This window comes from Priestia sp. AB (assembly GCF_028369225.1).
In the GTDB taxonomy this organism is placed as follows: Bacteria; Bacillota; Bacilli; order Bacillales; family Bacillaceae_H; genus Priestia; species Priestia megaterium.
In genome coordinates this window covers 115,343-173,013 of sequence record NZ_JAQMYN010000008.1, presented here as the reverse complement: position 1 = coordinate 173,013, position 57,671 = coordinate 115,343, and the positions used below count along the sequence as shown (strand labels likewise).

Below are 57,671 nucleotides of genomic sequence, written 5' to 3'. Positions count from 1 at the left end.
TTTGCACTAACAGAAGTTTGAGGTGCTGGAGCCGGCGAAGGTGCGCTTGCACTTTTCACTTTCAGCACTTGTCCGACTTTTAGCGCATCTGTTTTTAAATTGTTTAATTTTTTTAATTCAGCTACCGTCATGCCGTACTTTTTAGCGACTGCTGTCAGCGTGTCTCCTTTTTTCACCGTGTAGGTGCCATTGCTATCAGCGGGTGTAGATGGAGCTGTTGGTGAAGGTTGAATATCTTCATCAAGCAAATAACTCATATTTGCGTTAAACGTTACTTTTCGCTTCGTTTTATAGCTCTTCGCTTTTTGCTGAAATTGCGTATTGTATGCGTTGATTTCTTTTTCAAAATTTGCAGAGATCTTATTAAATTCTGCGTCACTTACATCTCCGTACGCATAGTCTTCAAGATCCACAATGTAATTGTAAAGAGCAATTAAGCTGTCATATAAATACCCTTGAAGCTGATCAGCTTCTGAATTAAGATGATTCATCGCGTAATTTTTATCAGTCTTTGTTAGAAACTGGTCAATTTGATCTGCAAGCTGATCATATGCGGCTAACGCTTTTTCGTCATCTTTTATTCCTTCAATTTCTTTTAGCTTTTTTTCCACTGTTTTATAAAATGGTGCGTAATAATCTGCTAGCGAATTAACGTCTTTTTGATAAACGCTGACAGAAGAAGCAGCATAAGCAGAGTGACTAAAAACAGGCGTTGTCACCGATGCTCCTACTAAAACGGATGCTGCTATAAATGGTACAAGTAGTTTCTCTTTTTTCATTTGTAAAGTCCCCCAAATATCCAAATAATAGTATAGCAGATAGATTATACTATATTAGATTATAAAAGAACTAGTACTTTTCCTTTAATTTCATATTTTTTAGCAGTTTGCGTACCTGATAGAAGATAATCTAAGGAACAAAGAAAATATGTGATACAATGTACAAATATTCAGTTAAAAAGGAAGTGTACGATATGCAGCAATTTATTAAAGAAATAGCGCGCGGAAAAAGAGGATCAACTGACTTAACGTATGAACAAGCAAAAGAAGCAGCTCGCTTAATCGCTTCTGGACAAGCTACGGATGCTCAGATAGCTGCTTTTTTTATTGCGGAACGTATTAAAACTGAAAATGCAGATGAATTATTGGGATTCGTTCATGCTTTTCGTGACAAAACAAAAGAAATACCGCTGTCTCAGCCGTTAAAAGATAAATCAATTGATTTTGCAAGCCCTTATGCAGGGAGAAATTCATTTTTTGCGACCATTCCTGTATCGATTTTATTAGCTGAAAGAGGTGTGCCAGCTTTTTTACACTGTACAGAAGCGCTTCCTCCAAAGTTTGGAACAACGATTGAAGATGTCCTTCATTCATTACAGATCTCGCAAGCTCAAACGATTGAAGACATCGGTCATGCATTTGAAACGTTAAAAATTGGCTTTGTAAATACCGAAACAATCTCTTATCCTCTTAGCCGCATCAAACAAGTTCGTCATGAAATTGGCGTAAGAACACTAATTAATACGGTTGAAAAACTATTAAATTTATCAAATGCTTCTTCTTTAATGATGGGCGCTTTTCACCGCACAGCCATTAACAAAATTGTGCCCATTTTTGCTTCGCTCCCGTTTAAACATGTATACGTGGTGCAAGGTATAGAAGGATCTGAAGATGTACCTGTACATAGAAGCAGCTTCGTTTTTACTATCTCAGAAGGAGAATTGGAGTCGTTTATTGTCAATCCAAAAGAATACGGACTGTTTGTGGCAGAAGATCACTTTGAAAAGAAAATAAGCGTTGAAAAACAAGCGGAATATGTGACGCGCATTCTGGAGGGTGAATCTTCTTCCGAACTGACTTACGTCTATAATCAAGTAGTATTAAACGCTGGCTTGCGCTATTATTTATTTGGCTATGAAGCTTCTATTGAAAAAGGAGTAGACTATGCAAAACGTCAGCTAGCTAAAGGTTTGGGCTGGAAACATCTGCAGAAATGGAAAACACAAGCGATTTCAGAAGAGTAAAAGGTGAGCAAATATGCTCATCTTTTTTTATCGGAAGAGATAAATCCTTTGTTTTTTGTCAGAAAATTTACTATAATTAGTTAAGCATTTGCGTTATAAAATATCACATTTGATGTTAATAAGAAAATAGATTAGCAGAAAGGAAGCTTTCATTGAAACTTACGTCGAGAGAACAAGAAAAATTAATGATTGTCGTAGCTGCAGACTTAGCAAGACGCCGTCAGACAAGAGGATTAAAACTTAATTATCCCGAAGCAGTAGCTATTATTACATATGAAATTATGGAAGGAGCTCGTGATGGCAAGACGGTAGCACAGCTAATGCGAGAAGGGACCAAGATTTTAAAACGAGAAGATGTAATGGAAGGTATTCCGGAAATGATTCATGATATTCAAGTGGAAGCTACCTTTCCAGACGGAACCAAGCTCGTCACTGTGCACGATCCAATTCGTTAAGAGGAGGGGAAGATATGATTCCAGGAGAATATTTCTTAAAAAAAGACCCAATCACATGCAATAACGGAAAGAAATCAATTAGCGTGACTGTAATCAACAGAGGCGATCGACCTGTTCAAGTAGGGTCACACTTTCATTTTTTTGAAGTGAATGCTGCGCTCGAGTTCCCACGCGAAGCTTCGCTTGGCTATCATTTAAATATTCCGGCCGGCACAGCCGTTCGTTTTGAACCAGGTGATGCAAAAGAAGTGGATCTCGTTGCTTTCTCCGGAACAAGAGAAATCTACGGTCTTAACAATAAAACAAACAGATCGCTTTCTGATAGAAAGGAAGATGCATAAGATGAGTTTTCAAATGTCGCGACGTCAGTATGCAGATATGTTTGGACCAACCCTTGGAGATGCTGTTCGTTTAGCAGACACAGAGCTATTTATTGAAATTGAAAAAGATTTTACAACGTACGGAGATGAAGTAAAGTTCGGCGGAGGAAAAGTCATTCGTGACGGAATGGGGCAGCATCCTCTTGCAACACGAAGCGAAGCAGCGGACTTAGTGTTGACAAATGCAATTATTCTTGATTATACAGGCATATATAAAGCAGATATTGGAATAAAAGATGGAATCATTCAAACCATCGGAAAAGCGGGCAATCCCCTGCTGATGGATGAAGTAGACATCATCATTGGTGCGAGTACAGAAGTGATTGCAGCAGAAGGGAAAATTGTAACCGCCGGCGGTATTGATGCACATATTCATTTCATTTGTCCGCAGCAAATTGAAACTGCTCTTGCCTCTGGCGTGACAACAATGATTGGAGGAGGAACGGGACCGGCTACAGGAACAAAAGCGACAACTTGTACACCCGGAGCTTGGCATATTGAACGAATGCTTGAAGCTGCTGAAGCATTCCCAATGAATATTGGCTTTTTAGGAAAAGGGAATGCAAGTGCCAAAGAGCCTTTAATTGAGCAAATTGAAGCTGGAGCGATTGGACTAAAGCTTCATGAAGACTGGGGAACCACAGCATCTGCCATTGACACAAGCTTACAGGTAGCAGACGGGTACGATGTTCAAATTGCGATTCATACAGATACTTTAAATGAAGGCGGCTTTGTCGAAGATACGATTGCAGCGATTGGCGATCGAGTCATTCATACCTATCATACTGAAGGAGCTGGAGGCGGACATGCACCTGATATTATGGAAATGGCAAGCTTTCCAAACGTGCTTCCATCATCAACTAATCCAACAAGGCCCTATACTGTCAACACACTTGAAGAACATTTAGATATGCTCATGGTATGTCATCATCTTGATCCCTCTGTACCAGAAGACATCGCTTTTGCTGATTCTCGCATTCGCAAAGAAACGATTGCAGCTGAAGATATTTTACACGATTTAGGTGTATTCAGTATGATTTCTTCAGATTCTCAAGCAATGGGACGTGTAGGCGAAGTAATTACAAGAACGTGGCAAACAGCTGACAAAATGAAAAAGCAGCGAGGGAAACTTGATGGTGACAGCGAAGCTGGCGATAACGCACGTGTCAAACGCTATGTAGCTAAATATACGATTAATCCAGCTATTGCTCATGGAATTTCCGAATATGTAGGATCAGTAGAAACAGGGAAAATGGCTGACTTAGTCCTATGGGAGCCAGCTTTTTTTGGAATAAAGCCTGACTTGATTGTAAAAGGCGGTTTGATTGCACACAGCTTAATGGGAGATCCTAATGCTTCAATTCCAACTCCACAGCCGGTTTTATACCGTCCGATGTTTGCTTCTTATGGAAAAGCAAGAGCTAAAACATCTCTTACATTTGTGTCAAAAGCAGCGTACGAGAACAAAGTAGGCGAGAAACTTGGGTTGCAAAAGCTGCTTAAACCGGTCAAAAATATTCGTCAATTAAAAAAAACAGATATGAAGTTAAATGGGGAAATGCCTAAAATTGAAGTTGATCCCCAAACGTACGAAGTAAAAGTAGATGGACAAATGATTACATGTGAAGCAGCAGAAGTTGTGCCTATGGCGCAGCGATACTTTTTATTTTGAGGTGAAAGAAATGGTAATCGAAAAAATTATCGGAAATATGGCAACATTAGAAAAACGGGCTCCGCATATAGAAAAGGTATATATCGAAAGTGATCACTTAGTAAAACGCGTTCAGCGCGTTGTAACAGATCACGGTAAGGAACTAGGAATTCGTCTAAAAGAAAATCGCGAGCTCACTGATGGCGACGTGCTGTTTATGGATGAAAGCAATATGATTGTTGTTCAGGTGGTGGCAGACGATATTTTAACCATTCAGCCGATTAATATTCAGCAAATGGGAGAAATCGCTCATCAGCTTGGCAACCGGCATTTGCCAGCACAGTTTGAAGGTGGAGACATGCTCGTACAGTACGATTATTTAGTCGAAGAATTGCTTCAGCAGCTTGATATTCCCTATAAGCGCGAAAAAAGAAAAGTAAAACAAGCTTTTAAGCATATCGGACACAGTCATGACTAATTCATTGCTTTCGCTGATTCAACTATGTGATTCAAATTTTCCATCCGGTGCATTTTCACATTCGTTTGGCTTTGAAACGTATATTCAGCGAGATCAAATTTACAACACAGAAACCTTTCAAGAAGCGCTTCGTACATACCTTGATGTTCAGCTGACGTATACGGACGGCTTAGCATGCAGACTGGCTTATGAGTATGCGAATCATGACCAGTTTAACGAAATTATGAGAGTGGATCATGAATTATACGCTCTTGCTTTGTCAAAAGAAACAAGAGAAGGGACGAGACGCGTGGGCCAGCGCATGTTAAAACTTTGCTTAGAGTTATTTCAAGGTTCTTATTTAGAAAAGTATATGAGTGAGGTAAAAGCAAAGAAGGCGTATGGACATCCTGCTGTTGTATTTGCATTAGCCAGCCTGCAGTTAAACATTACAAAAGAAGAGGCAATTTTAAGTCACTTGTACGCTAGTATTTCTTCGTTAATTCAAAATGCTGTTCGCGGCATACCGATCGGGCAAACCGATGGGCAAAAAACGCTCTTTCTTTTTCAGCCGCTGCTGCAGCAAGCACTTCAGCATATTTTACAAGCAGATCAAGAGGAATTTGGTGCGGTGACACCAGGGTTAGAAATTGCTCAAATGCAGCATGAACAGTTGCATGTTCGATTGTTCATGTCATAAAAAAGGAGGGAAAGCCTTCTAACAATGAAGGCGTAAAAATGAATGCAATTAAAATTGGAATTGGTGGACCTGTTGGTGCAGGGAAAACAATGTTAGTAGAACGATTAACGCGTGCACTAGAAGGACAGCTAAGCATGGCAGTCGTTACAAACGATATTTACACAAAAGAAGACGCGCAATTTCTAGTAAAAAACAGTATTTTGCCAGAAAATCGTATCGTAGGAGTAGAAACAGGAGGATGTCCTCATACGGCCATTCGAGAAGATGCATCTATGAACTTTGCTGCGATCGATGAGTTAGTGGAACGCCACCCCGATGTTGAACTTATTTTTGTAGAAAGCGGAGGAGATAATTTAGCCGCAACGTTTAGCCCAGAGCTCGTTGATTTTTCGATTTATATCATCGACGTAGCACAAGGGGAAAAAATCCCGCGTAAAGGCGGTCAAGGAATGATTAAATCTGATTTATTCATTATCAACAAAACAGATTTAGCCCCGTATGTAGGAGCCAGTTTAGAAGTAATGGAAAAAGATACAATCCAAGCAAGAGGGCACAAGCCTTTTGTTTTCACCAATTTAAAAGAAGATAAAGGGCTCGACCGAGTGATAGAATGGATTAAAAAAGAGGCCTTTTTAATCGGCCTTGAATCATGAGCTACACGGGTTATTTAGAGCTTCGAGCAGAAAGAAACAGTGAGCGAACCGTTATTAAAGATACGTACCATTACGGTGCTTTCAAAGTTGCCAGACCTATTTACATGACTCCTGAATCCCCTTTTGTTTATATGCTTCACGTAGGCGGAGGATACGTAAGCGGAGACAAGTATAAAACGATGATAACGGTAGAGAAAAATGCCCAGCTGACGGCTACTACTCAATCTGCGACAAAGGTGTACAAAACACCGAACAAAGCTGTTTTACAAGAAACGTGTATAACCCTTGAAGAACAAGCAATCATGGAATATATACCAGACCCGCTTATTTTGTATGAAAATGCTGCATTTGTCCAAGAAATAACGGTTCGTATGGCACAAAACGCTGCTTTGTTTATGTGTGACAGCATCACCCCGGGGTGGTCGCCGGACGGGCAGCTGTTTCAATATACCTCTATGCGTTCCAAGCTTAAACTGTATGTAAACGAGCAGCTGAAGGTATACGATCACTTATACTTGAAGCCAGAAAGCCATTTGCGCGGCATGATGAAAATGGAAGGGTATACTCATTTTGGATCGATTATCATTGTTCATCCAAACGCAGACGACGCATTTACAGCGAAAGTACATCACCTGTGCGAAGAGGCAGGCTGTAAAGTAGGAGCTTCCGCACTTCCGATCCCTGGATGTGCTATTCGAATATTAGCTGCTAGTACACAAGAAGTTGAAGACATAATCGCTAAAGTATACAGGTTGTTCCGACAGCATTTACTAAAAGCTGAAGTATCACTTTTGCGTAAGTATTAAAGAGGCTGGGACAAAAATATGTTAGTTGAAAGAAAATCCGAACGAGCTGGATTCTTAATGGAGAATCAAATTCGTTCGGATTTTTTATTGGTAGGGTGAACGAAGGTTTCCTGTATGTAGCTCCTTCTACCCGTTGATTAAAGGGCAAAGCGGCGTCTTGCACAGAAATCAACAGCTGTGGAACAGGCAGTCCTGATCATTTATCCTACTTGTTCATCTTTAGATTGAATTGTTTTCGTTATGTCTCATTCGCTTTTAGAACCACAGACTAAATAATCCGTCGCTTACACCTAAATTATACATATAATAAAGGCCAAATATAATGCTGACAGCGCCTGTTACCTGCATTAAGCAGCGGTTTAACGTCACTTGTTTTTTAGTTGTAACGAATGGAATTCCAATGACCGTGGTAAATAACAGCATGCCAAGACAAGTGCCGATTCCAAAAATGATAATGTACAGAGCACCTTGCCATACGTGAGTAACGGTGCTCATCGTTAATACAACCATCGCTGCGCTTCCGGCCAGTCCATGAACAAAGCCAATGCCCAATGACTTTAAGTAAGACGTTTTTTCGTGATGCGTATGTACTTGTTTTTTGTAAGACAGAAACGATGTGAAACCGAGGCAAACGAGCATAATGCCCACTAAAAATTCAAGTGACATGCTCATACGTTCAGAAATACTGCTTTTTAACACCATTAAAATCATGCCAAAAATAAACAGCGTAAGCGTATGGCCAATCCCCCAGTATACTCCTGCAAGCGAAGAACGCCACAGTTTTTTACTTTTTGAAGCAATGGTTGATACAGCGATAATATGATCTGGTTCTAGAGCATGCTTGATTCCTAAAAGAAACCCTAGTATTAAAATTGAAAAAAAACTTGTTTCCATGTCAGCTTTCTCATCCTTTCGTACGTATAACACTAGTATATCGTACGATTTTGTTTTAATAAACAGAAAATTCTAAACAAAAATGTCTGGTCGAATAGCTAAACTATTTATCAATTTACAATAAGTTACAAATATTAAAGGAGATGTAGTATAAAAATTTTACATTTACAAAAACTATGAGTAAATTATTGTGAGGTTGATAACTATGGACAAAATTTCTACTGATATCATGCTGTGGAGTTCTTTTATACGTCAAAATGTTAGGACAGAACGTGACTAGACTAGAAGCTCTTTTATGGAGCATTGCGTTGCCGGGCTTTGGACAATTACTAAACAAAAAACATATAAAAGGAATTTTGTTTATTGTACTTGAATTTCTCATTAATATGGGCGCAAATTTTAATGAAGGCATTCGCTTAAGCTTTTTAGGAGAAACAAGGCAGTCCCTAGAAGTAATGAACATGCAGTGGTTAATGTTTTATCCATGTTTGTATTTTTTTGCAATTTGGGATGCTGTTAAAGAAGCAGAAAACGGCGCATCGAGATTTACATTTATTCCTTTTGTCTCCTGTGCTTATTTTGTTACAGTAGGCATTATGTATTCTTCAGTAACAACCATCAACGGTGTTTTTATAGGACCAATTTGGCTTCCTATGCTGTCTGTTATACCTGGACTTGTTGTCGGACTCATTGTCAAAACGCTATTAGAAGTGTATATACATAAGAAAAAATAAACGTCATTACAATCTATACATCCGTAGATTTTAATGGACGTTTATTTTATTTTTGTTTATAAATAAGTAATAAAGTCTCTTATTTAGGGAACGTACTAACAGTGGCTGTTTTTACATAATTTTAAGAGAGGGCGGACTACTCATAAAAAAGAGCACATTGAAAATGGAGAGAATGGGTACGAGCTTATATAATAGCACTTTGACAAAAAGAAGCTGGAGAGAAGGTGGATAGAGGATGATCACAAATGGTATTTATCGTTTTTTTCTTATCTGGTACGTATGCGGAGTCGTCTTGCTTTCCTTCGATTTGCTGCCTTCATGGTTAGAATGGGCAAACGCGGTCTTTTTACACTTGAGCAGTCTTCTTGCTCTTATTTATCTAACTAAAGCTTATGGAGTAAGGCGGGCACTGCTCGTTGCGATATTTGTGACAGGCGCATCTATTTATATCGAAAGTCTAGGTGTTAAGTATGGATTTTTATTTGGATCCTACGATTATGAAAAAGATTTTGGCGCCAAAATTTTAGGTGTTCCTCTGACCATTGGTTCGGCTTGGTTTATGGTTGTGATTACAAGCAGAATACTAGCTTTAGGAATTATGAAACGTATGGAGCTGCCGTTTATTGTCCATGGAATTGCCTATGCAGTCATTAGTTCGCTTTTTGCTGTTATTATGGATTTGGCTATTGATCCGGTTGCCTATGTTGTTAAACAATATTGGGTGTGGGAAGGGCACAGCTTTTATTATAATATTCCTTTATCAAATTTCTCCGGCTGGTTTTTATTGTCTTTCTTCATTCAGCTGGTCGTATATTTCTTTTTAGCTAAGTCTCCTAAAGAGGAAAATCCGGTGTGGGAAAAAAGAATGGTATTTTTGTATAGTGCAGTTGTCATGATGTTTGTAATTGTAGCGTTAGCAAATGGCCTATGGCTTGTCGTATGGCTGACGATGATTCCTTTTCTTATTCTTTATATTGTGTATAAAAAGGAGACTCGCTTATGATTTACCCGAAGAAAAACTCAAGATTTGAGCGATTTTTTCAACTGTTTGTCACATATCAGCTTAAAAAGCAATTTTATCGTATTCATTTACATATAGAAGGGCTCCCAAAAGATAAAAAAATTTTATTAATTGCTAATCATTCCAGCTGGTGGGACGGTTTAGTGACATTTTATTTAAATAACGCGGTATTAAAAACAGATCTATACGCTATGATGTCCGAACAAGGAATGAAGGATTTTCCTTTTTTTCAACGAATCGGAGCTTTTTCAGTAAATGCAGCGTCGCCGAAGCATACGGCGGAATCATTAAGGTTTGCCAGTAAGCTGTTAGAAGAGAAAAAAGCGGTGCTTATTTTTCCCCAAGGAAAAGAAGAGCATCTTGAAAAAAGACCGTTAACTTTTTCTGAAGGACCTGCTTTTCTTCTAAAAAAGCATTCTGACGTTGAAGTTATTCCCATTACGTATTATTATACGTTTCGCCATGATCAGCGACCGGAGCTTTTTATCTGGATAGGGCAAGCTGTTTTTTACGACTCAGCTAAGGCAAGAGAAGAGATAACCAACACGCTAGGCGGTGCAGTCGCTGCTCAGATCGATCATCAAAAACAGAAAATAATTCAAGAAAACGATGAGGAATTTACGGTTTTATTAAAAGGAAAAAAGACGCTTAGTGAATGGTTAACGTGGTGGAAAGCGAAGGTGAAAGAATGATTTACTATATGCTCTTATTTATTTTTATGCTGCTTTTAACCATTGTAAATATTCAAGCAATGCCTAAATTAAAAAGATACGAGCCGGATTCCAAAACACCTCAGCCTCTCATTTCTATTTTGATTCCAATGCGAAATGAAGAACGAAATGTAAAGCGAATCATTTCCTCTATTAAAGGATTAACGTACAGCAATCTAGAATGTGTCATACTAGACGATCAGTCCACAGATCAAACACGACCACAGCTGTTGAAAGAAATTCACGGCGATCCGAGGTTTACCATCATAGAAGGAAAAGAGCTGGGAGAGGGCTGGGTCGGAAAAGTTCATGCCTGTCACCAGCTGTCGCAAGCTGCAAATGGAGATTATTTATTGTTTGTAGACGCAGATGTAGAACTAAAAGAACGTACACTAGAACATACTTTAGCCACAGCACAAGCGACAAAAGCCGCTCTTTTAACAGGTTTCCCTCGTTTTCCCGTAAAAACGTGGTTAGAAGCATTGGTTGTTCCGCTTCAGCATGTGGTTGTTTTTAGTTATTTACCGGTTGTCGTAGCTAATCGTAACAAGATGAGCAAAGCTTCCGCGGCTCACGGTGCTTTTATGTTTATAAAAAAAGAAGCTTACGAGGCCGTAGGAGGACATGAAACCGTCAAATCTTCACTAGTAGAAGATGTCCACCTAGCCCAGCTTTTTAAGCAAAAGGAACACCGCGTCATTTTAGCAAATATTACCTCTCATGTTAGCTGTTATATGTATGAAACAACGGAAGAAGTATGGAATGGTTTTGCTAAAAACATCTTTGTAGGTCTGGGCCGCTCCGCTAAAGCAGTTTGGGTACTAAGCGTTTTTTTTGCCTGTTACTACGTGCTGCCGCTTCCTTTTTTTATAGCAGGAATATTCACAGGCAACATGCTTTGGATTCTGCCTTTTTGTATTATGCTTTTTCAGCGGTTTTTAATTGACCGGTCGGCTCAGCAAAAAGGGCTTTTATTTTGTACGATGCCCGCGTCGGCAATTGTGCTGATGCTGCTGATGAATCATTCCATGAAGCGTGAACGAAAAAAGCAGGGATATGAATGGAAAGGAAGGCATTATCAATGAAAAAAGTACTAATAGTTGGAGCAGGATTAGGCGGATTAGCTGCAGGAGTTCTTCTTCAAACAAAGGGATTCGATGTCACAATTGTGGAAAAAAATGAGCATGTAGGCGGAAAAATGATGCCTGTGCAGCTAGGAGAATATTCTTTTGATTTTGGGCCTAATACCATTACAATGCCCGAAGTTTTTCAGTGGTTATTTGAGCAAACGGGTGAACGTCCAGAAGACTATATGCCTCTTGTCAAACTAACGCATCATACGAATAACTTCTTCACCGACGGCTCCCAATTTTCCATGTCTATAGATGAAAGAAAAATGATTCAGCAGCTTGAACGTCTCGATCCCTTTGCTGCGGAGCAATACCCTGCCTATTTGAAAGAAGTAAAAAGAATATACGACATTGCAAAAAGCCAATTTTTCTACCGGACATTTTCATCGTGGAAAGATTACACAAACCCTTCTTTATTAAAAGCATTGCTGCAAGTAAGGCCGTTTGAAACAGTAGACACGTTTCATCAGCGTTTTTTTCGAAACGAAAACATTCGAAATGCATTTAATCGATATGCAACCTATATCGGATCTTCACCTTATACATCACCCGCTACGTTTTCATTGATTGGACATTTAGAAATGAATGATGGGGTGTACTATGTAAAAGGAGGAAATCCTAGAATTGCAAAAGGGCTGGGACATGTGTTCCAAAAAGCTGGAGGAAAGCTGTATACAAACTGCAGCGTTACTGAAATAATCGTAAAAAATAAACGGGCTGTCGGAGTAGAAGTAAATGGAGAAGAAAAGATAGACGCGGATATTGTTATTGTGAACGGCGACTTGCTAAAGGCCTATCCGGCACTCGTAAAAGAACAGGATAGACCTCATTTTAAAAACAAAAAAGCAGCTGAATTTGAGCCTTCCATATCAGCTTATGTGATCATGGCAGCTGTTAAGAAGCGCTTTTCTCAGCTGATTCATCATCAAGTGTATTTTTCTCAGGATTATAAACAGGAATTCTATGAGCTATTTCAGCAAAAAACGCTTCCAACCGATCCCACCATTTACATTTGTAATTCTTCATATACCGATAACACGGTAGCTCCGGGCGATAATCTATTTATTTTAGTGAATGCTCCTGCTGTGAAAGAAGAGAATCAAGAAGAAATGAAAGCTTATAGAGAAGTTGTCTATCGCAAGCTTTCTCAGTTTGGTTTAGATATCGAGTCTTCGCTTGTACATGAACGAATTGTTACTCCATATGAAATTGAACAAACGTTTGGTGCATTTAAAGGTGCTTTGTACGGCGTGAGTTCAAACCGGAAAATGGATAGTTTTCTTCGCCCAAGCAACGTCTCAAAAGATGTTAAAAACTTATATTTTGTAGGAGGAACGACTCACCCTGGAGGAGGGTCTCCTATGGTCACGATTAGCGGCATCAATGTAGCTATGCTTATTTCATCGTCCTAATTGATAAATCAGGATTGTCAAAAAGTTTAGTTTTTTGGTACTATAAGAAAGTGCAGAGGCTGTTAACCTGCTGTTATTACGGATGGAAAAAATGAAAAAATATGTTACATAACGAAGTTGAAAAGGTGATTACATAACTATATGATTGTATTTACGTGTCTTATTATTATCATAAGCATTATCCGTCCGTACTTGGAAAGTGTGACTGTTAAGCGAATTGCTTCAGAAGGCAAAAAAATTCGCTACTACAAAGAACAGTTCTTTTTTTATGTGCTAATTTTACTATTTTATATTGCGGTGATGGTATACCATAGGGTTCCAATTTCTATGTTAGGATTACAGGGAGTATATCTCGATACGATTCACCGCACGGCTCCGTATCCAGCGTGGATTGAATATTTGCTGCTTTTAATCTTTGCAGGCTTTATCATTCTTTCCATTATGCTTCAATGGATGAAAGATCATGGAGAAACGGTTTTTGTGGAACAGGAAATGCCCACGTCAATTGAGGCAACCGTTCCTAAAACGGAAAGAGAGCAAAAGTGGTGGCTTGCATACAGCGGTATCTCCAGCTTCGTAGAAAGCACCGTTTATTTTCCTAGCTTTTATTTATATAGTCACTATATATTAGCCATTGAAAACACATGGGTATTGGCCGTCTTAATTGGTATTGGTTATTTCCTATCACAGCTAGCTTTCCAGCGTGACCGTTTAAGTGTCCAGACGCTGTTAGTTGGTATCGGGCTAGGCGCTTTATTTATCATGACGAAGTCAGTTGTCATCATGGTCTTGTACTATGGCTTTAGCTTTTTGATTTATGATATTTACCAGCAAGATCGCAATCTAGTAAAAAGCACAGATGATCACTAAGAAACAACACGGCATAAAGCTGTGTTGTTTCTTTTTTTTATAATTTATAAAAAAAGCTTGAAAAGCGCTTTCAATAGTCTTATAATTTAGATAAATCGATTTACTAAACCGGTTTAGTAAGTGGTTAGTTAGTATAATAAGAAAGGTAGGTCGATTTATGAATAGTATCATTATCCCGTTAAATGCATTCGAAACAACAGGCTTTCAGCACACCATGATTGGGAAAATATATGAGCAGCAAGTACATGGAGTGGAAATTCGAAGAGAGTTAATGAAAAAAGTAGATCAAGAGATTGAGCTTATTGCCGAAGAATTAAAAACATATCCGCTTTTTACAGTATATTCGGCTCCAATTGAACTGTGGAAAGAAAATGGAGAGTTAAACACACAAGAATTAAAAGCTATTCTTGAAGAAGCCGTATCACTTGGCGCTCAGTGGGTAAAAGTTTCTCTTGGTTTTTATCAGCCCCAATCGCCTATGGCAGATTTACAGCAGCTATTAGAAGCATTTCCAGCTTTACGTCTATTTGTAGAGAACGATCAAACCAGTCACGGAGGCAACATAGCATCTCTGCATGCATTTTTTGATAACGCTTACGAAGTTCCTGTTTCCATGACGTTTGATATTGGTAATTGGCTTTATGTACATGAACAACCCCAGGAAGCAATCAAAATGCTAAGGTCATTTGTGGGCTATATTCATATTAAACACGTCATAAAAAGCAGCGGAAAGCTAGTGACAACCGCTATATCGAACGATTCAAATGAAATGTGGAAAGATATTTTGAAAGGGTTTTCTCATTCGATTTTTAAAGCTTTAGAGTTTCCAATCGATGAACCGGAACAAATTCCCGGCTTCATTTCATCGGTGCAAGCAGCAGAACAGGAGGAAGTTCAATGAATTCATTAGACGTTATTACCTTCGGAGAAGCAATGGCGATGTTCATGGCAGAACAGCCGGGACCGCTGCATGAGATTAAGCATTATACGAAAGAACTGGCCGGAGCAGAAACAAATGTAGCAATTGGTCTCGCTCGTCTCGGTCTGCGCGCAGGCTGGGTGAGCAAAGTCGGCAACGATCCTTTCGGTACGTTTATTATGAAACGTCTACAAGAGGAATATGTCAACACCGATTGTGTACTAGTAGACAGCGAACATGCAACAGGCTTTCAAATTAAATCAAAAGTGGAAGTGGGAGATCCGGAAGTTTGTTACTTCCGAAAAAATTCAGCAGCCAGTCACTTGCACTCCAGCGATTTTAATCAAACCTATTTTTTAGCGGCAAAACATATGCACATGACAGGCATACCGCTTGCTGTGTCAGCAAGTATGCGCGATTTTGCTCTACATGCACTTACATCGATGAAAACAGCTGGAAGAACGGTTTCCTTTGACCCAAACCTGAGACCCACTCTTTGGAAATCGCAAGAAGAAATGGTTGTTACAATCAATGAAGCTGCTAAACAAGCAAACTACGTTCTGCCGGGTATTGAAGAAGGAAAAATCTTAACCGGCTACGAAAATCCAGAAGACATTGCTTCTTACTATTTAGATGCAGGTGTAGAGCTTGTCGTTATTAAACTAGGTGAACAAGGAGCCTTTTTTAAGACGGCTAAAGAGCAAGGGATGGTTGAAGGAATAAAAGTGAAACAAATAGTGGATACAGTTGGAGCAGGAGACGGTTTTGCAGTAGGACTATTAAGCGGACTTCTTCAAAATGATTCTCTTACTCAGTCTGTAAGGAGAGCAAATGCTATTGGGGCATTAGCTGTACAAAGTCCTGGAGATAACGACGGATATCCAACTGAACAGCAGTTGCAAAGATATATGGAATCCCAAAAACAAGGAGTGAAGTGATAATGAAACAGCAGCTAGCAAAAAAAAGATGGCTTCGATTAATTCCTATCGTATTTATTACGTATAGCCTTGCATATTTAGACCGTGCAAACTATGGGTTTGGAGCAGCGGCAGGGCTGGCAGAAGATCTTCATATTACGCCAGGTATTTCGTCTTTATTAGGGTCGCTCTTTTTCTTAGGTTATTTCTTTTTCCAGATTCCAGGCGCTCACTATGCTGAAAATAAAAGCGCCAAAAAGCTGATTTTTTGGTCTCTGATTTTATGGGGAGCACTTGCTACAGCTACGGGTATGGTAAGCCACGTCGGATTTTTGTTTGTTATTCGATTTGCTTTAGGAGTAGTTGAAAGTGCCGTTATGCCTGCTATGCTGGTATTTTTAAGCCACTGGTTTACAAAAGCAGAACGTTCTAGAGCCAACACGTTTTTAATTTTAGGAAACCCGGCAACCGTTCTTTGGATGTCTATTGTTTCTGGGTATTTGCTAGAATCGTTTGGCTGGAGATGGATGTTTATTTTAGAAGGTTTTCCAGCTGTTATTTGGGCATTTTTATGGTGGAAACTAGTAAATGATGAGCCAAAAGATGCAGGATGGCTGTCGAAAAAAGAAAAAGCAGATTTACACGATGCGCTGCAAAAAGAACAAGAAGGAATCAAACCTGTTAAAGGCTATAAAGAAGCTTTCAAAAATCGTACTGTCATTTTATTAAGCATTCAATATGCTTTATGGAGTATCGGTGTCTACGGATTTGTTATGTGGCTTCCGTCTATTATTAAAGCAGCGCCTAACATGAGTATAGTGAAAACAGGTTGGTTAGCGTCCGTTCCTTACGTATTAGCAGTTGTATTAATGTTAACGGTTTCATATCTGTCAGATAAGTTTTTAAAACGAAGCGCATTTGTATGGCCGTTCTTATTAGTAGGAGCGTTTGCTTTTTACGGATCTTATTTAGTTGGCACAAGCAACTTCTGGCTTTCTTTTACTTTACTCGTTATCGCCGGAGGAACGATGTACGCTCCGTACGGACCGTTCTTTGCAATTATTCCTGAAATTTTACCGCGTAATGTTGCCGGAGGAGCAATGGCTTTAATTAATAGCATGGGCGCACTTGGTTCATTTGCCGGTTCTTACATTGTAGGATTTTTAAATGGATCAACAGGAGGATTTGGCGCTTCCTATATCTTTATGGCTGGATCATTATTCCTTGCGGCAGTTTTAACCATTGTCGCAACGAAAAAGCCAAGAGAAGTTCAAAGTGTAAAGCCAGTCGAAACAACGGCTTAATGTAACGATAAAAAAGGAGAATTGAGATGCATATTGAGAAAATTACAAGTAGCGGTATTGTAGCGGTCATTCGAGGAGCAAGTGCTGAGCGAATTATTCCGCTTGCCTACGCATTAAAAGAAGGCGGAGTAACAAACCTAGAAATTACAATGGAAAACCCTGCTGCTGTAGAGGTTATTAAAGAGTTAAAAAATGAATTTGACGACTCGATGTTTATTGGAGCAGGAACTGTTCTAGACGAAGAAACAGCACGAATTGCTATTATGGCGGGAGCGTCATTTATTTTTTCTCCTACGGTTAATGAACGAACAATTAAAACGGCTAAAAGATACGGTGTCATTAGCGTTCCGGGCGCTTTTACACCAACTGAAATACTAACAGCCTATGAATGCGGTGCAGATATGATTAAAGTCTTCCCGGCAAGCGTAGTAGGCCCCGCTTATTTTAAAAATATAGCAGGACCGCTTCCTCATATTCCATTAATGCCAACGGGCGGCGTTACGGCTGAAAATGCGGGCGCTTATATTAAAGCTGGAGCAGCTGCTATTGGGGCAGGAAGCACATTAGTGGATGGAAAGCAGCTTCCAACTCCTGAATACTTACGTCAAGTAACAAAGGAAGCGAAGCGTTTTACTAATGAAATTCAAGAAGCTAGGCTTGCGTACGCTTAATAAATAAAGCCTTCTGCTAGCAAGAAGGCTTTTCCTTTTTCGTTTTTTTCGTTTACACTAGGAGTAGCATAATTTTAGGGATTGAATGAAAAGGGCGGATTATGATGCAAAAAGTTACTATGCTGGACGTTGCAAAAGCAGCAAATGTCTCCAAAAGCACCGTATCACAATACATTAACAAACGGTATGAATATATGGGCGAAGAAACACGAAAGAAAATTAAAGAAGCGATTGATACACTCGGCTATCAGCCCAACTATCTAGCAAGGAGCTTAAAACAAAAGCGAACGTCAATGATTGGGATTATTGTCGCGAATATTATGCACAGATTTTCTACTGAAGTCATTCGTGCAATTGAAGACTATTGCCATTCACAAGATATACATGCCATCATCTGTAACGCAGATGATGACCCTGATAAAGAAAAGAAATATATTAATATGTTAAAAGCAAAGCAAGTAGATGGCCTTATTTTATTTCCAACGGGAGCCAATACTTCTCTTTATGAGCAGATGATCAAAGAAGAATATCCAGTTGTTATTATGGATCGCAAAATTCACGATGTAAAAGGAAAAATTCCATCCGTAGTGGCGAACAACCAAGAAGCCACAAAACAGGCTATTTTGCATCTCCTCGAGCTGGGACATAAGCATATAGCGATTATTACAGAACCATTAACTATTACACCCCGGATTGAACGTGTAGAAGGGTACAAAGAAGCGTTAACATTAGCCAATATGCCTGTAAATGAATCCATGATTATCAACTGCAAAAAAGCGGACATGCAAAAAGCGCTTGAGAAGCTATTTGCATCCGATAATCCGCCCACAGCGCTGCTTGCTGGAAACGATTTAGTATTCATTGAAGTGCAGAAATTTATTAAACAACACGGATTTAATATCCCAAATGATTTATCTTTAATTGTTTATGATAATATTCCTTACGCAGATGTAGCAACGCCTGCTGTTACGACGATTTCGCAGCCCGCTTTTGATATGGGAACAAAAGCAGCAGATTTACTTATTAAACAAATTTTGAAAGAAAAGATAGCTTATGAAGAATACCAGTATGAGTGTGAATTAATTATTCGAGAAACAACTTTGTCGCATTAAGCTAAAAAGAGCGCCTATGGCGTGCTCTTTTTAGCTCATCAAAATATTGGTTTTTTTTACGTAGTTACTAAACCGGTTTAGTAAAAAGTGAGGAGAAAAAATATGAAGATACAATTAGCATTAGATCGCGTCACAATTGAAGAAGCTATTATCCTTGCCAAGATGGCAGAACCCTCTGTTGATTGGATTGAAGTAGGTACATCTCTTATAAAAGAGTATGGAATTGAAAGCATTTATAAAATCAAACAGGCATTTCCGCACAAGACGATTGTAGCAGATATCAAAACGATTGATAACGCAGAGTATGAGTTTACAATGTGCTATCAAGCAGGTGCAGATATAGCAACAGTCATGGGTGTATCACCTTTACCTACGATAGATACTTGCGCAAATGTCAGCGAAAAATGGAATAAAAAAATGATGGTTGATTTATTAAACACGTCAAACAGCTTGCAAAAGCAAGTGGGTATTTATAGAAACGCTATTTTTTGCCATCATATCAGCAAAGACGAGCAAGAAAAAGAAGGAAAATCGCTGAGTCAAATAAATTTGCGGCAATATTTTCATTCAGATGCCCAAATAGCAGTAGCAGGAGGAATTAATCCAGCCTCAGCAGCATCATTACTTCAAATGAAGGCAGACGTTGCGATTATTGGATCAGCGATTACAAAAAGTGCGGATGTGGCAAAGGCATCTGCTAAATTTCAAGACTTATTTATGAGCAGGGGGAACGTATAATGACAAAAACACAAACGATTTTACACGAAATTACGACCGTAATGAATCACATAAAAGAGCCTCAAATAGAAGAAGTAGCGCTTTCACTTTACCAAGCGAAACGAATTTTTGTTATAGGCGAAGGCCGCTCTGGGTTAATGGGCAAATCATTTGCGATGAGACTGATGCATTTAGGTGCCACAGTATACGTTGTGGGGGAGACTATTACTCCTTCGATTGCAGCAGGTGACGTGTTGGTGGCCGTATCTGGTTCAGGAAAAACACAGCAAGTGGTGAGTGTAGCTAAAAAAGCCAAAGAAGTAGGATGTTCAGTTATCGGCATTTCAGCTAGTACAGAATCACCATTAACTGCTCATACTGACGAGCTGCTGCACATTCCCGCTGCAACCAAATATCGAAGTGAAAATGAAGCAGCTTCCATTCAGCCTTTGGGCTCGTTATTTGATCAATGTGCTCACGTTGTATTTGATACCATTTGTTTAGAATACGGGAATTTGAATCACACGGATCATGAACAGGCGTTTAAGCAGCACAGCAATTTAGAATAAGAGGAAAGAGACTAGAACAAAAGTAGGTTATTTAAAAGAAAATCCGAACGATGAATCGAGATTCTTGATAAAGAATCACATTCGTTCGGATTTTTTCATTGGTATCGGTGAGCGTAGGTTTCATGTGTGTAGTTGCTTCTAGCTGTTGATTGAATCGATGTAGTTATGTCTCACTCTCTTTTGATACAGGTAAGTCTAAGTCTGAACGTTGACTTCACTTCAAAGTAAATAACAGCATTTTTATGCTGAAATTGCTATAATATACAAGCCGGTACATATACTAAGGCGACTGAAAATAAAGGAGTTTTGATTAATGACAAAAATAAAATTAATTTCACATAACGATTTAGACGGGGTAAGTCCGGCACTATTGGGTCGGTTAGCGTTTGGCGATGATAACTTTGATTACAGCACGGTAAGCATTGGCCGCATCAATGACACAGTGACACATTTTATTGAAGAAGAAAACGATGGAGACACGGCTTTATACATAACGGATATTAGCGTGAATGAGGAAGTAGCGGAAAAATTAAATGAACTGGTAAAAAAAGGCCAAAAAATCACTCTTATTGACCATCATATCTCTGCTCTTCCACTAGCTGAGAAATATGATTGGGTTCATGTTATTGCAGAAGACGAAAACGGTAAAAAGACGGCAGCTACATCTCTTTTCTACGACTACTTAGTGCGCAACAACATGCTCCAAAAAACGGCGTTGCTTGATGAGTACGTAGAACTTGTGCGCTTATTCGATACGTGGGACTGGTTCCATGAAAATAACTTGAAAGCAAAGCGCCTTAATCACCTATATTATCTAATCCCGCATGAAGAATTTAAAGAAACCATTCTAGAAACGCTTCGTGAATCGTACCATACTGAAAATCAAGAATTTACGTTTACGGACAAACACGAAATTTTACTAGAAGCAGAAGAAAAAAAGATTGAAAAATACATTTATGATAAACAAAAACAAATCATAAAAGAAAGGGTTGAAATTGATAACACAGCGTACAACGCAGGGATTGTATTCGCAGATACATATCAGTCTGAGCTAGGAAATGCACTGTGTCTAGAAAACGAAGATATCGACTTTTCCGTTATGGTGGACATGGGACGCCAAAAGATTGGGTTCCGTGCAGTAAAAGACGAAATCAACTTAGCAGAAATTGTTGGGCACCTTGGAGGAGGAGGTCACCCAAAAGCTTCTGGATGCAAGTTAACGGCTGAAACGTTTGCTCTTTTCGTCACGGATCACTTGTTTAAAGACGAAGAAAAAAGTGAATAAAGCGTATAAGGAGGAGATGATATGTCATTTAAAGATTTAGTTGTTGTTGTTACCGGAGCTGCGAACGGAATAGGTAAAGATGTATCCCGCTCATACGCGAAACAAGGAGCAAAAGTGGTATTGGCAGATGTGGACGAAACCGAAGGAGAGCGTCACGCAGAAGCTATTCAAAGACAAGGCGGAGAAGCCATTTTTGTGAAAACAGACGTCCGAAAAGAAGGCGACATTTTAAATCTCGTTGAAAAAACGGTCAGTACGTATGGAACGATACATATTTTGATTAATAATGCAGGCGTTTCCCGCTGGAAATCACCGTATGAGCTAACCATTGATGAATGGGATGACATTATCAATACGAACCTGCGCAGCGTGTTTCTATGCTCTCGCGAAGCAGCTAAGGTGATGAGAAAAAACGAAAGCGGAGGCTCCATTGTAAACTTAGCTTCTACGAGAGCTACAATGTCTGAACCTCACACAGAAGCCTATGCTGCTACAAAAGGAGGAATCGTGGCTTTAACTCACGCACTTGCCATTTCACTTGGTGATGACAACATTACAGTAAATGCTATTTCTCCAGGATGGATTGAAGCATCTGACTACGATGGCCTTCGTGAAATCGATCATACGCAGCATCCGTCTAATCGGGTGGGAACGCCAGCCGATATCTCAAGAGCGTGTATGTATTTAACAAACGTTGAAAATGATTTTGTAACAGGAGCTAACCTCGTAGTAGACGGGGGAATGACGCGAAAGATGATTTATGAACATTAAGCATCTACGAAAAAAGACTGCCGTATTTAGCAGTCTTTTTTCATATAATCATGAAAAGAAAAAGATAATAATTTTTTCTTGACAGAACAAAATAATCATTGTAAAGTAAGTTACATAAAGTAATTAAATTTCAATTAATATTTTTTTAGTTTAATATCTTGAATTAGAGATATAAGAATTCATTATATCTTGTTTATCTCCTTTTATCAGGGGGAAGGGTATAAACATGCAATTTAAGCTTAAAAAACAAACAATTAGGAGTGTGGAAAATGGGTTTTTTAGATAAATTATTTGATAAATCAAGTGATCAACAACAGGTTGGAAAAGATTTTTATGAAGCAATTAAAAACCGACGTTCTATTTATGCAATTGATAAAAATGTAAAAATGTCAGAAGAAAAAATTGAAGAAATTATTAACTTTGCGGTGAAACATACTCCATCAGCATTTAATTCCCAAAGCGCACGCGTAGTCGTTTTATTTGGCGAACAGCATGATAAAGTGTGGGATATTACGAGAGAAACGCTTCGTAAAATTGTTCCAGCTGAAAATTTTTCAGATACGGATCAAAAAATGAACTTATTCGGAAGCGGCTATGGAACCGTTCTTTTCTTTGAAGATCAAGAAGTAGTTGAAGGGCTGCAAAAGCAGTTCGCATCTTACAGCGAAAATTTCCCGGTTTGGTCTAACCAATCATCAGGCATGCTGCAGCATGTGATTTGGACAGCGCTTGAGCTCGAAGGCCTAGGAGCAACATTACAGCATTACAATCCATTGATTGACGATGAAGTAAAAGCAGCTTGGAATATTCCAAGCTCATGGAAATTAATTGCCCAAATGCCATTTGGTAATCCTGTGTCACCTGCGGGAGAAAAAGAATTTCAACCGCTAACTGAACGTGTAAAAGTATTTAAATAAGCAAAATAAGAGGTACGGACAAAATTATTTTAGTTGAAGCAAAATCCGAACGATTCATCGTTCGGATTTTTTCATTGGTATGGCAAGCGTAGGTGTTGCGTATGTAGTAGCTGCTTCTAGCGGTTGGCTTCGTTATGTCTCAGCCTCTTTTTTTGGTAAATAGTTTGAATATTCTTTTATGTTTAACCTAAGAAAAATGCGGTTAAATAGGAGGAGTAGTCCTCAAATCTTCTGTGGAATTTATGCGCTATACATAAGCAATTCAACGATGTTTTACAAAAAAATAAAGTTTTTAACTTGGTTTTTTAGAGAATATTTGTTAACATATCCACTTGTGAGGTCTTAGTAAGAGGAGGATGATGTAAAGAATCCCATATCGGACGCAAGGGCGTAGATATGTGGAGTGGGAATTTTAAAGGAGGATTTTATGTCTGATCAAGGAAATCAAGGAAAATTTAAAAAATCAATATCGTTACTTGACCTAACGTTAATTGGGATGGGAGCTATTTTTGGTTCCGCCTGGTTATTTGCGGTTAGTAACGTAGCGTCAAAGGCTGGGCCAGCCGGAAGTTTTTCGTGGCTGATTGGCGGAGTCATTATTTTACTTATCGGTTTAGTGTATGCTGAACTTGGAGCAGCGCTGCCGCGTACCGGTGGAATTATCCGTTATCCGGTTTACTCACATGGTCATTTAGTGGGTTACTTAATTTCATTCATTACCATTATTGCTTACACTAGTTTGATCGCTATCGAGGTAACGGCTGTACGTCAGTATGTTGCTTTTTGGCTTCCTGGTCTAACTAAACATGGTTCTGAATCGCCTACTACAGTCGGCTGGTTATTTCAGTTCGCGTTATTAACGCTATTTTTTATCATTAACTACGTAAGTGTAAAAGCATTTGCTAAGTCAAATGTTATTATATCTGTGTTCAAATATGCGGTTCCTCTTACAATTATCGTCGTGTTGGCTTATCACTTTAAATCAGCTAACTTTACAACTGGCGATTTTGCTCCGTTTGGTTTTAATGGTATCCAAGCAGCCATTTCAACAGGTGGCGTTATGTTTGCTTACCTAGGACTTCACCCTATTGTTTCTGTAGCCAGTGAAGTTAAAAACCCGCAGCGTAATATTCCAATCGCGCTCATTATCTGTATTGTACTTTCAGCGATTATTTACACAGCACTGCAAGTATTGTTCATTGGTAACATCCCGGCTGATATGCTATCAGGAGGATGGGGAACAATTCAAGAGCAATTCTCTTTACCATTTAAAGATATTGCACTTATTTTAGGCCTTGGCTGGTTAGTAACGCTTGTTATTTTTGATGCTATTTTATCACCAGGCGGTAACGGGAACATCTTCATGAATACAACTTCTCGTTTAGTTTATGCTTGGTCTCGTAATGGAACATTATTTAAACGTTTCTCAAAAGTAGATAAGAAAACAGGAATTCCACGTGCGTCACTATGGCTATCATTTGGAATGTCCGTATTCTGGACACTGCCATTTCCTTCTTGGGAAGCGCTAGTAAACGTATGTTCAGTGGCACTTATTCTGTCTTATGCGATTGCGCCAATTTCAGCTGCTGCATTCAGAGTAAATGCAAAAGACCTTAAAAAACCTTTTAAATTAAAAGGCATGAGCGTTATTGCTCCTGTTTCATTTATTTTCTGTTCATACATCGTATATTGGTCAGGATGGACGACAATTTCTTGGCTGCTAGGATCACAGCTGCTAATGGTTGTTATCTACGTAGCGTTTAAGAAATACGTACCAACTGACGTTGTAAAATTTGCACAGCAGCTTAAATCTGCTTGGTGGCTAGTTGCTTATTATATTATTATGCTTGTTATCTCTTACCTAGGTTCATTTGGTGGAGGACAAGGTGTGCTAAGCAACCCGCTTGACTTAATTTTAATTGCTCTTGTTTCACTCGGTATTTTCTACTGGGCGAAATACACAGGTTTACCAAAAGCAGTTATCGATACAGATGATTAATAAAAAAACGCGGCATGAATTCATGCCGTGTTTTTTATTTGTACAGGGGTGTACTCTATTTATTTATCAAACAGCCACGTTTTTAAGATAGCAGCATACTCACGAAAGTAGGCTTGAAGTTTAATTGAATTTGGTGTCTTTGCACCTAAAGGATAAACGTCAAAACCTTGACGTTTAGCAATAATAGAGGCGCGAAATAAATGAAAATCATTGCTAACAAGGACGACTTTTTTGTGTTGAATATCGACTTTCTGTTTAGTAAAAGTAAAATTCTCAAAAGTAGAAGTTGACTGATTTTCTTTTATAATTCGATTCTTTTTAATTCCTTCTTTCCGCAGAAAACGATAGGCTGCCTCTGCTTCAGAAATTTCTTCATCGGATCCTTTTCCGCCCGTTACGATAACTTTTGTTTGTTGATGTGCTTGTAAATAAGATAAAGCCGTCTTTACTCGTTCTTTTAAACTAGGAGACATTTGGTCCCCATCTACTTTAGAACCTAAAACGAGCACATAATCTGCGTTTTGTGGAACAGGCTTGTGAGCAGTTTGATACATACAAAAAGATATAATTGCTATATAAAGAACAAGAGAACCAATAAAGGTATAAATCATTTTTTTCTTCAACTGTGAGCACCTTCCTAGCTATTTCATAAGATGTTTGGAAAATAATTGTTATTATAGCATACGAGACCCAAATAAGTATAAACACAGTAATATATAATAATAGAAGAAAATCGTTATTGTGAATGGTTATAAAATTCGTTACAATAAAGAATAAATGATTTTAAAAGTGCCTCTAAGGAGGATAATAGGGAAATCGGTGTAAATCCGGTGCAGCCCCCGCTACTGTAAATGTGGATGAACCTGCAAAGACCCACTAGTCAAACTAGGAAGGGTGCAGAAGTAAAACGAAGCATAAGCCAGGAGACCTGCTTTTAAAAACCCCTTATTTTTCGGTGGGAGAAATAAGTCAAGACAATGTGTTAATGAGCGCATGACCAAACCTTGACTTTTACAGTTAAGGTTTTTTTATGTGGTAGGGAGTGGAAAAAGTGAAAAAAGGAAAACCGCTTATGATTCAAGGAACGCACTCAGACGCTGGAAAAAGCATGATTGCTACAGCATTTTGCCGTATTTTTAAAGAAGACGGCTATCAAACTGCACCGTTTAAATCGCAAAATATGGCGCTTAATTCATACATTACAATGGATGGAAAAGAAATTGGCAGAGCGCAAGGAATTCAAGCAGAAGCGGCTGGAGTAGAGGCAACAACCAATATGAACCCTATTTTAATTAAACCAACTCGTGATCATGAATCTCAAATTGTCGTTCACGGAAAACCGCTACGTAATATGTTTGCTTTTCAGTATCGGCAAGAATTTTTTAATGAAGGTTTGAACGTTATCACGGAAGCTTATAAAGAGCTTGCCAATCATTATGATCGAATTGTGATTGAAGGCGCTGGAAGTCCTGCCGAAGTCAATTTGAACGATCGGGAACTCGTAAATATGCGTGTTGCAAAAATAGCAGAAGCGCCTGTTGTGCTAGTAGGAGATATTGATAAAGGTGGCGTTTTCGCGAGCCTAGTGGGTACTCTTCAATTGCTTCCAGATGAACACAAGTCTAGAGTTATCGGGGTGTTAATTAATAAATTCCGAGGAGATTTAGAACTTTTAAAACCAGGTTTGAAGTGGTTTGAAGAATACACGGGTGTTCCGGTTCTAGGAGTTATTCCTTATATGAACAACGTGGAAATTGATGCGGAAGATTCGTTATCACTTAGAAATTACTCAACGCTTGTGAATCCGTTAAAAGAAATTGATATTGCGGTCATCTCGTACCCGCGCATCTCAAATTTTACAGACATCGATCCTTTAAGCTTAGAAGAAGACTGTCACGTGAGGCTTGTAACCAAGCCGTCGCAATTAGGTACGCCTGATTTAATTGTTTTACCAGGAAGCAAAAATACGATTGAAGATGCGCAGTTTTTACAAGAAAGCGGCCTGGCTCTAGCCATTAATCAAGTATTGAACACAACGAACGTTCACGTCATTGGCATCTGCGGAGGATATCAAATGCTAGGGGAGACAATTACAGACCCTGATGCAGTAGAATCTCGGATTGAATCCATTAAAGGGCTGGGCTTGCTTCCAGTGGAAACGGTTATGACAACCAGCAAAAAAACAGAAAGAGTTGCTGGGTATGTCCAGCTAGAAAGTGAAAGAGTTTCGATTGAAGGCTACGAAATTCATATGGGAAAGACGATTTCTAAGAGCACCACGGAAGCTTTTGCAGTGGTAGAGCATGAAAAAGAAGGAACGGTTAAAGACAACGTCATTGGCACGTATGTTCATGATGTGTTTCATAATGATGCTTTGCGCAGAGCTTTGCTTAATCAAATTCGTAAACATAAAAAATTGCCGCCTATTACGGACACATTCAACAGTCGCCTGCAAAAAGAGGAATCTTTTTCAAAAGCAGCAGCATATGTGAGAGAAGCCGTAGATATGGAAAAGCTGTATCAGTTAATAGACAACTATAAAAGCCCGGAGCAAACACAAAAAGTATAGCTTGTAGAGGCTTTCGCTTGTTTTTTTACCGAGAACTTTAGTACGCTATTCTACGTTGCCTAGTTCAACAGTCTAGCACTCGTAACAAATAAAAGATGATTGTTTCCAACTTAATGCATGGTGGAAGCATGGTTTATGGACAGGAAAATGAATGGTTAATGTAATATAAAACATCACGCCTCGTTTCCTAGAGGAGCTGAACGTATTGATTTTTAAACGTATTTTTTTTAACAAAGCATCTATTTTATACATAGTCAGTTTATTTATTGTATGTACTTCGGTAATTATGGGCGTATTTATTGGTACAGTTTCGTTAACCGTAGGAGATACAATCAAAATTATTATTGGCCACCTTACCGGGCTATCCTTATATCACGGTCCCGAAAACATGGATTTAATCATTTGGCAAATTCGTTTTCCAAGAGTACTGGTGGCATTTTTAGTAGGAGCTTCGCTTTCAATAGCAGGGGCTGCCTTTCAAGGACTATTAAGAAACTCTCTTGCTGATCCTTATACGATTGGGGTTTCCTCAGGTGCAACTCTTGGCTCTGTCATGGCAATTTATTTTCATTGGAGTATTTTTGGTTTGTCTATCTTCACGCTGCCTGTAGTCGGCATTGTATCTGGTTTTATTACTCTTCTTTTAGTTTTTGGTATTACGAAACTCGCAAGCGGCAATTTGGCCAATGAAACCATCATCTTAGCGGGGATTATTTTATCATCCTTTATGAGCGCGCTTATTTCATTAATTGTGGCTCTTTCTCCCGAAGAAGATGTAAGACAGGTTTTATATTGGCTAATGGGAAGCGTATCAATGAGAGGGTGGTCTCATATTCAAATTTTAGGGCCGTTCTTTTTGATTGGTACAATTATGCTGTTGTTACATGTAAAAGAGCTGAACGGCTTAGCATTTGGCGATCAATCCGCTCAGTTTATGGGAATAGACGTAAAGAAGAAAAAAAGAATGATTTTAATAGGTGCATCCGTATTAACAGGGGCTGCGGTATCAGTATCTGGGGCAATTGGATTTGTTGGCTTAGTTATCCCCCACGTAGTGCGTCTCGTAGCGGGAGCTAATCATAAGCATGTACTGCCGCTTTCTATTTTAATTGGAGGAAGTTATTTGGTTTTAGCAGATTTATTGGCACGAACGATATTAGAACCTCGTGAACTGCCGATTGGAGTCGTAACCGCCTTAATTGGTTCGCCAATCTTTACCCTGCTCCTTGTAAAAGAACGTATGCGGAAAAGAGGAATATCATGATTGAACTATATAATGTGACAGGAGGATACGATAGGCAGCAGCCGACCGTTCGTGACATCACGTTCACCGTAGACAAAGGTTCTTTTGTCGCTTTACTAGGACCAAATGGAAGCGGGAAAACAACGCTTATTCGCTTGATTATGAATGTATTAACCATTCAATCAGGAGAAGTGAAGGTAGAAGGAAAGTCAGTGAAGGCTTATTCACCAAAACAGCTGGCGCAAAAAGTTGCAGTCATGACGCAAGAAAATCAAATTGGGCTAGAATTTACGGTTCAAGAAATTGTTTCACTTGGACGTTACCCTTATCAGGCAAAAGGATTGTTTAGCACTGTATCAGCACAGGATGAAGAAGTGGTGGAAAGCGTGATGAAATTAACAAACGTCTGGCACTATAGAAATCATACTTTTCAATCGCTAAGCGGTGGAGAAAAACAGCGGGTTTTACTGGCTAAAGCACTGGCGCAAGAACCTGACTACTTACTTCTTGATGAACCAACGAATCACTTAGATGTAAAACATACAATGGAACTGCTTCAGCTGTTAAAAACGTTACAGCAGGAAATGAGCTTAACGGTTCTGGCCATTTTGCATGATCTCAACATCGCCTCGCTGTTTGCAGATAATGCTGTGTTACTGAAAGATGGAAGAGTAGAAGAAACGGGGATGGATGCCATCTTTCAGGATGCAGCTACGTTAAAAAGAGTATATGGGGTTGATTTGCATGTATTTCACCATCCCGCTGTGAACAAGCGGCAAATTGCTTTTGTACCGCCGTATCAATATCCAGAGACGGACTTTCATGAGTTATATCAGTTACAAAAGGAACCGGGCAACCTATGTTTATCCTTTGTTCGTCCTTTGAGAACTCTTTCACTGGGTTCAAATGAAACAGGCCTAGACTGGTGTCAAGAAATTGTTCAACAGCAAAGCAGTGCTAACGCGGCGTGGAAATCTGCGTCTTTATCCAGTCATGAAGTTCGCTTAAAAGACGATAAAGGTTACTCGTGGCTGGCTGTGCTGACACATGGACAAAAAGAGAATGAAATGAATATTGTTCTACTAACAAATACACCGCTTTCGGACGCGAACTTACTTCATGCAGCGATGAAGGTAATTGAGTACCGGGCTTTCTTAGGGAAAACAGGACGTATTGCTGTAGCATCATCTCATCATAAAGAAGAAAATCAAGAAGAAATTTCAGAGTTCTTAATGGAACGCCTCCAAAAAGAATTACAACTATTTATGGAAACAAAAATGACCGACAATTGCTTTAAATAAGCAGTAGCGGTCATTTTTTATTCTTCGGAGTGATCATCAGATTTTTCTGGTTCACCTCCTGAACTCATCGTTGTTTCAGTTGTATGTTCATCAATCTTTTTTTCTTTTAGCTTAACAGAAAACAAGTCTTTGACTTCTTCATCTACTTGATCAGAGTCAGCGCTGTAAGTGGTGCCGATGTTTAAGTGACCCGTCAAATCTTTAATGCCTAGCTGGCCGAAATTATTACTAAGATCAATTTTGTCTAACAATACTTTTTCGACCATGATTTTTTCAACAACAATGGACTGCTTTGGCTGAGTTACTTCATCAATCTTTTTGTCAAGAGTTTTCACCATCTCATATAAGGCGGTATTAGAAGATTCTTCCTTTAACGCAGAGAGCTGATTTTGAATGTCTTCGAAATTAGGAGCTGACTGCATAGCCGAGAGTAAATGAGCTGTTTGCTCGTGCAGTTGAGACAGTGATTGAATAAGGTGAGCTGATTCATGTAATTGCTGATGAAGCTCTTCTATTTTAGGGATCGCGTCGGTTAAACGCGTCACTTGATCAATAATTCCCTGCAGGTTCAGCGCTGAATCTGACGAAAGAGCAGGTTTTGTGACTTCAGCTTCAGCAGATGTCTTAGGCTCCGTTTGGCTAGACAACTTCTTTGGCTGCTGAGAAGGGTTCTTTAGATTAGACTGTTTTTTAGTTTTCATCTTTTTGGGTAATTCTTTCCGCTTTTGATTAGAACGTTGGTCTATGGGACTTGCTTTTTTTTTGGTTGGAAGGGAAGACGGATTTATTTTGCGGACTGTTTCAATTTTAGGCGATTGTTTAAACCACTTAGAAAACATGAAATTCCCTGCCTTTCATGCTACGTATAGTTCTGCACAATAAATTACAAATCAAATTTCACATGCAAAAGACCATCTTTAAATGATGCGTGACACGGCGCTTCCTCTACAGCAGGTGGAAGAATAATTGATCGTTGAAACGTTCCTTCACGTCTTTCTTTGTGAAGAACATTTGCATCCTTCACGGTTAAAAGAGATGAACCGGATATGTGTAAAGTATTTTCGTGCATGGTCAATTCGACGTCTGTTCGTTTAGCACCGGGTATTTCAATTACAACTAACAGTTGATTTGCCCATTCATATACATCAATTAAAGGATAATCTCGATATTCATTTACAATTTGGGGAGAAGCATCTGCTTCCGTATCATTCTTTTCTTCATGATCATCATCAAAAATCTTTTCCCAAAATTTCGTATGGTTTTCTTCTTGTAACGTTTCTGCCCACTTTTTAAATTTTCCGTGATTCATATTTGTCACCTTCTTTAAAAAAATAAAACAAGGCCTTTTGCAGCTTTCTATTTTATATGTATGCATGAAAACAGAAAAAAACGTCCACTTTAATCTAAATCGTGGACGTCTATTTGAGACATAGGAATATTAATATGTTTAGGCATCCGGATTTCCAACACTCCGGAACGATAGATGGCGCGTGTGCCTTTTTTGCGAACCGAACAAGGAAGCTGAATTTCTTCTTTGAAGGATTCTTCTCCATCTATTCCTTCAATCGTACACACATATGGCGTATGATAGACTTTAATGCTTGATACAATATCGCGGTTAGGGATTTTTAGCTGCACAATGCATTCATCTAATGTATTGATGACGTTTGAATCAAATCTTCTTGGCTTTTGTCCATGACCTTCAGTTCCCATATCCTGCTGTTCTTTCATCATGTCTTGGGCTTGCTTAAAGAATTCATTTCCTTGCATAAAATCTGGAAAAGAATGGGACATGGTAGAAGAAATCATTTGCTGAATATACTTATCCATGTCTTTAGATGCCATTCCTTTTGGGATATTTTCCATCATTCCTTTAAAAGGAGACTTTCCAAATGGAAACATATTTACACACCTCCTTGTAATGTGCCAAGTAAAATAACAAAATTGTTAAAGCTAAATTTGATTTCCAATTGGAGCTGAAGGGTTTGCAATTTGATCTTGATCACTTACATCAGGATCTAACACGCCCGTATTCATTTGAGAGCAAGTAGGAGAGAAGTTACCTAAAGAGAAATTCGCGCCGTTAAACTTTGAGTTCGCCGTGTGACTGTTTTGAATGGTGGAACCAAAATCAATATTTGCGTTTTGCGTGACACCGTTTGTTACGATATTAAAAACGTTAATTTGAAGAAGCATAAAGAGACTCCTTACTGTTTTTATTCATTCTACTCCAACAGTCTATTGCGTTCAGAGAGAATGTATTCACCGTTTGTCGTCATGCTGTTGACAAGCATTGCCCTATATCACTGCTGATAACCATTGACATGATCAACGTTTGCAATATCTGTTTGGTCATTTGTATCAGGATCGATATAAATGTTCCGCATTTTCGAGGAAGCAGGTGAGACATCGCCATAAGAAGAGTTCGTACCAGTGGATTTTGAATGAGCCGTGTGACTGTTATGGAGTGCTTCGCCAATGTTGACAGAACCGTTGCTTGAGATACTGTTGATCTTTAAATTATAAATGTTAATAACACTTGGCATACGCTCTCACCCTTTTCTATGGTTGATTAATGTATCCTATGATGATAAGTGCCTAAACGTTCACAATTCCTCATAACTAAAATCGCCTTTTCCGATTGAAGGAAAAAGCGATTGAGAGAGGATTACTTAATGATATGATGGGCTTATGAAATGGGTGCAATACGATAATTCTTTTTTTCTAAAATGTAAGAGATGCTTTGTTGGACAGTGGAAAATGTTCGCCAATTAAACTGAGAATCTACAAGCGAAAGAGCCATTTTTGAAGAAAGACCAACAATAAGGCAAGTCGTACCAATCAAACGCAAAGCATCGTGAAGCGTGTTAATATAATAACCGTGTTCTTCATCTAACGAATGAAGGGAAGATAGATCAATAAGCAAATAGCGCGCCTGTTCTTTTACAACTGCCTCCAATACCGTTTCAGTTAGCTTCTTACCACGTTCTATATCCATCTTACCGGTAATAGGCACAGCTAAAACCTCGTCCCATATTTTTAATAAAGGTGTGGACAAATCCTCAATTAACCGTTCTTTTTCAAGCTCTGCTTCGGCTTGATCTGTAAAGTCTAATAGCATAAGCAAGTAGCCATAACGCTCGCCGTCTTTTGTATCAATAGGGTGAATCACAGCTTCTGCTACGTATTGACTGCCAATCGTTATACGCGTTCGGTAGGTTGTATGAAGAGAGGTGAGTAATTTTTCCGCTTCTTCAGAATTGGAATGAAAGAAGTCCATATGCTTTCCAATTAACTCTTCGATATGAGATAACTGGTAGATTGGAAGTACTGGCTGGAGTGTTTCAATTGCTCTTGCATTCATCCACTGCACACGATAGTCTTTATCCGCAATGATCATGGTTTCTTGAATATTTTCTAAAATCAAATGGCCATTAAGCTTTTGTGGAAGTCGTCCAATTCCATTCATTCTCCATCTCTCCTTATGTGTGTATTAAGTTTATGTACATCTACTTTTATTTTACAGTGAAAAGAATAAAGAAGGCTATAAGAAATTTATTAACGTATATAGGGATTATGGTATGTAAAAAAACGTTGGAGTAAGCACTCTCTTCAATTAAAAAACTCCCCTATGCAAAAGGGGAGGCCACCTTACTCATATGATTTAATAAAATCAACGTTGTATTTTTCAACACTTGATAAGTAGGAATCTCTAAATGATGAATCAGGCGTATACCATGACTTTTCATAAAAATAGGCTTGAAGATCTTTCGATTTAAATACATACCCATGCCGCGCATAGATTTCATTTCGAGCTAGCCTTAGTTCACTCGAGCTCAAACTGCTAATATCACTATAGCTTAATTTGTAAGAATCCGAACCAGGAAGAATATAAGAGCTTGAAGTAGCATAAGAGCGCGGCCCAGGCACGATCACTTCTCGTTCTTTTATGACGGTTTTTTCCTTTTCGACGGGCGGCGTTTGTATATTTAACATAATACTTTCTTCACTTTGAATAGTGTAGGGACTGCTTTTGAACGTTGTGCCGTCTTTTTGCACTTCTGCATGAACAGTGACGCTTCCATCCGTGGCAACAGGCCCTATTTGTGATGAGCTATTCACCTGCAGTCCCGTGCTTTTTCCATTTACGAATAAAACAGCGTCATCTCTATTCGATGAGATTGTAACGTAAGCGCCTTTAAATACCACAGATATATTTTCTTCTTTTTGTCGGTGAAAATTTACAGTGGTTTGGTCTGTAAGTTTTCCATAAGAGCTTTCATAAGAAGCCGTAAGCGGGTAATTTCCAATCATAAAAGGCCCCATTTTTTGCGTTTGATTCTTGGATATCGATTGTTTTGTATCATTGACTATAACCGTTGCATCCTCTGGCGTGGTGAGGGAGATATAATATGATGACGGCACAACCACGTACTGTTTTTTGAAGAGTAGTGAATGTTTCTGTTCTTTTATTGTAAAGTAAATGCTCGATTTATTTTTTAAATCATTTTCAACGTCTCGTAAAATAGAACCATCGGAAGTTGCGTCTAACAGAGCTTGAATAGATGTGTCATTAATAACTATAGTAGACTGCGAAGAGTCTAATAACTCTCTTAACACAGCTGTATCTTTCGATTCTAATGCCTCAATAAAGCGGTCAGCCGTCTTTTCTTCTGAGCCAGAGAAAAAGAAATAAAATACAAAAGTTAAAAGAAGTATAAGCGCAATACCCCCGCCAATATACCAGCTCTTTTTATGCTTGGCTGCAGCTGGCGACACGGTGAAAGAAAAGCCGCAGTTATTGCAAAATAATTGGTCTGTGCTTGCACTGGCCCCGCATTTTGGACATTGATTCATTCACACCATTCCTTTCTTTTTATTTCATTAAATGTATGGAATGTGTAGGTAAAACAGACCGTTAAATTGGAAAAAGAATAGATTCAACAAGAAAGATAAACACACCAAACATGCACAGAAAAGGTGAGGTATGCTATGATAAGAACTATATATTAATCCGATAGGGACACTCTGTCATATAAAAAGGAGATGAAGCAAATGAGTGTTTCATTTGTAAATAAAAATCAAGAGTCTACGTATGAAAAATTGCTGCCTCTAGTCGAAAAATTTAAGAAACGAGCTTTTAAAATAGATGAAGAAGGTACGTTTCCCTTTGAAAATATTCAAGAGTTAAAAGAAGCGGGCTATACACGTCTTTCTCTCGAAAGCAAATATGGCGGAAATGAATTACGCCTTTATGATTTTTTATTATTTCAAGAATTAATTGCTCAAGGAGATGCTTCTACGGCTCTTAGTATTGGATGGCATATGGGGATTACAATGGACTTGCGTGAAAAACAGCCTTGGAATCAGCAAATGCTCGATTTTATTTTTAAAGAAATAGAAAAAGGTGCACTTATTAACACCGCTGCAACTGAACCGAAGACGGGAAGTCCTACTCGAGGAGGAAAACCGGAAACGACAGCCGTAAAAACAAAAGAAGGCTGGCGAATCAATGGCCGAAAAACATTCACCACGATGTCTCCAGTGTTAAATTATTTTTTGGTAAAAGCAAGCATTGAAGGTGAAGAAGAGATCGGCTTATTTTTAATTCCTCGTGAAACAAGCGGACTTTTAATAGAAGAAACATGGGATATGATTGCAATGCGCGGAACAGGAAGTCATGATCTTGTGCTAGAAAACGTCGATATTAAACACGACTTTCTTGTTGAACGCCTCGGTGGTTTTAAAAAGAATGAGCCAAGCGGCTGGCTGCTTCATATACCAGCTTGCTACATGGGTACAGCCATCGCAGCAAGAGATTATGCTGTCGCATTTGCTACAGAATATTCGCCTAATAGTATTGAAGGAACGATTAGCAAGCTGCCAAATGTGCAGCGTTTAGTAGGAGAGATGGAACTTGAACTTATGCAAGCGCGTCACTTTATGTACAGCGTGGCAAGTAAATGGGATGAAACCAGCGACCGAGCAGCATTAGCAGGAGAGTTAGCAGCTGTCAAACACGTAGTGACCAATAGTGCCTGTACGATTGTCGACAAAGCAATGCGCATAGTGGGGGCGAGAAGCTTGCAGCGCAGTAATCCGCTGCAGCGCTATTATAGAGACGTGCGTGCTGGGCTTCACAACCCTCCAATGGATGATATGACGATTGTTAATTTAGCGAAGCAGGCGTTTGCTAGATAAAACTTAATAACATGTTAAATGATGAAAAACTGCTTATTATAGGCTATTCTATAATAAGCAGTTTTTTCGTTGCAAGAGGAGGAATTGGAGATGGAGTCCGTAAGAGAAATTCAGCTGACACCCTATAATATCGCGTGGGAAAAGGAATTTTCAAAAGAAGCTGCCACCTTAACAACTATAATGTCAGCTCAAGTTTTAGAGGTTCATCATATCGGAAGCACTGCTGTTCCCGGCTTAAGCGCAAAACCGATTATTGATTTACTTATTGAAGTGAAAGATATAAAGAAAGTAGATACATATAATCAGAGGATGGAGCAGCTTGGTTACGAAGCGAAAGGTGAAAACGGCATAAAAGGAAGACGATACTTCCAAAAAGGCGGAAATGAAAGAACGCACCATGTTCATATTTATGAAAAAGGTCATCCAGAAATTAATCGGCATATATGGTTTCGGGATTATCTGCGAACTCACCCTTATACAGCAAAAGAATACGAAACGTTGAAAATAGAACTAGCGCATCGCTATCGCTTTGAACCAGAAAAATATGTGGAAAATAAAACGAATTTTATTCATAAAATAGATGTGCTAGCTTTAAAATGGAGAAAGGGAAGCAGCAATAAGAATAGGAAAGATGATCTTAGATAAAAAGGAGGAACGAGCTTGACTCCAGTTCTAAATCGACAGCCAAATACAGGAAAAAAGAAAAAAACAATATGGATCAGCCTGACATCCTTTGTTATTCTTTGTTTTGTACTTTGTACGGCAATTTCTCTTTATGTAGGCATAAGCCTGACAAAACTAGATAAAAATCCTGCTGTGAAAAATCCTGGTGATTACGGCATGCACTATAGCAATCAAGTATTTTTGAGCAAAGACGGAATAACCCATTTAAAAGGATGGATGATTGAACCAACGGAACAGCCAAAAGCGACCATTATTATGTCACATGGATACGGAAATAACCGTGAAGCACAAGGAGCTGGCTTTCTGCCGCTGAGTAAGGAATTTGTAAAAGCGGGATATCGAGTAGTCATGTTTGACTTTAGAGATTCAGGAGACTCAGAAGGAAATCAAACAACGATTGGTGTAAAAGAACAGCTCGATTTATTAGGCGTTATTCAGAAAATGAAAGAAACAACAAAAGAACCAATTGTGCTCTACGGCATTTCAATGGGAGCAGCTACTTCTTTATTAGCAGCTTCTCAAGAGGACGACGTAAAAGCGGTCGTAGCCGATAGTCCTTTTAGTGATTTAACCTCTTATTTAAAAGAAAATCTATCTGTATGGTCTCATTTACCAAACTTTCCGTTTACACCGCTAACAATTGCTATTCTTCCTGTTATTGCAGATGCAAATCCTGCTGAAGCTAGTCCTATTAAAGCAGTCGAGCATATTTACCCTCGACCAATTTTATTTATACACAGCACAGGAGATACAAAAATTCCTTACACTGAAAGTGAAAAAATGGCTAAAACGCACCCGGATGCTTTTCACTTCTGGAAAACTGATAAAGCAGAACACGTTCAAAATTATCATATATACAAAAAAGAATATGTAAAGCGCGTATTATCTTTTATTGAGCAATCGCTGTAAAAAAAGAGGCTGGGACAAAAATATTTTAGACGAAATGTAAAACGAACCATTGATCAAGACTTTTGATTAGTGGTTCGTTTTTTTGTTAGGACAAACGTAGATTTCATGTGTGTAAATCTTTCTAGCTGTTGACGAAGACTCCTGCGGGAAAAGCGGAACAGGTGAGACCCCGCAGGAGCGAAAGCGACGAGGCTCAGCGGCCGCCCGCGGAAAGCGAAGTCTTGCACGGAAATCAGCTGCGGTGTCTCAAACAGTTCAGCTCATATATCCCATTTGTTCATCTTTAGATGGGATGGGATTCATTTCGTTATGTCTCAACCTCTTTTAGCCGTTGATTTTACCTTGTTCTATAAGCTCAGCATGTAAATTACGAAGAATGTAGGTTTTATAACTTTCTAGCTTTCTTCCATCGATTTTAGAGATATTGGCCGCTTTTAACTGCTGAACAAACCAGCCCTTTGAATAGATATGAGCCATTGTTAATCACTCCTTCAAAAAGATCCACTCTAAATAATTAACTATATTCATAAAAGGAACTAAAAAGAAGTGAATGAGGCAAATGAATTGACGTTCATTTTTTGCAGCGTTATACTGCTCTACAGCTACTTATAAAGGAGGAAATGAACAATGAGTAAACAGTATATAAACGTAAATGGCGTTAATTTGCACTACATAAGCAAGGGAGAAGGAGAGCTTATGCTATTTCTTCATGGGTTTCCTGACTTTTCGCATATTTGGCGAAACCAGTTAGATGAATTTTCCGATAATTTCCACACAGTTGCTTTGGATTTAAGAGGATATAATCTATCTGAAAAGCCAAGCGGACTGGAATCATACGAAATTGATGTATTAGTAGAAGATATCCGCCAAGTGATTGAAGGTTTAGGATATAGCTCCTGCACGCTAGTTGTACACGACTGGGGAGCAGGAATCGGCTGGACATTTGCTTATCGCTACCCTGAATATGTACAAAAATTAATTGCTTTTAACGGTCCGCACCCTTATACATTTATGCGTGAGCTTAGAACAAATGAAAATCAGCAAAAAGCAAGTGAATATATGAAATGGTTTCAAAAACAAGAAGCACAGGACTATATGGAACGAGATAATTTCTCAGGTTTGCGTAAGCTTGTGATTGAGCCAGGTGTAAAAAAAGGATATCTAACAGCTGATGATGTTCAAGCATACATGAACTCTTGGGAAAATGGCTCTGTGCTGTCCATGCTAAGTTATTACCGCAACTTAAAGATTTTCACAGAAGAAGACCTTCAAAGAAAATCTTTGTTTCCGTTAGAAGAAGAAGTGTTACACATCCCGGTACAAATTATTTGGGGAAATCAAGATCCTACTTTTATGCCTGAAAACTTAGATGGTATTGAAGAATATGTACCAAACATATCTGTTCATCGATTAGCTGAAGCATCTCATGCCCCTCAGCATGAAATGCCTCAAGAAGTAAACGACGTGATGTGGAATTTTTTAAATAAGTAAAGATAAAAAGAGGCTCAGACAAAAGTAATTTAGATGAAAGAAAATCCGAACGATGAATTGAGATTCTTGATAGAGAATCCAACTCGTTCGGATTTTTTTATTGCGCAGGTTTCATATATATAGTGCTTTCTAGCTGTTGATTGGAGGGAAAGGCGAAGACTCCTGCAGGAAAACCCCGCGGGGTGCAAACGACGAGAAGGCTCAGCGGCTGCCTGCAGAAAGCGAAGTCTTGAACGGAAATCAACAGGGGTGTTAAAAGTAATTCATACTAACTCATTTATCCCATTTGTTCGTCTTTAAATTGAATTTATCTTGTTATGTCTCAATTTCTTTTTCTGTTAAATTTAAAATATTTATTCAAAAAGTGATCCAACTGAATAAGGTGTTCGTTAGGTAAATAGAAAAGGAAGTACTTCTTAAGAAAAGGCGGTTAAAAACTTTTTTAAAAAAAGTGATCTAGCTGAAGAAGGCGTTCGTTAGGTAAGTAGAAAGGGAAGGAATTCTTCACGAAAATGACATTTTAAAAAATTTTTTAAAAGAGTGATCCAACGTCACTCAGCAATCGTTTAGTAAATAGAAAGAGAATACTTCCTAAAAAGGATCATTAAATGTGAGGGAACATGAAAGTTTAATATATAGAATATTCAAAATGTTCAATCCATTTAATGATTTAAGATGTAGTAAGAATGAAAAAAGAGGCGTACATCAACTAAAAATGAGGAGAGTGGAAAATGATGAAATTAAGTAAAAAATTAATGATCCCTGTACTAGGAGCTTCACTATTGATGCCGACTATTGCAAATGCGGAGGAAGCAAAACCAACGGCAGTAACAAAAGCTTCAGATCTACGAGCGAACTTAGATTACCTATTATCTGAACACTTTACGCTTGCCGTTGCCGCTATGACAACAGCTTATGACGGTTCTAAAGATGCTGACGCTGCGTTCAAAGCATTGGATCAAAATGCCGTCGACATGGAGCCAGCCATTGCTTCTGTCTATGGTGATAAAGGAGCGGCTGAGTTTGAACGAATTTTCAGAGAACATAACAATTACACAGATGATTTTGTAAAAGCAACAAAAGAAAACGACAAAGAAGCCATGGCGGAAGTAGATAAAGAAGTAGATCAATTCGTGAATGAATTTGCTAAATTTTTAAGCACTGCTACGGAAGGTAAACTACCTGAAGATGCAGCAAAAGAAGCGCTTCGCGTGCACGAAGATCAAGTAAAAGAAACGTTTGAAGATTATGTAGAAGGTGACTATGATGCAGCCGCGAAGACATACCGCGAAGGATATCAGCAAATGTTCGCAATTAGTAAAGCGCTGTCAAATGCAATCGTAACGCAAATGCCTGATAAATTCGACAATACAAAAGTAGATACACCAGCAGCAGATTTACGTTCTTCATTAAACAGCTTAGCAGCAGAACATTTTGCTCTAGCAACAATGGGTATGGAAAAAGGGTTTAACGGTTCAAAAGATTACGACTATGTTAGCTGGTTAGAAAATGCCAACACAGCAGATTTTAAGGCTGCAATCGGCTCAGTATATGGCGATGAAGGAGCTGCGCAATTCGAAAAAATTTGGCAAGGAGATCACATCAATGCCCAAGCTGAATTAGTAAGTGCACAAGTAAAAGGCGATGAAGCAGGAGAAAAAGCCGCAAAAGATAAGCTCCATAAATTCGCGCAAGAATTTGGTACATTCTTAGGAACAGCAACAGATGGAAACCTTCCAACTGCAGACGCACAGGCAGCTATAAAAGCACACGAGGATACGGTTATTAAAACATTTGAACAATATGCATCCGGTGACTACGCCGGAAGTTATGATACGTATCGTGAAGGGTATAAATTAATGTTTGGTGTTGGCCAAGCTTTAGGTGAAGCAATCGTAAAACAAAACCCCGATAAGTTTGCTGAAACAGCTATGCCAACAGATATGCCGAAAACAGGTATGGGCGGGGCATCTGAATCAACGATGAACCCACTAACAGCGATCTATATTGCACTAGGTTCGTTAGCTGTGTTAACAGCTGGAGTGATTTTACGCAAGAAACCAGTAAGCAAATAATATTTTTTCTCCTTTTCCTTATGATTTACAAGTCAAGAGTCCTGAAAAAAAAGAAGAGAGGTTGTTCTCTCTTCTTTTTTATAAACAGCTGTGAAATGAGGTGACGATGTGAAAAAAGCGATTGTTCTCGCCTACTGTATATTAAGTTTAGTCCTGCTTGTTAGCGGGGGACTATATTTTAAAGAACAAATGGTAGAAGCAAAAGAAACAAAGCAACAGAATGCAGCTAAGCAAAAAGAAAAAGAAGCACAATCAAAGGATCTAAAAAGCCGGGTAACGCTTGAAGAGGAATTTGCTGTACTAAAAAAGCATAAAACAGAAGCCAAACAGTTAAACAAAGAATTTAAAGGAATCATCCCTGAAAAAATGTCCATTCCTGCTGTTCATGTGGAGGCTTCAATTGAACAAGTAGGAGTATTAGACAGCGGTGAAATGGCAGCTCCATCTACAGAAAATGGAGTTGCCTGGTTTGAACAAGGAGCTAAACCTGGCGTAAAAGGAAATGCTGTATTAGCAGGACACGTAGACAGTAAAACCGGCCCTGCAGTCTTTTATAACCTAAAAAACTTAAAAAAAGACGATGAAATTACCGTCAGAGATGCACAGGGGACCACGCTTACTTTTGTTGTTAAACGTATAAAAAGCTATCCGCGAGATAAGGCACCTCTAAACGAAATTTTTGGGTACAGCAACAAACGTAATTTAAATTTAATTACGTGCACAGGCACGTTTGACCGTGCGGAAGGAACCCATCAAGAGAGGTTAATTGTCTATACAGAACTAAAAGCTGACCAAGCAAAAGAATTGGAGCGTGAAGCAAATGCACCACAACCTCCTACACATGTAAAGATGAGCGGTAATTTGCTTACGTGGTACGCGGTACGAGAAGGTAATATTATCGGCTACCGAATTTATAAAAAGAATCCAGGCGGAACATTTGTCCATATTGGCAGCGTGTCGGAATTTGAGCGAAAAAGCTTTGCTGACTCCGACGCATCTCAAGCTCGTTACTATGTAACAGCTGTTAATGAGTCAGGAAAAGAGTCTGCTCCGTCTAGTATAGCGAAATAACAAAAAGCTCTCCTTAAACGGAGAGCTTTTTGTTATTTTTGATTGTCGATTAAAAAGATATCTTCTGCCTTTCTATTTATCTAAATGCTATTAGTTTTAATAGATAAATAAAAATTCCTTAAAAATAATACTTGAATAATATAAATATTCAGATTATTATGTACTAATAGTCTTTTTGGTAATTAAAAGGAAAAACCTAAAAAGAATCTAAACGAAAAAGGAGAGAAAGCATGGCACAACCTAATTTGCAGACAGAGCAAAAATCATATCCAACAACTTTTCTAGACAAACTATTAGGAAGAGTAGAAGCAATCGGAAACAAACTACCTGATCCTTTTATTTTGTTTGTATGTCTAGCGCTTATTATCGTAGTAGCATCTGTTGCTATTAATAGTATCGGAGTAACGGTGGTCCATCCCGGTACTAATAAGACTCTTCCAATTAAAAGTTTGTTGTCGCACGAAGGCATTCAGTATATCTTAACATCCATGCTGACCAATTTCACTGAATTTAAGCCCCTAGGACTTGTACTTGCTATGATGCTTGGAGTCGGACTTGCAGAAAAAGTAGGTCTGCTTGAAGTGGCCATAAAGAAAACGATTTTAAATGCTCCAAAAGCTCTTATTACATACGCCATCATTTTTACAGGAATTATGGCCAACTTAGCGGCAGATGCTGCTTTTGTCATCGTGCCTCCGCTTGCCGCAATGATTTTTTATACAGTAGGAAGGCACCCGCTTGCTGGATTAGCAGCAGGATTTGCTGGGGTTGGATCAGGCTTTACAGCGAATCTTATTATATCCGGAACCGACGGATTGTTATCAGGCATTTCTACTGAAGCTGCTAAAACAATTGACCCAAGCGCTGCTGTCGGTCCTGCAGCAAACTGGTATTTCATGGCGGCTTCTGTATTTGTTTTGACCGTTATAGGAGCGATCGTCACCGAAAAGATTGTAGAACCTAGGCTGGGCAATTATAAAGGAAAAAAACGCAATGATTTTGGTGAAATTAGTGAGGCAGAAGCAAAAGGGTTAAAAAACAGTATCGTTGCTAAATGTATTTATGTCGCTGTACTAGCTGTTTTCTTATTTTGGCCCAACTCTCCTCTACGAAATGAAGACGGTGGAATTGTTCCATCTCCTTTTTTAGATGGTATCATTCCGATCACGCTGCTGTTTTTTGTAGTAGTTGGCTCTGTTTACGGAATAACAGTAGGGAAAATCAAAAGTTCTAGAGATGTACCTGCTTATATGACTGATTCGATGAAAGATATGGCTAGCTATATTGTCCTTATTTTTGCGGCTGCTCAATTTATCGCTTACTTTAATTGGACTAATATTGGAACGTGGATTGCAGTAGAAGGAGCGGATGCATTAAAAGCACTAAATCTAACTGGACTTCCAGTTGTGGTTGGTTTTGTATTTTTAACTGTTGTTCTAAGCCTTCTTATTTTTAGCGGCTCCGCTCAATGGGCACTAGAAGCACCTATTTTTATTCCATTGTTCATGCTGTTAGGCTACAACCCTGGATTTATTCAAGCGGCATACCGAATAGCGGATTCTTCCACAAATGTAATCACTCCTTTAAATCCATATATGATTGTTATTTTAGCCTTTATGAAAGAATACGAGCCTAAGGCAGGACTGGGCACAATTATTTCACTTATGCTTCCTTATACTCTAGCTTTTTTAGGGATTTGGATTGTTATGTTGCTTATTTTTGCTGTATTCGGTATTCCTCTGGGGCCTGGTGTATATATGTATTTGTAAAGAAAAATCCTCTTCTACTTCAAGAAGAGGATTTTTTTATGTCAGAAACTCTAACACAAATGAAAAATAATTCAGCTTATGCGTACATAGAAGAATACATAAGAAAAAGAAAACAGTATAAAAAACAAAAATTTTCTGAATAAATTTGCAAAAAGTAGTTGCTAAATACATATAAATCAAATATGATAGTAAACATAACAAAAGATGTTATATAATCTAACATTAGATTTAGGGGTTATTTATTCGTACTTAAGGGGGAAATCATCATGCAAATGGGCGATTCAGTATTTATGTTTTTTTCAGCATTATTGGTTTGGATTATGACACCAGCTATTGCATTGTTTTACGGGGGCATGGTTCGAAGTAAAAACATGTTAAGTACCGCGATGTATAGCGTAGGTTCCTTAGCTGTTATATCCGTTCTTTGGATAGTAGCAGGCTATTCGTTAGCTTTTTCGACCGGTGGCAATGCTTTTATTGGTAACTTGGACTGGGTGGGATTAAAAGGAGTCGGGTTCACTCCAAACGGGGACTACAGTGCTACGATCCCGCATAATATGTTTATGATGTTTCAGCTGACATTTGCTGTACTAACAGTAGCTATTATCTCTGGGGCTTTTGCAGAGCGCATGAAGTTTTCAGCATTTATCTTATTTGCTATCCTATGGTCATTATTTGTATATGCACCAGTTGCACACTGGGTTTGGGGAGTTGGCGGATGGCTTCGTGAACTAGGAGCTATTGACTTTGCCGGAGGAAACGTCGTTCACATTTCGTCAGGTGTAGCAGGATTAATTCTAGCTCTTGTTGTTGGAAAACGAAAAAATGCCGATGCCGCAGCACCTCACAATTTACCGTTAACTCTTTTAGGCGGAATGCTGATTTGGTTCGGGTGGTTTGGTTTTAACGTTGGAAGTTCTTTAACTATTAACAGCGTTGCAATGACGGCTTTTATTAACACGAATACAGCGGCAGCAACAGGAATTATCGGCTGGCTTGTAGTAGAGTGGATTATCAATAAAAAACCTACGCTGCTTGGAGCCGTTTCGGGAGCAATTGCTGGACTTGTAGCTATCACACCAGCTTGTGGATTCGTTACACCGTTTGCTTCTATTGTAATTGGTTTTATCGGCGGAGCGGTTTGTTTCTGGGGTATCTTCTCACTTAAAAAGAAAATCGGTTACGACGATGCGTTAGATGCATTTGGTCTTCACGGTATTGGGGGAACGTGGGGAGGTATCGCAACAGGTTTATTTGCCACAACTTCTGTAAATGACGCCGGTGCGAATGGTTTATTCTACGGAGATCCAAGTCTACTTTGGAAACAGCTGGTGGCTATCGTAGCAACGTATCTATTTGTCGGCATTGCTACATTCATTATTGTTAAAGTGGTTGGATTAATCGTATCTCTGCGTGCGACACAAGAAGAAGAAACGCTTGGGCTTGATATTACGCTGCACGGTGAAAGAGCGTATCACGAATCGAATATGTAAAAGGGGTGGGCACAGTGAGTGATGTTTTAACAAAAATTGAAATTATTACACGCCCTTCAAAGTTTGAAGAGCTTAAGCAAGAACTAGCGAAAATTGGCGTTAGCGGTATCACAGTTACAGATGCGCTGGGATGCGGGTTGCAAAAAGGCATTACGGAACTTTATAGAGGCGTTAAAAAACAAGACAATATGCACGCACGAATTAAAGTAGAAATTGTGGTGTGCGAAGTTCCAGTATCTGACGTTGTTGATAAAGCAAGAAAAGTACTAAATACAGGTCAGCCTGGAGATGGGAAAATATTTATCTATGAATTAAAAAATGCGATTAAGATCCGAACAGGGGAAGAGGGATCACAGGCATTACGAAATAATAGTTAAAGTCGGGGAGAAGTAGAAAACAAAGGGTCACATAAAAGAGGCTTGGACAAAAGTATGTTAGCCAAAGTGAAAAACGAACCGTTAGTCAACATGTTTGATTAACGGTTCGTTTTCTTTGTTATGTTAAACATACATCTGTTTCGTTCCTTCTAGCAGCTGATTGGAAAGAAAGGCGAAGACTCCTGTAGGAAAAGCGGAACAGACGAGACCCCATAGGAGCGCAAGCGACGAGGAGGATCAGCGACTGCCCGCGCAAAGCGAAGTCTTGCGCAGAAATCAATGGCGGTGTCACAAGCAGTTCAGCTCACGTATCTCATGTGTTAGCCTTTAGATTGGATTCATTTCGTTATGTCCCAGCCTCTTTTTTAGGTTAAATAGGTGCAAAGCATGTTTTCGTAGGGTGACATGCTTTTTGTTTCATGTACTAGCCATTGGGCGAACGCTTATGATGAACCCTACTATGCTTATGCTAGATGAACCTTCTATGGGGCTTGCTCCTATCATTGTAGAACAAATATTCGAAATCATTATGGAGTTAAATAAAAACGGCATGACGATTTTACTCGTTGAACAAAACGCTTATCAATCGCTGCAAATCGCGCACCGAGGCTATGTGATTCAAACTGGAGAAATTATTCTACAAGGAAAAGGGACGGAATTAATTCATAATGAAAAAATAAAAGAAGCTTATTTAGCTTAAAAAACAATGGATGATTTGGATAAAGCAGGCAAGCATTGCTATTATCTGGTTTAGTTTCTTAATTAAGTAGGGAACGTTTAAAATAAGATTATTGAATAAGTGAGTAATTAGATAACCTCGTAGATAAAAGAAATGCTTCAATTTAAAGCTTTTTTATAAAAAACAAAAAAAGTTGAAACTTTTTTTGTTAAAAAACGTTTATAAAGTAATAGAAAAAAATGGGTACGGTTATTTACACTCAAAAAGGAAGTGAGAGCGTGGCGACGCTGAAAACTAATTATTTGACTGACTTATGCTTAATCTATAGAGAAAGTCAATTTTATGTACTGCAAATACCTAGTTTCTACAAAAAAATGGCTAGCAAATACTTTCAGTTTCAGCCTCAAGAAAAAATTATCGCGTATTTACACAGCTCTTTTATAGCAGGCCTAGATAAAAGGGGAATTTGCCTTACAAATAAGGGGATTTACTGGAAAAGCAGAGGGATAAAAAAAGGAAAAATGTTATGGGAAGAGTTCGCTAACATTCAATCCATTACCATTCGAAAAGAAGAAATGATTTGTTTTAATGACGTAGAGAAATTTCAAGTCAATCAAAACGATTACTCAGCTAGAAAGCTAGTATCTCTATTAAAAAAAATCAAGAAATTTATTCGCACTCATTCCCATGAATATATGTGTCAAGACTATATATATCCGTGTGTATCCTCAAAAGAATTAACTTCTATTTGTTCATCTTTTCAAATTCATCAAACCCCTGATCCAAAAGATGTGTTGTCGGTAGAAGGACAGCTATGTGAAGAAGTTGAAAAAGAGATGCGAAACAGGCTCTACTTACCTGCTAAAGAAAAAATTGTAGCTCATTTAAATACATATCCTCTTCAAAAAACCGAAGGGATTACCGTTTGTTCTAAAGGAATTTATTTCTCAAAATCTTTTAAAACAGTTTACTACCCTTGGCACTTATTTCGCCACGTGAGTATTTCAGTGGAAACCGAGGAATTAAAAATTGCTAAAAAACATTCGTTATCTCTCAACTCAGCTGCCGTGTCAAGCGGGGAAGTAATGCTGTTTCTGAAACAGATTAAACAACATGTGCAGGCTTTGCATGAAAAAGAAGTCGACATTAAACAAGATAATAAGTTTGCATGGAAAATGTTAATTTAAAAAACAGGTTACGCGTAATCTGTTTTTTTATTTTGTAGTTCTTTAGAATCATTTATTTGGAATGTTGAAAGACATCATACAAGTAAACAAGACTAGAATATTGGAAGTTAAGAAATTTTTTCCATGACTATAAGGTTAATTTTACCAAAATCTCTTTCCTGTTTGGATAATTATGCTAAAATAGAGCTCGAGTTTATTTTAAGGAGCTGACAACAAGATGGAACGTAATTATTCAATTGATTTTATTAAGTTTTTTGCTACAGTGTTTGTGGTTTGTATTCATGTTAATCCATCACATGACGATTTCTTTTTAGGGAACCAGGAAAATGTGCTAGATGTCATTGTTGACACATTTGCACGATTCGCGGTTCCTTTTTTCTTTATTGTATCAGGTTATTTGTTTATGAATAAAATACAAAAGCATCCAAAGCCTTCTGCATACTTAAAAAAATACACGTGGAATATTTCAAAGCTTTATGCATGTTGGTTCATCTTTTATTTATTGTTTGGTGTAGTTCTGCGCTTATTTCAGAACCACGGAACATTAGCAGAACGAAAAGATGCAGTAGCTGATTATTTAACATCATCCATCACATTCAAAGATATTTTTTATTATGGAAGTGACACAAGCGGTTTTCAGCTTTGGTACTTGATTGCATTAATTTGGGCTGTTGTCATCGTTTTCTTATTTCAACGATGGAAAAAGATTGGCTTATTAATGTTTATCAGCACCGTATTATATGTAACTGGGTTATTTGGGCAGTCTTATTCTTTATTTTTTCCACTTTCTTTTCAAACGAGGGATGCCCTGTTCTTTGGTTTATTCTATACAGTATTAGGAGCTATGTTTGCCCTTTATGGTAAGCAAATTCTGTCAGTATTAAACGCAAGGCCAATGATTTATTTAGCCAGCTTTTTTGTGTTTTCAGCGTTAGAGATCGTCGAGCGTTACTGGTTGGTTAATATCCAGCATAGCAAGCCCGGAGACTACTTTATTTCTACGATTTTTTTATCGGCATCATTGTTTTTATTCGTATTGAGCAGTCCAAGTCTTGGCAAAAACTCATTTTTTTCAAAGGTTGGGAAAAATTCAGTTGGCATTTATGTAGTGCATATATGTATATTAAATGAGACCTATCGATTGCTTCGTTCTATAGATTCTTCTTTCTTTACGAATAGTGTCGTTGCCTACGTACTCATCGTTCCAGCAGTTTTTTGGTGCTCGTACTATTTATATAGAGGAATTCAATGGACAAAGGGAAAATTACATGTAAAGCCGCACAAACATTCATTTACAAAGCTACAGCATAAATAAAAAGAGCTGGCTAACTAAGCCAGCTCTTTTTATGATGCAATAGCGTACAAAAGCTGCCTTTGCAGTTGAGGGGATAAAGAAATATTTTGATACAATTCGTAAATATGATGTTCGTTCCGGTGATAACAAATCCAATCCTTGTATGTTCCTTTTAAAAAGATGCGAAAAAACACGATTCGCTTATTCGTGCCGCCTGTTTTTAATTCAATTTTCAAATCATCTGTTTCTAATGTATACTGTACTGTAGAAGAGGAAAGAGCAAGTTTAGTTGTTTTTTTACTTGTTTTAATGAATTCGGCAAGTTCAATGATCTTCATTTTTTTACCTCACTCTATTGTAAATTAGGGGTATCTTATAGGTATGATGTGTACAAAGAAAATAGAATCGTTTTTTTATAGTTTAGAAGAATGATCTTCAGCCCCTTCGTTAAGGGATTTGTATAAAAGGTTGACGTTTTCTTTGAATACAAATAAAATGCATATTAAGAAGTATTTCCCTCATTGTAACTACAGAAAAAGAAGAATTAAGGGGGCTCAATATGTTGACTGACTTAGTTGTAAGTCAAAAAGTAGTCAAGGTAAATGAATTTACTGTTGTAGGAGTGCCTATTCGAACAGATGAACCTGTGGAAGAAACGGGCACAGGTCTTATTCCCGAGCACTGGCAGACTTTTTATAAACAACAGTTAGCTAATAAAATTGCCAATAAAGTAAATGGTAATACATTTGCTCTTTATACAGAATTTGAATATGATCAAAAAATGGATTTTACATTTGCTCTCGGATATGAAGTTTTACCCGGCGGCGAACTGAAAGATGATATGAGAGAGTTCATCATCCCAGAAGGTGAATACATGGTGTTTACAACAGCTGTTGGGCCAGCTAGACAGGTAGTCGTAGAGGCTTGGGCTTATATTCGCGAGTGGGCTAAAAAAAATCATCGTGCCTATAAAATAGATTTTGAATTATATGATGAACGCTGTATTGATCCTGAGTACAGTCAAGTTGATATTTATGTTTCAATTTAATAGCTAGTTTTGCTAAGTAGTTAAGATGCAGAGAAACGTTTTTGCTGCGTTCTTACTTTTAACGATAGGAATAAAAAGGGGTTTAGCGAGAGTGATCAGCAACGATTTATTACAAGCTTTAAAAGACGGATATAAACAGAGAATTAAATGGGTACTTATAAGTCAAATGGCACTGTTCATCACCGTAGCAGTCATACTTGTATCAAATTTTGTCACTAAATTTTCGTTTAACCAATTAAGCTTTATTTTTGTTTTGGTTAGTATAAGTTCGCTGTTATCAGGGGTAGAGCATGTATTGTTAAAACGTGAGAAGTGGCAATGGATTTTTGATTTTATTTTAGCTGCTTTTTTTATTGGTTTATCTATTTTTTTACACCGTTAAAGCGCCTGGTTCAGCGCTTTTTTATTTTGAGCAGCTCGGCACGCATTTTTCGGGCCTTTCTAGTATAAACAAAACAAAAATAGGTATTTATGACGAAAAATAGTCAGAAAATTTAGTAAAAAAGTCTTGTATCTTGTCTTTATTTCGATTATGATAAGTTTACACCCTTCGTATTCACTCCTTTGGATGTCAGTACCTCTATTTTTACACTACAGAAAAGAGGTGAAGCCATTTCTTCAGTTTTCTTGCTAGCCTGCATACTAACCCTTTTAGCTATTTTATTTAGTAGCAACTACCCTCAAAATTAAAGGAGAGATCCGCGCTTATGTCAAAAGCTCCTGTAAAAAACGAAATTGAACTTCAACTATCTGAAACGCACTTTTTTCAACTGCTTGACTTAATTTATTTAGGTAACTGGATGGTCACAGCATGTTCTGGAGTGGAAGATGAGCATGCACAAGAATATACGGATGTAGAAAAACAAATGTTTTCTCATGCAGAGCCTTTCCTTGAAAAAGGACCTTTTCACACGCTAAACAGTGAGGTTATGTTTACAGAAGAACATGAAGATTCTCTTCAAGATATTATTGGAGAATACGATAACGAAGTGTTTTGGGAAGCGCTAGCCTATCGCATGGCTAAACGAGATGTGATAGAACAAATAGGACCCATTAAAGAAATAAAAAATGAAGTTTTTATGCAAATTTTTCATCGAGAAATGGAGTATATACGAGAGTTTGAGACAAATGGAATTAAACGAATAACCATACCTCCTTTGCAGTAAAGGAGACAAATCGGCTTTCAAATTTGAAGGCCGATTTGCTGTTAAGCTGAAGCTTTTCTATTCCGTCTGAGAGGCGGGAAAGATCGGTATGTAAAGCTCCGCCATAACCATTCACACGGACCGTAATAGAAATAATAAAGCCACCACTTATTAAAAAAAAGCTGGAGTGTATATATAATGAGACAAATAATCGTGCTTTCTGTTAAGGTAAGAGCTCCGTATAAACCAAAGTCTCTAACCATCCACAGGCAAATTAAAGTTTGGCTAAGGTAAGTTGTTAATGCCATTGTTCCACTATACTTAAAAAGACCCAGCATCGAAGCGTAAGGAGAAAATTGCAGGAATAACAGTAAGGTGGTAAGATAAAAAAAACATAGAAAAATGCCGCTCAAACTTGTAAAAAGGTGAATAGCCGACTGCTGATAGAGTCCATATTTTAAAATTTCTAGTTTTAAGATAGCGAGAATGATAGTTAAAGTAAAACCTGCTGCACCTGTTATTAACTGAATTTTCTTAAAAAAGGAACGATTTTGTTCGATACTATGTACTAATTCTTTTTTAGCAGTATATAAGCCAAATAAAAACATAGAAAATACGGGAAAGATAGAAAACGGTAGATTTAATAGCATAGGTACCACTTCAACATTCAAACGATAAAACAGCCAAGATAAATAGTCTGCTTGCCTGTAGGTGGATAAATATTGGACTAAGGCATGTTCATGTAAAACCTTATACTCCAACTGAGCCTCCTGCAAGACGTGGGCTGGAATAAAAAACTGCATGCAAGCCAAAAGATAAAAAAAGCATAGCAAGCCTATTGCCCACAGCAAAATCGTCTTGGTTTTTTGATTATAAAAAAACAACAATAAAAAACCGCCAATAGCATACACATGCAAAATGTCTCCATACCAGAAAAAGACAAGATGAAAAAGTCCGATTAATAGCAAAGAAGCCATTCTTCTTGACCATAAAGCAGCGGCAAAGTAATGCTTTTCTTCAGCTCTACGCAAAAAGATTCCGCATCCAAGTCCAAATAAAAAAGAAAAAATCGTAAAAAACTTTCCTTGAACAAACAGCAGCAGGAATAAATCAATACAAGCATCGATTCCTTTATATTCATAAGGAATATCGTACATTTGAAAAATAAATATCGGATAAGCAAAAGCAGGGATATTTACTAAGAAAATGCCTAGCAAAGCAATACCCCGAATAATATCAAGAACATCAAGGCGTTCGTTAAGGGGAAGTGGAGAAGGATTCATCACTGTCGCTCCTTTTTGTTAGATATGTACATCTTAACACGACAGTGGCGAAAAAATAGGGGCGAATATAAAAAAATAAGCGGAAAGATTCATAGCTTTATGAACAAAAAAGTTGGATAATAATGGTATGGTTACCCATATCAAATACGAAAGGTGGAGAAAAAGATGAAAACAGCACTTGTGTTAGGTGGAACTCGTTTTTTTGGAAAAAATTTAGTCCAGACATTGCTCTCTAAAGGAGTTAAGGTTACGTTAGCAACGCGAGGTAAAACACCAGATGATTTCGGCGACCGAGTTGAACGGATTTTTCTTGATCGTGTAGAAAAAGATTCTGTAATCGAAACAACACGAGGAAGAAAATGGGATGTTATCTTCGATCAAATATGCTATTCTTCACACGGCGCAGCTGTGGCTGTTGAAGCTTTTCGTCATAGTACGAGTCACTATGTACTCACCTCGACTCTTTCAGTATACGGTTCTTTAGAAAAAACGTGTTATGAAGAAGATTTTGACCCATACAAGTATCCTATTTCATATACACGCCGTGAAAATATTTCCTACCAAGAAGGAAAACGCCAAGCTGAAGCGGTATTTTTTCAAAAAGCACCGTTTACGGTAACGGCTGTCCGTTTTCCAATTGTAATGGGAAAAGATGATTATACGGATCGTTTACGTTTTCACGTAGAAAAAATTATGCATGAAGAAGAAATTGGTGTACCGGCTATCGAAGCAGAAATGAACTTTATTTCACAGGAAGAAGCCGGTGAATTTTTAGTCTGGTGTGCAGAGCAGAAGCTAAAAGGGCCGATTAATGCTTGTTCAAATGGTACCATTTCACTCAAAAATTTATTTTCATATATTGAACAAGCAGCGGGTAAAACAGCAAAAACAACCTCTCGTTTAACAGACGAAAATAGTTCTCCGTACGGAGTAGATCATTCTTGGACAATGAGCAATGAAAAAGCTAGCTTTTGGGGATATTCATTTACAAATCTGCAGGACTGGCTGCCATCATTAATCAAAGCTTTCGTTGAAAGCGAAAAGAAAGTACCTTTAAGTTAAGAGAAAACAAAGACTGCGCTGCTTAGCAGTCTTTTTGCTGTTACAAGCAGAACATTTTTATTTTATACATAAAAAGGGTACGCTAGGTACACATCATTATATAGAAGGAAGAAGGATAAACTATGGCAAAACACCATTTTCACCTGCAAGCAAATTGGCCAGGAGGTCGAAATGAAGTAGGTACAATTGAATCAGGACAATTAAAAACACAAATTTCTATTCCGCCAGAAATGGACGGGCCAGGAGTAGGAACAAATCCAGATGAAATGCTGCTAGGAGCAGCAGCCACTTGCTATATTATCACGCTTGCGGCGATGCTCGAAAGAAGCGGAATCCGTCAGGAAGCTTTAACGATGGAATCAGAAGCTGTTGTGGACGTGACGAATGGTGTATTCACATACGAAAAAATTATTCACAAACCTCACGTTATCATCACACCTGAACTTATGGCTCAAGAAGAAAAAATCAGTCGACTTATAAAAAAAGCAGAAACATCCTGTATGATTTCAAGAGCCATCCAAGGAAATGTTGAAATTGAATTAGAGCCTCGGCTCACAGTAAAAGCGTAATGAGTTCATTACGCTTTTTTTATGTTTATTTCTAAAAAATAGCACATTTAAGATTGTAAAATACTCAAATTTGAATATAATAATTTAAGTAATTATCATTTCTGTTCATCAAGAAAGATGATGCGAAAGGAGGAACTGAAATGGTTTCATCGGAAAAACATATTCGTTTTATCGTAGCAGGATTGCTGCTCGGTATTTTTATGTCAGCCATGGATAATACCATCGTAGCAACGGCTATGGGGAAAATCATTTCTGATCTAGGTGGGTTAGATAAGTTTGTTTGGGTTACGTCCGCCTATATGGTTGCCGTGATGGCAGGTATGCCGATATTTGGTAAACTGTCTGATATGTACGGCCGTAAACGGTTTTTTATTTTTGGATTGACGGTATTTTTACTTGGATCTGCATTGTGTGGCCTAGCGCAAAGCATTGTGCAGCTAAGTATCTACCGGGCGATTCAAGGGATTGGAGGAGGAGCGCTTCTTCCGATTGCTTTTACCATTGTATTTGATATTTTCCCTCCCGAAAAGCGCGGGAAAATGACTGGGTTACTAGGTGCTGTTTTTGGCTCAGCAAGCGTATTTGGCCCGCTTCTTGGTGCCTACATTACAGAATATATCAGCTGGCACTGGGTGTTTTATGTGAACGTGCCGATTGGACTTTTGTCATTATTTTTTATCGTACGCTTTTATAAAGAGTCAAAAAGTCATAAAAAGCAAAAAATTGACTGGGCTGGTGCAGCCACTCTTGTAATTTCAGTAGTCAGTTTAATGTTTGCTCTTGAGCTTGGAGGAAAAGAGTATGAGTGGTCTTCTCCACAAATTTTATCTCTTTTCGTTATCTTTGCTGTGGCGCTATCATTCTTCTTTTTTGTAGAAAAACGGGCGCAAGAGCCGATTATTTCGTTTTGGATGTTCAAACGCCGTTTATTTGCAACATCACAAATTCTCGCTTTCTTATACGGAGCAACGTTTATTATTTTAACGGTATTTATTCCTATTTTCGTTCAAGCTGTTTATGGAGGCTCTGCTACAAATGCAGGTTTAATTTTAACTCCAATGATGTTAGGGTCGGTAGCAGGAAGTGCGATCGGCGGGATTTTTCTTACAAAAACAAGCTTCCGAAATTTAATGGTTATGTCTGTTTTTTCATTTGCAGTAGGAATGTTTTTATTAGGAACAATGGAACCTGATACACCTCGTTGGATGCTGACGGTATTCATGATTTTGACTGGGTTTGGCGTAGGATTTAGCTTTTCTCTTTTACCAACTTCGTCAACGCATAAGCTGGATCCACAGTTTAGAGGTTCTGCCAACTCAACGAACTCATTTGCGCGTTCTTTAGGAATGACGCTGGGAGTTACGATTTTTGGAACGATTCAAAGCAATACATTTACAAATGAGCTGCAGCGCAATTTTCAAGGTATGGGAAATGGATCACAAGGAGCATTTTCTCAAATAGGAGATCCGAGTGCAGTTTTTCAATCAAGTGCCCGAAACAGCATTCCGCCTCAAATATTAGATAAGATTGTTGATGCTATGTCTACATCGATCACGTATGCATTTATGCTTGCTCTTATTCCAATTGCAGTAGCTATTATTACTGTCTTTTTAATGGGAAATGAACGAGTGGAAGTTCCTCCTAAAAAGCGGGTAGAAGCTAAGGAACCTGCAGCTCAAAAATAGAAAAAGCACGAAGATTTTCGTGCTTTTTTACTAAATAAGATGCATGTCAAGAGGTGAAAAGTGTTATGAGTGTTAAATTAGTCATATTGGGTTTATTAATGGAAGGAAACAAGCACCCTTATGAAATTCAGCAAACCATTAATGAAAGACAAATGAAGCACTATATTAAACTGGCAAGCGGCTCTTTATATTATGCTTTTGATACGCTTGAAAAAAATCAGCTGGTGAAAGTAGTCGATGTGATTCGAGAGACGAACAGACCTGAAAAGACCGTTTATTCTATCACGGATACAGGAAGAGAAGAATTTGAGCGCCTTTATTTTGAACAGCTATTAAAAAAAGAGCATATGCATAGACCAGTTTATGCTGCGCTTTCATTTACTTCTTACGTCGATCAAGAAAAAGTGGCTTCTTCTTTAGAAAAAAAGATTGAGGAAACGGCAGCTTATTTAGAAAAAATGCAAAATTTGTACCGAGTTAAAAAGGTGGATCATTCCATTGCAAATCTGTCGATCATTATGCGCACGATTATGCATTTGAAAGTAGAACTAACTTGGTTCACTCATTTACTCGAAGCGGCGAAAAGCAACAAGCTTACAGAAGTAGATGATGGTTATTTTGAAGACGTTGAAAAAATCGTAGATGAGTTTTAAAAAAGAAGCAAAACGCTGCTTCTTTTTTTTAATAGTCATAAAATATATTTCAAGCAATTTAATTTTGCCAAAAGCTAGGTCAATAACAATTAATTAACACCTGATTCGACCTTTAATCAGCTTTACTTATAAAACGCTTTCAAAAAGTAGTAAGACTATTAAAAAAGTAAAAAAAATTAAAGAAATATAGCGATTTCATTTTGATTGACGAGTAAAAGAGTGGTAAAATATAAGCAGATATCAGATACACACGCAGTGAGATTTATCACTCGTTGTAAAGATGTCAGACGATAAGGTAATCGACATTCAAAATGGAAAGATTGTTGAGTACGACAATTATTATAACTCGTTGGGGGTTTTATCATGGGTAACGAAACGTCGAATAGAGGGGAGCCTTGGCAAGGATTTTTGGGTCCGAACTATGGCTATGTATTAGAACAGTATGAGTTATATGAAGAGCAGTCAGATCTAGTAGATCCAGAGTTAAAAGAATTATTTGATTATTGGGGTGCTCCTCCATTAAACGAAAGCGAGCAGGTTCAGCAAGCTGAATACGCACAGGCTGCACCTTCAGCTAACACATCTAAAATTGCATCGGCTATTAAGCTAGCGGAAAACATCCGTGCTTATGGTCATCTATACGCATCAATTAAACCTCTTGAAAGCGAGAAGAAAGATCCTGTCTTGCTTCACTTGGAAGATTACAATTTAACGCAAGAAGATTTGAAATCAATTCCGGTTGATATTTTATGTACAAATGCGCCATCACACGTCAAAAATGGTTTAGACGCAATTAACTATTTAAC

61 protein-coding genes, 1 pseudogene and 1 riboswitch (2 of these 63 running past the window's edge) are annotated in these 57,671 nt (G+C 38.3%); of the genes and pseudogenes, 49 read left to right on the top strand and 13 right to left on the bottom strand.

What is annotated here, in order from left to right:
- Window positions 1–779, bottom strand: the 5' portion of a protein-coding gene (locus POF52_RS22705; protein WP_028409119.1) for a C40 family peptidase. Its footprint begins 364 nt before the window's first position; the window shows 779 of its 1,143 coding nt (coding positions 1–779); the start codon lies at window positions 777–779; the stop codon falls past the left edge of the window.
- A gap of 194 nt (window positions 780–973) precedes the next feature.
- On the opposite strand from POF52_RS22705, the gene POF52_RS22700 reads away from it, so the two are divergent.
- The 8 genes from POF52_RS22700 (at window position 974) to POF52_RS22665 (ending at window position 7,125) form a co-directional block, all read left to right on the top strand.
- The gene (locus POF52_RS22700; RefSeq protein WP_271995103.1) at window positions 974–2,023 is read left to right on the top strand and encodes an anthranilate phosphoribosyltransferase; all 1,050 of its coding nucleotides are present in this window, start codon (window positions 974–976) and stop codon (window positions 2,021–2,023) included.
- Between the two features lie 152 nt (window positions 2,024–2,175).
- Window positions 2,176–2,478 carry an urease subunit gamma gene (locus POF52_RS22695; RefSeq protein ID WP_013057659.1) on the top strand — a complete coding sequence of 101 codons (303 nt, stop codon included), beginning with the start codon at window positions 2,176–2,178 and terminating at the stop codon, window positions 2,476–2,478.
- Window positions 2,479–2,492: 14 nt separating this feature from the next.
- Complete coding sequence (locus POF52_RS22690) at window positions 2,493–2,819, top strand: urease subunit beta (protein ID WP_271995101.1); 327 nt, start codon at window positions 2,493–2,495, stop codon at window positions 2,817–2,819.
- Window position 2,820: 1 nt separating this feature from the next.
- Window positions 2,821–4,530 carry an urease subunit alpha gene (gene ureC, locus POF52_RS22685; protein WP_271995099.1) on the top strand — a complete coding sequence of 570 codons (1,710 nt, stop codon included), beginning with the start codon at window positions 2,821–2,823 and terminating at the stop codon, window positions 4,528–4,530.
- A gap of 10 nt (window positions 4,531–4,540) precedes the next feature.
- Complete coding sequence (gene ureE / locus POF52_RS22680) at window positions 4,541–4,987, top strand: urease accessory protein UreE (protein ID WP_043981524.1); 447 nt, start codon at window positions 4,541–4,543, stop codon at window positions 4,985–4,987.
- Window positions 4,980–5,666 carry an urease accessory protein UreF gene (locus POF52_RS22675; RefSeq protein ID WP_271995096.1) on the top strand — a complete coding sequence of 229 codons (687 nt, stop codon included), beginning with the start codon at window positions 4,980–4,982 and terminating at the stop codon, window positions 5,664–5,666. The genes ureE and POF52_RS22675 overlap by 8 nt, the downstream gene beginning before the upstream one ends.
- A 38-nt stretch (window positions 5,667–5,704) precedes the next feature.
- The gene (gene ureG / locus POF52_RS22670) at window positions 5,705–6,319 is read left to right on the top strand and encodes an urease accessory protein UreG (protein ID WP_271995094.1); all 615 of its coding nucleotides are present in this window, start codon (window positions 5,705–5,707) and stop codon (window positions 6,317–6,319) included.
- Window positions 6,316–7,125, top strand: coding sequence for an urease accessory protein UreD (locus tag POF52_RS22665; protein WP_176584138.1), 810 nt, complete (start codon window positions 6,316–6,318; stop codon window positions 7,123–7,125). Before ureG ends, POF52_RS22665 begins: the two co-directional genes overlap by 4 nt.
- Before the next feature lie 255 nt (window positions 7,126–7,380).
- Here POF52_RS22665 and POF52_RS22660 read toward each other — a convergent pair whose 3' ends face one another.
- On the bottom strand, window positions 7,381–8,019 hold the full coding sequence (locus tag POF52_RS22660; protein WP_074894861.1) for a HoxN/HupN/NixA family nickel/cobalt transporter: 639 nt from the start codon (window positions 8,017–8,019) through the stop codon (window positions 7,381–7,383).
- Window positions 8,020–8,291: 272 nt separating this feature from the next.
- Here POF52_RS22660 and POF52_RS22655 point away from each other — a divergent pair, with 272 nt between their 5' ends.
- From POF52_RS22655 to POF52_RS22575, 17 genes are all read left to right on the top strand, one after another.
- On the top strand, window positions 8,292–8,753 hold the full coding sequence (locus POF52_RS22655) for a hypothetical protein (protein WP_271995091.1): 462 nt from the start codon (window positions 8,292–8,294) through the stop codon (window positions 8,751–8,753).
- Between the two features lie 235 nt (window positions 8,754–8,988).
- Window positions 8,989–9,756 carry a carotenoid biosynthesis protein gene (locus tag POF52_RS22650; protein ID WP_176584137.1) on the top strand — a complete coding sequence of 256 codons (768 nt, stop codon included), beginning with the start codon at window positions 8,989–8,991 and terminating at the stop codon, window positions 9,754–9,756.
- Window positions 9,753–10,466 (top strand): lysophospholipid acyltransferase family protein, encoded by a 714-nt coding sequence (locus POF52_RS22645; RefSeq protein WP_271995089.1) that lies wholly within the window; start codon window positions 9,753–9,755, stop codon window positions 10,464–10,466. The genes POF52_RS22650 and POF52_RS22645 overlap by 4 nt, the downstream gene beginning before the upstream one ends.
- Window positions 10,430–11,569 carry a glycosyltransferase gene (locus POF52_RS22640; RefSeq protein WP_271995087.1) on the top strand — a complete coding sequence of 380 codons (1,140 nt, stop codon included), beginning with the start codon at window positions 10,430–10,432 and terminating at the stop codon, window positions 11,567–11,569. Before POF52_RS22645 ends, POF52_RS22640 begins: the two co-directional genes overlap by 37 nt.
- On the top strand, window positions 11,566–13,026 hold the full coding sequence (locus tag POF52_RS22635) for a phytoene desaturase family protein (RefSeq protein WP_271995085.1): 1,461 nt from the start codon (window positions 11,566–11,568) through the stop codon (window positions 13,024–13,026). The genes POF52_RS22640 and POF52_RS22635 overlap by 4 nt, the downstream gene beginning before the upstream one ends.
- Before the next feature lie 141 nt (window positions 13,027–13,167).
- Window positions 13,168–13,896, top strand: a complete 729-nt coding sequence (locus POF52_RS22630) for a hypothetical protein (protein WP_028409104.1) — start codon at window positions 13,168–13,170, stop codon at window positions 13,894–13,896.
- 157 nt (window positions 13,897–14,053) lie between these two features.
- On the top strand, window positions 14,054–14,797 hold the full coding sequence (locus POF52_RS22625) for a sugar phosphate isomerase/epimerase family protein (RefSeq protein ID WP_013083745.1): 744 nt from the start codon (window positions 14,054–14,056) through the stop codon (window positions 14,795–14,797).
- Window positions 14,794–15,753 (top strand): sugar kinase, encoded by a 960-nt coding sequence (locus tag POF52_RS22620; protein ID WP_271995077.1) that lies wholly within the window; start codon window positions 14,794–14,796, stop codon window positions 15,751–15,753. The genes POF52_RS22625 and POF52_RS22620 overlap by 4 nt, the downstream gene beginning before the upstream one ends.
- 2 nt (window positions 15,754–15,755) lie before the next feature.
- A complete protein-coding gene (locus tag POF52_RS22615) occupies window positions 15,756–17,036 on the top strand; it encodes an MFS transporter (RefSeq protein ID WP_016764664.1) in 1,281 nt (426 codons plus the stop codon).
- 26 nt (window positions 17,037–17,062) lie between these two features.
- Window positions 17,063–17,707, top strand: a complete 645-nt coding sequence (locus tag POF52_RS22610) for a bifunctional 4-hydroxy-2-oxoglutarate aldolase/2-dehydro-3-deoxy-phosphogluconate aldolase (RefSeq protein WP_013083742.1) — start codon at window positions 17,063–17,065, stop codon at window positions 17,705–17,707.
- Window positions 17,708–17,808: 101 nt separating this feature from the next.
- Complete coding sequence (locus tag POF52_RS22605; protein WP_013083741.1) at window positions 17,809–18,819, top strand: LacI family DNA-binding transcriptional regulator; 1,011 nt, start codon at window positions 17,809–17,811, stop codon at window positions 18,817–18,819.
- Window positions 18,820–18,921: 102 nt separating this feature from the next.
- Entirely contained in the window at window positions 18,922–19,557 is a 636-nt protein-coding gene (gene hxlA, locus POF52_RS22600; RefSeq protein ID WP_271995074.1) for a 3-hexulose-6-phosphate synthase, read from the top strand.
- Window positions 19,557–20,105: a 6-phospho-3-hexuloisomerase gene (gene hxlB / locus POF52_RS22595; protein WP_013083739.1), complete on the top strand. Its 549-nt coding sequence runs from the start codon at window positions 19,557–19,559 to the stop codon at window positions 20,103–20,105. The genes hxlA and hxlB overlap by 1 nt, the downstream gene beginning before the upstream one ends.
- Window positions 20,106–20,418: 313 nt before the next feature.
- Window positions 20,419–21,390, top strand: coding sequence for a DHH family phosphoesterase (locus POF52_RS22590; protein ID WP_025751238.1), 972 nt, complete (start codon window positions 20,419–20,421; stop codon window positions 21,388–21,390).
- Between the two features lie 21 nt (window positions 21,391–21,411).
- Window positions 21,412–22,161, top strand: a complete 750-nt coding sequence (locus POF52_RS22585) for an SDR family oxidoreductase (RefSeq protein ID WP_271995071.1) — start codon at window positions 21,412–21,414, stop codon at window positions 22,159–22,161.
- A gap of 269 nt (window positions 22,162–22,430) precedes the next feature.
- Complete coding sequence (locus POF52_RS22580; RefSeq protein ID WP_271995069.1) at window positions 22,431–23,078, top strand: nitroreductase family protein; 648 nt, start codon at window positions 22,431–22,433, stop codon at window positions 23,076–23,078.
- 427 nt (window positions 23,079–23,505) lie between these two features.
- Window positions 23,506–25,077, top strand: coding sequence for an APC family permease (locus POF52_RS22575; protein ID WP_013083735.1), 1,572 nt, complete (start codon window positions 23,506–23,508; stop codon window positions 25,075–25,077).
- Between the two features lie 59 nt (window positions 25,078–25,136).
- Here the strand turns inward: POF52_RS22575 and POF52_RS22570 are convergent, their stop codons facing one another.
- Window positions 25,137–25,700, bottom strand: coding sequence for a YdcF family protein (locus POF52_RS22570; protein ID WP_271995067.1), 564 nt, complete (start codon window positions 25,698–25,700; stop codon window positions 25,137–25,139).
- Window positions 25,701–25,847: 147 nt separating this feature from the next.
- Window positions 25,848–26,027: riboswitch (cobalamin riboswitch) on the top strand.
- Between the two features lie 92 nt (window positions 26,028–26,119).
- Here POF52_RS22570 and POF52_RS22565 point away from each other — a divergent pair.
- The 3 genes from POF52_RS22565 (at window position 26,120) to POF52_RS22555 (ending at window position 30,190) form a co-directional block, all read left to right on the top strand.
- Window positions 26,120–27,646: a cobyric acid synthase gene (locus tag POF52_RS22565; protein WP_013083733.1), complete on the top strand. Its 1,527-nt coding sequence runs from the start codon at window positions 26,120–26,122 to the stop codon at window positions 27,644–27,646.
- A gap of 205 nt (window positions 27,647–27,851) precedes the next feature.
- Window positions 27,852–28,910: a FecCD family ABC transporter permease gene (locus POF52_RS22560; protein ID WP_013057631.1), complete on the top strand. Its 1,059-nt coding sequence runs from the start codon at window positions 27,852–27,854 to the stop codon at window positions 28,908–28,910.
- A complete protein-coding gene (locus POF52_RS22555; RefSeq protein ID WP_047932282.1) occupies window positions 28,907–30,190 on the top strand; it encodes an ABC transporter ATP-binding protein in 1,284 nt (427 codons plus the stop codon). The genes POF52_RS22560 and POF52_RS22555 overlap by 4 nt, the downstream gene beginning before the upstream one ends.
- Window positions 30,191–30,207: 17 nt before the next feature.
- Here the strand turns inward: POF52_RS22555 and POF52_RS22550 are convergent, their stop codons facing one another.
- The 7 genes from POF52_RS22550 to POF52_RS22520 form a co-directional block, all read right to left on the bottom strand.
- Entirely contained in the window at window positions 30,208–31,029 is an 822-nt protein-coding gene (locus POF52_RS22550) for a hypothetical protein (RefSeq protein ID WP_042452320.1), read from the bottom strand.
- A 44-nt stretch (window positions 31,030–31,073) separates the two neighbouring features.
- A complete protein-coding gene (locus POF52_RS22545) occupies window positions 31,074–31,499 on the bottom strand; it encodes an Hsp20/alpha crystallin family protein (RefSeq protein WP_013083730.1) in 426 nt (141 codons plus the stop codon).
- An 89-nt stretch (window positions 31,500–31,588) separates the two neighbouring features.
- Window positions 31,589–32,092 (bottom strand): Hsp20/alpha crystallin family protein, encoded by a 504-nt coding sequence (locus POF52_RS22540; protein ID WP_013083729.1) that lies wholly within the window; start codon window positions 32,090–32,092, stop codon window positions 31,589–31,591.
- Between the two features lie 51 nt (window positions 32,093–32,143).
- Window positions 32,144–32,386 (bottom strand): spore germination protein, encoded by a 243-nt coding sequence (locus tag POF52_RS22535; protein ID WP_251460815.1) that lies wholly within the window; start codon window positions 32,384–32,386, stop codon window positions 32,144–32,146.
- 107 nt (window positions 32,387–32,493) lie between these two features.
- Window positions 32,494–32,736 (bottom strand): spore germination protein, encoded by a 243-nt coding sequence (locus tag POF52_RS22530; protein ID WP_013057625.1) that lies wholly within the window; start codon window positions 32,734–32,736, stop codon window positions 32,494–32,496.
- Between the two features lie 143 nt (window positions 32,737–32,879).
- A complete protein-coding gene (locus tag POF52_RS22525; protein ID WP_013057624.1) occupies window positions 32,880–33,659 on the bottom strand; it encodes an STAS domain-containing protein in 780 nt (259 codons plus the stop codon).
- Window positions 33,660–33,841: 182 nt separating this feature from the next.
- A complete protein-coding gene (locus POF52_RS22520; protein ID WP_271995059.1) occupies window positions 33,842–35,047 on the bottom strand; it encodes a TcaA 3rd/4th domain-containing protein in 1,206 nt (401 codons plus the stop codon).
- Between the two features lie 198 nt (window positions 35,048–35,245).
- Here POF52_RS22520 and POF52_RS22515 point away from each other — a divergent pair, with 198 nt between their 5' ends.
- From POF52_RS22515 to POF52_RS31130, 4 genes are all read left to right on the top strand, one after another.
- Window positions 35,246–36,391 carry an acyl-CoA dehydrogenase family protein gene (locus tag POF52_RS22515; RefSeq protein ID WP_074894825.1) on the top strand — a complete coding sequence of 382 codons (1,146 nt, stop codon included), beginning with the start codon at window positions 35,246–35,248 and terminating at the stop codon, window positions 36,389–36,391.
- A 90-nt stretch (window positions 36,392–36,481) separates the two neighbouring features.
- Window positions 36,482–37,036, top strand: coding sequence for a GrpB family protein (locus POF52_RS22510; protein ID WP_176584120.1), 555 nt, complete (start codon window positions 36,482–36,484; stop codon window positions 37,034–37,036).
- Between the two features lie 15 nt (window positions 37,037–37,051).
- Window positions 37,052–37,984, top strand: coding sequence for an alpha/beta hydrolase (locus tag POF52_RS22505; protein ID WP_271995054.1), 933 nt, complete (start codon window positions 37,052–37,054; stop codon window positions 37,982–37,984).
- 115 nt (window positions 37,985–38,099) lie between these two features.
- Window positions 38,100–38,312 (top strand): hypothetical protein, encoded by a 213-nt coding sequence (locus POF52_RS31130; RefSeq protein WP_334314413.1) that lies wholly within the window; start codon window positions 38,100–38,102, stop codon window positions 38,310–38,312.
- On the opposite strand, the gene POF52_RS22500 is transcribed toward POF52_RS31130, so the two are convergent.
- On the bottom strand, window positions 38,309–38,461 hold the full coding sequence (locus tag POF52_RS22500; RefSeq protein ID WP_080743170.1) for a YflJ family protein: 153 nt from the start codon (window positions 38,459–38,461) through the stop codon (window positions 38,309–38,311). The two genes, POF52_RS31130 and POF52_RS22500, sit on opposite strands and share 4 nt — an antisense overlap.
- A 150-nt stretch (window positions 38,462–38,611) precedes the next feature.
- On the opposite strand from POF52_RS22500, the gene POF52_RS22495 reads away from it, so the two are divergent.
- The 9 genes and pseudogenes from POF52_RS22495 (at window position 38,612) to POF52_RS22455 (ending at window position 49,441) form a co-directional block, all read left to right on the top strand.
- Window positions 38,612–39,475, top strand: a complete 864-nt coding sequence (locus tag POF52_RS22495; protein ID WP_271995051.1) for an alpha/beta fold hydrolase — start codon at window positions 38,612–38,614, stop codon at window positions 39,473–39,475.
- 731 nt (window positions 39,476–40,206) lie between these two features.
- Window positions 40,207–41,550, top strand: coding sequence for a copper amine oxidase (locus POF52_RS22490; protein ID WP_271995048.1), 1,344 nt, complete (start codon window positions 40,207–40,209; stop codon window positions 41,548–41,550).
- A gap of 108 nt (window positions 41,551–41,658) precedes the next feature.
- On the top strand, window positions 41,659–42,621 hold the full coding sequence (locus POF52_RS22485) for a class F sortase (RefSeq protein WP_271995046.1): 963 nt from the start codon (window positions 41,659–41,661) through the stop codon (window positions 42,619–42,621).
- A gap of 230 nt (window positions 42,622–42,851) precedes the next feature.
- Window positions 42,852–44,390 carry an AbgT family transporter gene (locus tag POF52_RS22480; protein WP_271995044.1) on the top strand — a complete coding sequence of 513 codons (1,539 nt, stop codon included), beginning with the start codon at window positions 42,852–42,854 and terminating at the stop codon, window positions 44,388–44,390.
- 266 nt (window positions 44,391–44,656) lie between these two features.
- Window positions 44,657–45,883 carry an ammonium transporter gene (locus POF52_RS22475; RefSeq protein ID WP_013057612.1) on the top strand — a complete coding sequence of 409 codons (1,227 nt, stop codon included), beginning with the start codon at window positions 44,657–44,659 and terminating at the stop codon, window positions 45,881–45,883.
- Window positions 45,884–45,897: 14 nt separating this feature from the next.
- Window positions 45,898–46,260 carry a P-II family nitrogen regulator gene (locus tag POF52_RS22470; protein ID WP_013057611.1) on the top strand — a complete coding sequence of 121 codons (363 nt, stop codon included), beginning with the start codon at window positions 45,898–45,900 and terminating at the stop codon, window positions 46,258–46,260.
- Between the two features lie 421 nt (window positions 46,261–46,681).
- Window positions 46,682–46,960 (top strand): annotated as a pseudogene (locus POF52_RS22465) (ABC transporter ATP-binding protein); the annotation flags it as partial.
- 257 nt (window positions 46,961–47,217) lie between these two features.
- Complete coding sequence (locus POF52_RS22460) at window positions 47,218–48,126, top strand: hypothetical protein (RefSeq protein WP_271995040.1); 909 nt, start codon at window positions 47,218–47,220, stop codon at window positions 48,124–48,126.
- 217 nt (window positions 48,127–48,343) lie between these two features.
- Window positions 48,344–49,441 (top strand): acyltransferase, encoded by a 1,098-nt coding sequence (locus POF52_RS22455; RefSeq protein ID WP_034650961.1) that lies wholly within the window; start codon window positions 48,344–48,346, stop codon window positions 49,439–49,441.
- Between the two features lie 29 nt (window positions 49,442–49,470).
- On the opposite strand, the gene POF52_RS22450 is transcribed toward POF52_RS22455, so the two are convergent.
- Window positions 49,471–49,758 carry a hypothetical protein gene (locus POF52_RS22450; RefSeq protein WP_013057603.1) on the bottom strand — a complete coding sequence of 96 codons (288 nt, stop codon included), beginning with the start codon at window positions 49,756–49,758 and terminating at the stop codon, window positions 49,471–49,473.
- 221 nt (window positions 49,759–49,979) lie between these two features.
- Between POF52_RS22450 and POF52_RS22445 the strand changes: the two genes are divergently transcribed.
- The 3 genes from POF52_RS22445 to POF52_RS22435 all read left to right on the top strand — a co-directional run bounded on the left by POF52_RS22445 (window position 49,980) and on the right by POF52_RS22435 (window position 51,634).
- Complete coding sequence (locus tag POF52_RS22445) at window positions 49,980–50,468, top strand: GyrI-like domain-containing protein (RefSeq protein ID WP_013083710.1); 489 nt, start codon at window positions 49,980–49,982, stop codon at window positions 50,466–50,468.
- 91 nt (window positions 50,469–50,559) lie between these two features.
- Complete coding sequence (locus tag POF52_RS22440) at window positions 50,560–50,850, top strand: hypothetical protein (RefSeq protein ID WP_013057601.1); 291 nt, start codon at window positions 50,560–50,562, stop codon at window positions 50,848–50,850.
- Window positions 50,851–51,175: 325 nt separating this feature from the next.
- Window positions 51,176–51,634, top strand: coding sequence for a hypothetical protein (locus POF52_RS22435; protein ID WP_016764637.1), 459 nt, complete (start codon window positions 51,176–51,178; stop codon window positions 51,632–51,634).
- Between the two features lie 41 nt (window positions 51,635–51,675).
- On the opposite strand, the gene POF52_RS22430 is transcribed toward POF52_RS22435, so the two are convergent.
- Window positions 51,676–52,896: a DUF418 domain-containing protein gene (locus POF52_RS22430; RefSeq protein ID WP_271995034.1), complete on the bottom strand. Its 1,221-nt coding sequence runs from the start codon at window positions 52,894–52,896 to the stop codon at window positions 51,676–51,678.
- A gap of 165 nt (window positions 52,897–53,061) precedes the next feature.
- Between POF52_RS22430 and POF52_RS22425 the strand changes: the two genes are divergently transcribed.
- From POF52_RS22425 to sucA, 5 genes are all read left to right on the top strand, one after another.
- Window positions 53,062–53,958 carry an NAD-dependent epimerase/dehydratase family protein gene (locus tag POF52_RS22425; RefSeq protein ID WP_271995031.1) on the top strand — a complete coding sequence of 299 codons (897 nt, stop codon included), beginning with the start codon at window positions 53,062–53,064 and terminating at the stop codon, window positions 53,956–53,958.
- 122 nt (window positions 53,959–54,080) lie between these two features.
- On the top strand, window positions 54,081–54,527 hold the full coding sequence (locus tag POF52_RS22420; RefSeq protein WP_176584107.1) for an OsmC family protein: 447 nt from the start codon (window positions 54,081–54,083) through the stop codon (window positions 54,525–54,527).
- A gap of 140 nt (window positions 54,528–54,667) precedes the next feature.
- The gene (locus POF52_RS22415) at window positions 54,668–56,212 is read left to right on the top strand and encodes an MDR family MFS transporter (protein WP_128820383.1); all 1,545 of its coding nucleotides are present in this window, start codon (window positions 54,668–54,670) and stop codon (window positions 56,210–56,212) included.
- Window positions 56,213–56,277: 65 nt separating this feature from the next.
- A complete protein-coding gene (locus POF52_RS22410; protein ID WP_271995027.1) occupies window positions 56,278–56,865 on the top strand; it encodes a PadR family transcriptional regulator in 588 nt (195 codons plus the stop codon).
- Between the two features lie 363 nt (window positions 56,866–57,228).
- Window positions 57,229–57,671: the start of a 2-oxoglutarate dehydrogenase E1 component gene (gene sucA / locus POF52_RS22405; protein ID WP_025751267.1), read on the top strand. Its footprint extends 2,419 nt past the window's final position; the window shows 443 of its 2,862 coding nt (coding positions 1–443); the start codon lies at window positions 57,229–57,231; its stop codon lies beyond the right edge, outside the window.

What these genes read in the sequence shown, in the direction of transcription:
- POF52_RS22645 (WP_271995089.1), top strand. Translation starts at nt 9,753, where the DNA reads ATGATTTACCCGAAGAAAAACTCAAGATTTGAGCGATTTTTTCAACTG.
- POF52_RS22605 (WP_013083741.1), top strand. Translation starts at nt 17,809, where the DNA reads ATGATGCAAAAAGTTACTATGCTGGACGTTGCAAAAGCAGCAAATGTC.
- ureG (WP_271995094.1), top strand. Translation starts at nt 5,705, where the DNA reads ATGAATGCAATTAAAATTGGAATTGGTGGACCTGTTGGTGCAGGGAAA.
- POF52_RS22580 (WP_271995069.1), top strand. Translation starts at nt 22,431, where the DNA reads ATGGGTTTTTTAGATAAATTATTTGATAAATCAAGTGATCAACAACAG.
- hxlB (WP_013083739.1), top strand. Translation starts at nt 19,557, where the DNA reads ATGACAAAAACACAAACGATTTTACACGAAATTACGACCGTAATGAAT.
- POF52_RS22450 (WP_013057603.1), bottom strand. Translation starts at nt 49,758, where the DNA reads ATGAAGATCATTGAACTTGCCGAATTCATTAAAACAAGTAAAAAAACA.
- ureC (WP_271995099.1), top strand. Translation starts at nt 2,821, where the DNA reads ATGAGTTTTCAAATGTCGCGACGTCAGTATGCAGATATGTTTGGACCA.
- POF52_RS22615 (WP_016764664.1), top strand. Translation starts at nt 15,756, where the DNA reads ATGAAACAGCAGCTAGCAAAAAAAAGATGGCTTCGATTAATTCCTATC.
- hxlA (WP_271995074.1), top strand. Translation starts at nt 18,922, where the DNA reads ATGAAGATACAATTAGCATTAGATCGCGTCACAATTGAAGAAGCTATT.
- POF52_RS22430 (WP_271995034.1), bottom strand. Translation starts at nt 52,896, where the DNA reads ATGAATCCTTCTCCACTTCCCCTTAACGAACGCCTTGATGTTCTTGAT.
- POF52_RS22665 (WP_176584138.1), top strand. Translation starts at nt 6,316, where the DNA reads ATGAGCTACACGGGTTATTTAGAGCTTCGAGCAGAAAGAAACAGTGAG.
- POF52_RS22610 (WP_013083742.1), top strand. Translation starts at nt 17,063, where the DNA reads ATGCATATTGAGAAAATTACAAGTAGCGGTATTGTAGCGGTCATTCGA.
- POF52_RS22550 (WP_042452320.1), bottom strand. Translation starts at nt 31,029, where the DNA reads ATGTTTTCTAAGTGGTTTAAACAATCGCCTAAAATTGAAACAGTCCGC.
- POF52_RS22495 (WP_271995051.1), top strand. Translation starts at nt 38,612, where the DNA reads ATGAGTAAACAGTATATAAACGTAAATGGCGTTAATTTGCACTACATA.
- POF52_RS22535 (WP_251460815.1), bottom strand. Translation starts at nt 32,386, where the DNA reads ATGCTTCTTCAAATTAACGTTTTTAATATCGTAACAAACGGTGTCACG.
- POF52_RS22660 (WP_074894861.1), bottom strand. Translation starts at nt 8,019, where the DNA reads ATGGAAACAAGTTTTTTTTCAATTTTAATACTAGGGTTTCTTTTAGGA.
- POF52_RS22530 (WP_013057625.1), bottom strand. Translation starts at nt 32,736, where the DNA reads ATGCCAAGTGTTATTAACATTTATAATTTAAAGATCAACAGTATCTCA.
- POF52_RS22510 (WP_176584120.1), top strand. Translation starts at nt 36,482, where the DNA reads ATGGAGTCCGTAAGAGAAATTCAGCTGACACCCTATAATATCGCGTGG.
- POF52_RS22625 (WP_013083745.1), top strand. Translation starts at nt 14,054, where the DNA reads ATGAATAGTATCATTATCCCGTTAAATGCATTCGAAACAACAGGCTTT.
- POF52_RS22650 (WP_176584137.1), top strand. Translation starts at nt 8,989, where the DNA reads ATGATCACAAATGGTATTTATCGTTTTTTTCTTATCTGGTACGTATGC.
- POF52_RS22435 (WP_016764637.1), top strand. Translation starts at nt 51,176, where the DNA reads ATGTCAAAAGCTCCTGTAAAAAACGAAATTGAACTTCAACTATCTGAA.
- POF52_RS22635 (WP_271995085.1), top strand. Translation starts at nt 11,566, where the DNA reads ATGAAAAAAGTACTAATAGTTGGAGCAGGATTAGGCGGATTAGCTGCA.
- POF52_RS22490 (WP_271995048.1), top strand. Translation starts at nt 40,207, where the DNA reads ATGATGAAATTAAGTAAAAAATTAATGATCCCTGTACTAGGAGCTTCA.
- POF52_RS22455 (WP_034650961.1), top strand. Translation starts at nt 48,344, where the DNA reads ATGGAACGTAATTATTCAATTGATTTTATTAAGTTTTTTGCTACAGTG.
- POF52_RS22475 (WP_013057612.1), top strand. Translation starts at nt 44,657, where the DNA reads ATGCAAATGGGCGATTCAGTATTTATGTTTTTTTCAGCATTATTGGTT.
- POF52_RS22575 (WP_013083735.1), top strand. Translation starts at nt 23,506, where the DNA reads ATGTCTGATCAAGGAAATCAAGGAAAATTTAAAAAATCAATATCGTTA.
- POF52_RS22675 (WP_271995096.1), top strand. Translation starts at nt 4,980, where the DNA reads ATGACTAATTCATTGCTTTCGCTGATTCAACTATGTGATTCAAATTTT.
- POF52_RS22520 (WP_271995059.1), bottom strand. Translation starts at nt 35,047, where the DNA reads ATGAATCAATGTCCAAAATGCGGGGCCAGTGCAAGCACAGACCAATTA.
- POF52_RS22480 (WP_271995044.1), top strand. Translation starts at nt 42,852, where the DNA reads ATGGCACAACCTAATTTGCAGACAGAGCAAAAATCATATCCAACAACT.
- POF52_RS22585 (WP_271995071.1), top strand. Translation starts at nt 21,412, where the DNA reads ATGTCATTTAAAGATTTAGTTGTTGTTGTTACCGGAGCTGCGAACGGA.
- POF52_RS22555 (WP_047932282.1), top strand. Translation starts at nt 28,907, where the DNA reads ATGATTGAACTATATAATGTGACAGGAGGATACGATAGGCAGCAGCCG.
- POF52_RS22445 (WP_013083710.1), top strand. Translation starts at nt 49,980, where the DNA reads ATGTTGACTGACTTAGTTGTAAGTCAAAAAGTAGTCAAGGTAAATGAA.
- POF52_RS22500 (WP_080743170.1), bottom strand. Translation starts at nt 38,461, where the DNA reads ATGGCTCATATCTATTCAAAGGGCTGGTTTGTTCAGCAGTTAAAAGCG.
- POF52_RS22630 (WP_028409104.1), top strand. Translation starts at nt 13,168, where the DNA reads ATGATTGTATTTACGTGTCTTATTATTATCATAAGCATTATCCGTCCG.
- POF52_RS22525 (WP_013057624.1), bottom strand. Translation starts at nt 33,659, where the DNA reads ATGAATGGAATTGGACGACTTCCACAAAAGCTTAATGGCCATTTGATT.
- POF52_RS22590 (WP_025751238.1), top strand. Translation starts at nt 20,419, where the DNA reads ATGACAAAAATAAAATTAATTTCACATAACGATTTAGACGGGGTAAGT.
- ureE (WP_043981524.1), top strand. Translation starts at nt 4,541, where the DNA reads ATGGTAATCGAAAAAATTATCGGAAATATGGCAACATTAGAAAAACGG.
- POF52_RS22415 (WP_128820383.1), top strand. Translation starts at nt 54,668, where the DNA reads ATGGTTTCATCGGAAAAACATATTCGTTTTATCGTAGCAGGATTGCTG.
- POF52_RS22690 (WP_271995101.1), top strand. Translation starts at nt 2,493, where the DNA reads ATGATTCCAGGAGAATATTTCTTAAAAAAAGACCCAATCACATGCAAT.
- POF52_RS22420 (WP_176584107.1), top strand. Translation starts at nt 54,081, where the DNA reads ATGGCAAAACACCATTTTCACCTGCAAGCAAATTGGCCAGGAGGTCGA.
- POF52_RS22540 (WP_013083729.1), bottom strand. Translation starts at nt 32,092, where the DNA reads ATGTTTCCATTTGGAAAGTCTCCTTTTAAAGGAATGATGGAAAATATC.
- POF52_RS22700 (WP_271995103.1), top strand. Translation starts at nt 974, where the DNA reads ATGCAGCAATTTATTAAAGAAATAGCGCGCGGAAAAAGAGGATCAACT.
- POF52_RS22640 (WP_271995087.1), top strand. Translation starts at nt 10,430, where the DNA reads ATGGTTAACGTGGTGGAAAGCGAAGGTGAAAGAATGATTTACTATATG.
- POF52_RS22515 (WP_074894825.1), top strand. Translation starts at nt 35,246, where the DNA reads ATGAGTGTTTCATTTGTAAATAAAAATCAAGAGTCTACGTATGAAAAA.
- POF52_RS22410 (WP_271995027.1), top strand. Translation starts at nt 56,278, where the DNA reads ATGAGTGTTAAATTAGTCATATTGGGTTTATTAATGGAAGGAAACAAG.
- POF52_RS22425 (WP_271995031.1), top strand. Translation starts at nt 53,062, where the DNA reads ATGAAAACAGCACTTGTGTTAGGTGGAACTCGTTTTTTTGGAAAAAAT.
- POF52_RS22545 (WP_013083730.1), bottom strand. Translation starts at nt 31,499, where the DNA reads ATGAATCACGGAAAATTTAAAAAGTGGGCAGAAACGTTACAAGAAGAA.
- POF52_RS22620 (WP_271995077.1), top strand. Translation starts at nt 14,794, where the DNA reads ATGAATTCATTAGACGTTATTACCTTCGGAGAAGCAATGGCGATGTTC.